This window comes from Microbacterium alkaliflavum (assembly GCF_044325405.1).
In the GTDB taxonomy this organism is placed as follows: Bacteria; Actinomycetota; Actinomycetes; order Actinomycetales; family Microbacteriaceae; genus Microbacterium; species Microbacterium alkaliflavum.
This window is the reverse complement of record NZ_JBIQWL010000001.1, coordinates 264,914-321,887: the sequence shown is the minus strand read 5'-3', so window position 1 is coordinate 321,887 and position 56,974 is coordinate 264,914. Positions and strand designations below refer to the sequence as shown.

General features: G+C 67.7%; 49 protein-coding genes, 3 tRNA genes and 1 pseudogene (1 of these 53 only partly in view). 15 read left to right on the top strand and 38 right to left on the bottom strand.

Features of this window, described 5'->3' with window-relative positions:
• Nucleotides 1–96, bottom strand: the 5' end (the start) of a protein-coding gene (locus ACH3VR_RS01355) for an extracellular solute-binding protein (protein ID WP_396638949.1). It extends 1,209 nt beyond the left edge of the window; only the first 96 of its 1,305 coding nucleotides appear in the window; the start codon lies at nt 94–96; the stop codon falls past the left edge of the window.
• Nucleotides 97–187: 91 nt separating this feature from the next.
• Between ACH3VR_RS01355 and ACH3VR_RS01350 the strand changes: the two genes are divergently transcribed.
• On the top strand, nt 188–1,261 hold the full coding sequence (locus tag ACH3VR_RS01350) for a LacI family DNA-binding transcriptional regulator (RefSeq protein WP_396638948.1): 1,074 nt from the start codon (nt 188–190) through the stop codon (nt 1,259–1,261).
• Between the two features lie 357 nt (nt 1,262–1,618).
• On the opposite strand, the gene ACH3VR_RS01345 is transcribed toward ACH3VR_RS01350, so the two are convergent.
• The 5 genes from ACH3VR_RS01345 to ACH3VR_RS01325 form a co-directional block, all read right to left on the bottom strand.
• Nucleotides 1,619–4,834, bottom strand: a complete 3,216-nt coding sequence (locus ACH3VR_RS01345) for a family 49 glycosyl hydrolase (protein WP_396638947.1) — start codon at nt 4,832–4,834, stop codon at nt 1,619–1,621.
• Between the two features lie 47 nt (nt 4,835–4,881).
• Nucleotides 4,882–6,609, bottom strand: coding sequence for a glycoside hydrolase family 13 protein (locus tag ACH3VR_RS01340; RefSeq protein WP_396638946.1), 1,728 nt, complete (start codon nt 6,607–6,609; stop codon nt 4,882–4,884).
• The gene (locus ACH3VR_RS01335) at nt 6,606–7,514 is read right to left on the bottom strand and encodes a carbohydrate ABC transporter permease (RefSeq protein ID WP_396638945.1); all 909 of its coding nucleotides are present in this window, start codon (nt 7,512–7,514) and stop codon (nt 6,606–6,608) included. The genes ACH3VR_RS01340 and ACH3VR_RS01335 overlap by 4 nt, the downstream gene beginning before the upstream one ends.
• Nucleotides 7,511–8,449, bottom strand: a complete 939-nt coding sequence (locus ACH3VR_RS01330; RefSeq protein ID WP_396638944.1) for a carbohydrate ABC transporter permease — start codon at nt 8,447–8,449, stop codon at nt 7,511–7,513. Before ACH3VR_RS01330 ends, ACH3VR_RS01335 begins: the two co-directional genes overlap by 4 nt.
• A gap of 95 nt (nt 8,450–8,544) precedes the next feature.
• A complete protein-coding gene (locus tag ACH3VR_RS01325; protein WP_396638943.1) occupies nt 8,545–9,843 on the bottom strand; it encodes an ABC transporter substrate-binding protein in 1,299 nt (432 codons plus the stop codon).
• Nucleotides 9,844–10,197: 354 nt separating this feature from the next.
• On the opposite strand from ACH3VR_RS01325, the gene ACH3VR_RS01320 reads away from it, so the two are divergent.
• A complete protein-coding gene (locus ACH3VR_RS01320; RefSeq protein WP_396638942.1) occupies nt 10,198–11,145 on the top strand; it encodes an ROK family protein in 948 nt (315 codons plus the stop codon).
• A 424-nt stretch (nt 11,146–11,569) separates the two neighbouring features.
• Nucleotides 11,570–12,271 (top strand): hypothetical protein, encoded by a 702-nt coding sequence (locus ACH3VR_RS01315; RefSeq protein ID WP_396638941.1) that lies wholly within the window; start codon nt 11,570–11,572, stop codon nt 12,269–12,271.
• 281 nt (nt 12,272–12,552) lie between these two features.
• Here the strand turns inward: ACH3VR_RS01315 and ACH3VR_RS01310 are convergent, their stop codons facing one another.
• The 3 genes from ACH3VR_RS01310 to ACH3VR_RS01300 form a co-directional block, all read right to left on the bottom strand.
• Nucleotides 12,553–12,924 (bottom strand): PH domain-containing protein, encoded by a 372-nt coding sequence (locus tag ACH3VR_RS01310; protein ID WP_396638940.1) that lies wholly within the window; start codon nt 12,922–12,924, stop codon nt 12,553–12,555.
• A 222-nt stretch (nt 12,925–13,146) separates the two neighbouring features.
• Nucleotides 13,147–14,217, bottom strand: coding sequence for a diaminopropionate ammonia-lyase (locus ACH3VR_RS01305; protein ID WP_396638939.1), 1,071 nt, complete (start codon nt 14,215–14,217; stop codon nt 13,147–13,149).
• Nucleotides 14,217–15,380, bottom strand: coding sequence for an amidohydrolase (locus tag ACH3VR_RS01300; RefSeq protein WP_396638938.1), 1,164 nt, complete (start codon nt 15,378–15,380; stop codon nt 14,217–14,219). The genes ACH3VR_RS01305 and ACH3VR_RS01300 overlap by 1 nt, the downstream gene beginning before the upstream one ends.
• 119 nt (nt 15,381–15,499) lie before the next feature.
• Here ACH3VR_RS01300 and ACH3VR_RS01295 point away from each other — a divergent pair, with 119 nt between their 5' ends.
• Both ACH3VR_RS01295 and ACH3VR_RS01290 read left to right on the top strand, forming a co-directional pair.
• Nucleotides 15,500–15,967 (top strand): Lrp/AsnC family transcriptional regulator, encoded by a 468-nt coding sequence (locus ACH3VR_RS01295; protein WP_396638937.1) that lies wholly within the window; start codon nt 15,500–15,502, stop codon nt 15,965–15,967.
• Between the two features lie 456 nt (nt 15,968–16,423).
• On the top strand, nt 16,424–17,569 hold the full coding sequence (locus ACH3VR_RS01290; RefSeq protein WP_396638936.1) for a pyridoxal phosphate-dependent aminotransferase: 1,146 nt from the start codon (nt 16,424–16,426) through the stop codon (nt 17,567–17,569).
• A gap of 271 nt (nt 17,570–17,840) precedes the next feature.
• On the opposite strand, the gene ACH3VR_RS01285 is transcribed toward ACH3VR_RS01290, so the two are convergent.
• From ACH3VR_RS01285 to ACH3VR_RS01245, 9 genes and pseudogenes are all read right to left on the bottom strand, one after another.
• The gene (locus tag ACH3VR_RS01285; RefSeq protein WP_396638935.1) at nt 17,841–18,455 is read right to left on the bottom strand and encodes a TetR/AcrR family transcriptional regulator; all 615 of its coding nucleotides are present in this window, start codon (nt 18,453–18,455) and stop codon (nt 17,841–17,843) included.
• 67 nt (nt 18,456–18,522) lie between these two features.
• On the bottom strand, nt 18,523–18,882 hold the full coding sequence (locus ACH3VR_RS01280; RefSeq protein WP_396638934.1) for an SPW repeat domain-containing protein: 360 nt from the start codon (nt 18,880–18,882) through the stop codon (nt 18,523–18,525).
• Between the two features lie 356 nt (nt 18,883–19,238).
• Nucleotides 19,239–19,466 (bottom strand): hypothetical protein, encoded by a 228-nt coding sequence (locus tag ACH3VR_RS01275; RefSeq protein ID WP_396638933.1) that lies wholly within the window; start codon nt 19,464–19,466, stop codon nt 19,239–19,241.
• Nucleotides 19,463–20,965, bottom strand: coding sequence for a glycosyltransferase family 2 protein (locus tag ACH3VR_RS01270; RefSeq protein ID WP_396638932.1), 1,503 nt, complete (start codon nt 20,963–20,965; stop codon nt 19,463–19,465). The genes ACH3VR_RS01275 and ACH3VR_RS01270 overlap by 4 nt, the downstream gene beginning before the upstream one ends.
• A 57-nt stretch (nt 20,966–21,022) precedes the next feature.
• Complete coding sequence (locus ACH3VR_RS01265) at nt 21,023–23,332, bottom strand: putative bifunctional diguanylate cyclase/phosphodiesterase (protein ID WP_396638931.1); 2,310 nt, start codon at nt 23,330–23,332, stop codon at nt 21,023–21,025.
• A gap of 353 nt (nt 23,333–23,685) precedes the next feature.
• Entirely contained in the window at nt 23,686–26,076 is a 2,391-nt protein-coding gene (locus tag ACH3VR_RS01260; protein WP_396638930.1) for a coiled-coil domain-containing protein, read from the bottom strand.
• Between the two features lie 692 nt (nt 26,077–26,768).
• Nucleotides 26,769–27,378: pseudogene (locus ACH3VR_RS01255) on the bottom strand (recombinase family protein).
• 167 nt (nt 27,379–27,545) lie between these two features.
• Nucleotides 27,546–27,743, bottom strand: coding sequence for a hypothetical protein (locus ACH3VR_RS01250; RefSeq protein ID WP_396638929.1), 198 nt, complete (start codon nt 27,741–27,743; stop codon nt 27,546–27,548).
• Between the two features lie 603 nt (nt 27,744–28,346).
• On the bottom strand, nt 28,347–28,715 hold the full coding sequence (locus tag ACH3VR_RS01245) for an NUDIX hydrolase (RefSeq protein ID WP_396638928.1): 369 nt from the start codon (nt 28,713–28,715) through the stop codon (nt 28,347–28,349).
• Between the two features lie 94 nt (nt 28,716–28,809).
• Here ACH3VR_RS01245 and ACH3VR_RS01240 point away from each other — a divergent pair, with 94 nt between their 5' ends.
• The 3 genes from ACH3VR_RS01240 (at nt 28,810) to ACH3VR_RS01235 (ending at nt 30,996) form a co-directional block, all read left to right on the top strand.
• Nucleotides 28,810–30,291 (top strand): SDR family NAD(P)-dependent oxidoreductase, encoded by a 1,482-nt coding sequence (locus ACH3VR_RS01240; protein ID WP_396638927.1) that lies wholly within the window; start codon nt 28,810–28,812, stop codon nt 30,289–30,291.
• Complete coding sequence (locus tag ACH3VR_RS23345) at nt 30,285–30,512, top strand: putative acetyltransferase (protein WP_449566852.1); 228 nt, start codon at nt 30,285–30,287, stop codon at nt 30,510–30,512. Before ACH3VR_RS01240 ends, ACH3VR_RS23345 begins: the two co-directional genes overlap by 7 nt.
• A 73-nt stretch (nt 30,513–30,585) precedes the next feature.
• Nucleotides 30,586–30,996 (top strand): hypothetical protein, encoded by a 411-nt coding sequence (locus tag ACH3VR_RS01235; RefSeq protein WP_396638926.1) that lies wholly within the window; start codon nt 30,586–30,588, stop codon nt 30,994–30,996.
• Between the two features lie 262 nt (nt 30,997–31,258).
• Here ACH3VR_RS01235 and ACH3VR_RS01230 read toward each other — a convergent pair.
• The 4 genes from ACH3VR_RS01230 to ACH3VR_RS01215 form a co-directional block, all read right to left on the bottom strand.
• Nucleotides 31,259–31,332 (bottom strand) — tRNA-Met (locus tag ACH3VR_RS01230).
• A 36-nt stretch (nt 31,333–31,368) separates the two neighbouring features.
• Nucleotides 31,369–31,440: transfer RNA gene (locus ACH3VR_RS01225), tRNA-Thr, on the bottom strand.
• 68 nt (nt 31,441–31,508) lie between these two features.
• Nucleotides 31,509–32,873, bottom strand: a complete 1,365-nt coding sequence (locus tag ACH3VR_RS01220) for a M23 family metallopeptidase (RefSeq protein ID WP_396638925.1) — start codon at nt 32,871–32,873, stop codon at nt 31,509–31,511.
• A 336-nt stretch (nt 32,874–33,209) separates the two neighbouring features.
• The gene (locus ACH3VR_RS01215; RefSeq protein WP_396638924.1) at nt 33,210–34,004 is read right to left on the bottom strand and encodes an inositol monophosphatase family protein; all 795 of its coding nucleotides are present in this window, start codon (nt 34,002–34,004) and stop codon (nt 33,210–33,212) included.
• A 33-nt stretch (nt 34,005–34,037) separates the two neighbouring features.
• Between ACH3VR_RS01215 and ACH3VR_RS01210 the strand changes: the two genes are divergently transcribed.
• Nucleotides 34,038–35,600, top strand: coding sequence for a phytoene desaturase family protein (locus ACH3VR_RS01210; protein WP_396638923.1), 1,563 nt, complete (start codon nt 34,038–34,040; stop codon nt 35,598–35,600).
• 39 nt (nt 35,601–35,639) lie between these two features.
• Here ACH3VR_RS01210 and ACH3VR_RS01205 read toward each other — a convergent pair whose 3' ends face one another.
• The 3 genes from ACH3VR_RS01205 to ACH3VR_RS01195 all read right to left on the bottom strand — a co-directional run bounded on the left by ACH3VR_RS01205 (nt 35,640) and on the right by ACH3VR_RS01195 (nt 39,193).
• Complete coding sequence (locus ACH3VR_RS01205; protein ID WP_396638922.1) at nt 35,640–36,707, bottom strand: hypothetical protein; 1,068 nt, start codon at nt 36,705–36,707, stop codon at nt 35,640–35,642.
• Between the two features lie 412 nt (nt 36,708–37,119).
• A complete protein-coding gene (locus ACH3VR_RS01200) occupies nt 37,120–37,965 on the bottom strand; it encodes a class I SAM-dependent methyltransferase (protein WP_396638921.1) in 846 nt (281 codons plus the stop codon).
• A 136-nt stretch (nt 37,966–38,101) separates the two neighbouring features.
• Nucleotides 38,102–39,193 (bottom strand): alpha/beta fold hydrolase, encoded by a 1,092-nt coding sequence (locus ACH3VR_RS01195; RefSeq protein WP_396638920.1) that lies wholly within the window; start codon nt 39,191–39,193, stop codon nt 38,102–38,104.
• A gap of 145 nt (nt 39,194–39,338) precedes the next feature.
• On the opposite strand from ACH3VR_RS01195, the gene ACH3VR_RS01190 reads away from it, so the two are divergent.
• From ACH3VR_RS01190 to ACH3VR_RS01175, 4 genes are all read left to right on the top strand, one after another.
• Nucleotides 39,339–39,461, top strand: coding sequence for a hypothetical protein (locus tag ACH3VR_RS01190; RefSeq protein ID WP_396638919.1), 123 nt, complete (start codon nt 39,339–39,341; stop codon nt 39,459–39,461).
• A 94-nt stretch (nt 39,462–39,555) separates the two neighbouring features.
• Nucleotides 39,556–40,449 carry a tyrosine-type recombinase/integrase gene (locus ACH3VR_RS01185; protein ID WP_396638918.1) on the top strand — a complete coding sequence of 298 codons (894 nt, stop codon included), beginning with the start codon at nt 39,556–39,558 and terminating at the stop codon, nt 40,447–40,449.
• Entirely contained in the window at nt 40,341–40,763 is a 423-nt protein-coding gene (locus tag ACH3VR_RS01180; protein ID WP_396638917.1) for a tyrosine-type recombinase/integrase, read from the top strand. The genes ACH3VR_RS01185 and ACH3VR_RS01180 overlap by 109 nt, the downstream gene beginning before the upstream one ends.
• A gap of 211 nt (nt 40,764–40,974) precedes the next feature.
• Entirely contained in the window at nt 40,975–41,517 is a 543-nt protein-coding gene (locus tag ACH3VR_RS01175) for a hypothetical protein (RefSeq protein ID WP_396638916.1), read from the top strand.
• A 325-nt stretch (nt 41,518–41,842) separates the two neighbouring features.
• Here the strand turns inward: ACH3VR_RS01175 and ACH3VR_RS01170 are convergent.
• From ACH3VR_RS01170 to ACH3VR_RS01140, 7 genes are all read right to left on the bottom strand, one after another.
• Nucleotides 41,843–41,924, bottom strand: a tRNA-Tyr gene (locus ACH3VR_RS01170).
• A 98-nt stretch (nt 41,925–42,022) separates the two neighbouring features.
• Nucleotides 42,023–42,940: a PfkB family carbohydrate kinase gene (locus tag ACH3VR_RS01165; RefSeq protein WP_396638915.1), complete on the bottom strand. Its 918-nt coding sequence runs from the start codon at nt 42,938–42,940 to the stop codon at nt 42,023–42,025.
• Nucleotides 42,937–43,431 (bottom strand): FBP domain-containing protein, encoded by a 495-nt coding sequence (locus ACH3VR_RS01160; protein WP_396638914.1) that lies wholly within the window; start codon nt 43,429–43,431, stop codon nt 42,937–42,939. The genes ACH3VR_RS01165 and ACH3VR_RS01160 overlap by 4 nt, the downstream gene beginning before the upstream one ends.
• A gap of 88 nt (nt 43,432–43,519) precedes the next feature.
• Entirely contained in the window at nt 43,520–44,308 is a 789-nt protein-coding gene (locus ACH3VR_RS01155; RefSeq protein WP_396638913.1) for a hypothetical protein, read from the bottom strand.
• A gap of 63 nt (nt 44,309–44,371) precedes the next feature.
• Complete coding sequence (locus ACH3VR_RS01150; RefSeq protein ID WP_396639636.1) at nt 44,372–45,268, bottom strand: sugar ABC transporter permease; 897 nt, start codon at nt 45,266–45,268, stop codon at nt 44,372–44,374.
• A gap of 115 nt (nt 45,269–45,383) precedes the next feature.
• Nucleotides 45,384–46,997 (bottom strand): ABC transporter permease subunit, encoded by a 1,614-nt coding sequence (locus ACH3VR_RS01145; protein ID WP_396638912.1) that lies wholly within the window; start codon nt 46,995–46,997, stop codon nt 45,384–45,386.
• A gap of 78 nt (nt 46,998–47,075) precedes the next feature.
• A complete protein-coding gene (locus ACH3VR_RS01140; protein WP_396638911.1) occupies nt 47,076–48,299 on the bottom strand; it encodes a sugar ABC transporter substrate-binding protein in 1,224 nt (407 codons plus the stop codon).
• A 268-nt stretch (nt 48,300–48,567) separates the two neighbouring features.
• Between ACH3VR_RS01140 and ACH3VR_RS01135 the strand changes: the two genes are divergently transcribed.
• Nucleotides 48,568–49,056, top strand: coding sequence for a YajQ family cyclic di-GMP-binding protein (locus ACH3VR_RS01135; RefSeq protein WP_396638910.1), 489 nt, complete (start codon nt 48,568–48,570; stop codon nt 49,054–49,056).
• A gap of 37 nt (nt 49,057–49,093) precedes the next feature.
• On the opposite strand, the gene ACH3VR_RS01130 is transcribed toward ACH3VR_RS01135, so the two are convergent.
• The 3 genes from ACH3VR_RS01130 to ACH3VR_RS01120 are packed head-to-tail and all read right to left on the bottom strand — an operon-like array spanning nt 49,094 to nt 51,113.
• A complete protein-coding gene (locus ACH3VR_RS01130; RefSeq protein ID WP_396638909.1) occupies nt 49,094–49,846 on the bottom strand; it encodes an ABC transporter permease in 753 nt (250 codons plus the stop codon).
• Nucleotides 49,843–50,550 carry an ABC transporter ATP-binding protein gene (locus ACH3VR_RS01125; protein WP_396638908.1) on the bottom strand — a complete coding sequence of 236 codons (708 nt, stop codon included), beginning with the start codon at nt 50,548–50,550 and terminating at the stop codon, nt 49,843–49,845. The genes ACH3VR_RS01130 and ACH3VR_RS01125 overlap by 4 nt, the downstream gene beginning before the upstream one ends.
• Before the next feature lie 11 nt (nt 50,551–50,561).
• Nucleotides 50,562–51,113 (bottom strand): TetR family transcriptional regulator, encoded by a 552-nt coding sequence (locus ACH3VR_RS01120; RefSeq protein ID WP_396638907.1) that lies wholly within the window; start codon nt 51,111–51,113, stop codon nt 50,562–50,564.
• Nucleotides 51,114–51,298: 185 nt separating this feature from the next.
• On the opposite strand from ACH3VR_RS01120, the gene treS reads away from it, so the two are divergent.
• Nucleotides 51,299–53,596: a maltose alpha-D-glucosyltransferase gene (gene treS, locus ACH3VR_RS01115; protein WP_396638906.1), complete on the top strand. Its 2,298-nt coding sequence runs from the start codon at nt 51,299–51,301 to the stop codon at nt 53,594–53,596.
• 10 nt (nt 53,597–53,606) lie between these two features.
• Here the strand turns inward: treS and ACH3VR_RS01110 are convergent, their stop codons facing one another.
• The 3 genes from ACH3VR_RS01110 to ACH3VR_RS01100 form a co-directional block, all read right to left on the bottom strand.
• Nucleotides 53,607–54,848 (bottom strand): maltokinase N-terminal cap-like domain-containing protein, encoded by a 1,242-nt coding sequence (locus ACH3VR_RS01110; protein ID WP_396638905.1) that lies wholly within the window; start codon nt 54,846–54,848, stop codon nt 53,607–53,609.
• A 76-nt stretch (nt 54,849–54,924) separates the two neighbouring features.
• Entirely contained in the window at nt 54,925–55,275 is a 351-nt protein-coding gene (locus ACH3VR_RS01105) for a metallopeptidase family protein (RefSeq protein WP_396638904.1), read from the bottom strand.
• A 67-nt stretch (nt 55,276–55,342) separates the two neighbouring features.
• Nucleotides 55,343–56,935, bottom strand: a complete 1,593-nt coding sequence (locus ACH3VR_RS01100; protein WP_396638903.1) for a phospholipase D family protein — start codon at nt 56,933–56,935, stop codon at nt 55,343–55,345.
• Between the last annotated feature and the right edge of the window lie 39 nt (nt 56,936–56,974).

The window sequence follows — 56,974 nt, the reverse complement described above, 5'->3', positions numbered from 1 at the left end:
CGGCGAGGTCGAGCTCGCGCCGCCCGAGCAACCGGCGAACAGCACGGTGACGACGGCGACGAGTGCGACTGTCGCCGCCTTGCGAACAGTGCCCATGTGATACTCCTCATCAAGTACGGATCTGCTAGATCGATCTAGCATTCTGGTTGAGAGCCATGCTAGATCCATCTACCAGTAGGATGCAACCATGAGTTCGAAGGAGTCGACGGGGGCCAGCTTTGGAGCGGCCACGCTCCTCGACGTTGCTGAGCGCGCCGGCGTCTCCCGCGCCACCGCCTCCCTGGTGGTGCGAGACACGGGGCGAGTCAGCACCGCCACCCGAGAGCGCGTCCGGCGGGCCATGTCTGAACTCGGGTACGTCTACGATCGCGCCGCCGCCGCCATGCGGAGCCACTCCACCCGTTCGATCGGGGTGATCGTCACTCACGTGGGAAACCCGTTCTTCGCCGAGCTCATCGGCGGGTTCCAGGAGGAACTCCAAAGCCTCGGCTATTCCTGCATCCTCACGACTTCCGGTGACGACGTGCAGCAACAGCAGCGGGCCCTGGACGAACTGCGATCACACAAGGTCGCGGCAGTCGCGTTTGCGCCGGCAACGGGAACAGGGGCCGAATTCACGGCCAACCTTGAGCACCTCGAGCTCCCCTTCGTCATGATGACCCGTCAAATCCGAGACAACGACCCGGTGCCGTACGTCGGTCCAGACGATGTCGCGGGTGGACGACTCGCGGCCGAGCACTTGCTCAGTCACGGCGCGCGTACGTTCGCGTACCTCGGGGGTGCGTCGACAGTCCAGTCTCGGGCGGACCGGCGCGCCGGCCTTGCAGAAGCCATGAGCGCTGCCGGCCTGGACACGGCATCCGTGATCGACATCACGAGTGAGACCTCGGGCCGCGGGGGCCTCAGGGCCGCCGAACAGATGCTCACGCAGCACGACATGCCGGATGCGATCATGTGCCACAGCGACAGCGTTGCATTCGGCGTGTACCGTGCCCTCCGAATACGCGACCTTGCCGCCTCTGTCCGCGTCACCGGCTACGACGACATCGCGACCGCCGAACTCTGGGAACCCCCGCTCACAACAGTGGCGACACACCCCGCCGCCCTCGGACAAAGGGCAGCGCGGCACCTCATCGACCAGCTCGAGAACGACACCAACGCAGGCTTCCTTCGCGTGCTGCCCACCCTCCGGGTACGCCAGTCATGCGGATGCTCCGCAGTCCTTGCTCGCGACAAGGAGACGCTGGTCCAGACGGGTTGACACGCGCACAGCGTCATCGACGAGCGGGGCGCGCAGCGAAAAGCTCATCGGGGCGCCTGAGGAACGGCATGACGATCAGTCCCACCTGGGATGTGTGCTTACACGCACGCTCATTCGGGCTTCACGTGGCGGGTCGACGCTCACCGCGATGCTGAGACCCGTACTTAACGTGGGCCTGCCTGGCCCAGCCTTCCCACTCCTGCTCGTCGACCGCAGTCGATCCGCGATTGCCCGATCGGGTAGTCGTGCAGGCCTGCGCGCGACGATGGGCTGCGCGGGCGGCTCAAAGGGGGCCACATAGTGTGGCCCCCTTCGGTCGATCCGCGCCCGCCGACCGTTGATCGCACGGATTCTGAGCTACTGGGCCTTGGACCCTGGATAGTCGACGGAGTACGCCTTGACCGTCCCGTCGGGCGCGGTCGCGAGGATATTCACGGTGAAGCCGGGCAGCTTCGACAGGCCCGTGGTCAGCGAGTACGAGACATTCGTACCGGCAGGGAGAGTCCCGGCGGGGATCTTCCCATAGGGCGTGACCACGTCGATCGAGATCGGATCGGCACCGGCGTTGGATGCCGCGACAGTCAGCACCTGGCGACCCTTGACCTTCGTGCTCGTCACGGTGAACTGCGCATCGATCTCGTATCCGCCGACAAGGCGGGCATACGGCGCGATGACGGGTCCGGTGCGCCAATCCATCACGGATGCCTGGTCGGCGGCACCCGTGATCAGGTCGATGGCGTTGCTGTCGGACGTATCCGTGTCGCGGGTGTCGACGTCGCCGGACCAGTTCCCGGCACCTCCGCCGAACCGGTACGGGCCGACGAACCAGGGGCACTCGATCCCATGCCAGCAATCCGCACCGTAGACGGGGCGAACGCCTCCGATTCCCTCGCCGTCCTCCGCGTCGCTGAACATCGAGACCTGGTAGCCGATGCTGCGAAGGTCGGCCTCGCCGAGCGCCGCGAGCGGCACCGAGCTGACGATTTTGCCGGACGGGATCACCGTGAGCGTGGCGTCGGCGACGCGGTTCAAGCTCGCGTCGTACACTCCGCTCCCGAAGCGCGCGGTGTCGTAGCGGCCGTCGGCGACGATCGCCCTCGACCACGCGCCCCGCGCGGAGGTGTTGGTCCCCGGAAGGAGCGGGGTCGCGGTGGTCGAGGCGCGGTCTCGGAGGTAGATGTTCACCCGCTGGGTGCTCATCCCGTTCCCTCCCCACGGGTTGTGGATCTCGCCCGCGGTACCGATGACGAATCGCACGGTGCCGCCGTCCCGGTAGACCTCGAGGCCGGTCAGGTCGAGGCTGCCGGGGTTGAACGCGCCGTCGCTGGGATAGACGTACGAACCTGGTCCGTGGTCGTCGCCGACCGGGTCTGCGACGGACCCCATCCGTGTGCCGAACGCGTAGATCGTGTATCGCGTGGACGTCTTGACACCGTTGGCGGCGGTCGCGGTGACCCGCACCCGGTTGACGATCCCGTTGAGAGTGACGTCGGCCGAGAACCGTCCGCTGGAGAGGACGCCCTGAGCCGCGACGCCGTCGACCGTCACCGTGACCGCGGTGCCGTCGGTCGCGCCCGTGACTGCGAGGGTGCGGGATGCCGCCGTCTCCCCGTCCTCCAGGCCGTCGACCCTGAGGGTCGGCGGGGTGCCCGTCGGTTCGTCATCGGCGGTGGCGTTCCACCCGTCCCAGGTGTCGGGGTCGAAGTTCAGCCGCCCGAGCTCGTTCGAGGCCCAGTTGTCGCCGGCCTTGAGGATGCTCTCGCCGCCGACTGTGTAGTCGTGCAGGAGAAGGCCGTCGCCGTCGCGCATCTCGTCTCCGATCGTGACCTTGTTGCCCGCGGCATCCGTGTATCGCTTGAACAGGCTCGCCTGCGGGTCGAGGCCGAGGTCGTTCCAGCCGTCGATGGCCAGACCGTCGATCTCGACGTTCTTCAGGTTGGACAGTGCGAAGACCCGGAGTGCGCAGTTGGTGGTGCCCTCCACCCTCGTGTCGACGAATCGCATGTTCTGCACCGTCGTGGCTGTGTCGGCACGATTGGTGGCGCCCATGTCCTCCCAGTGCGACGAGGAGTTGAAGATGCAGGTGTTGTACTTCGTGTCTTTCCAGTACATGCGGTTGTGGATGACGTCGGTGCTGGTGACGGTGACGTCGGAGATGTTGCGCGGCGTCCATCCCCATTGGATGACCGGTCCGTTCTCGTTCTTCCAGATGACGGTGTTCTCGATGGAGACGTCGCTGTGGTACATCTTCAGGACGTCGTCGTTCGAGTGGAAGAAGGTGTTGCGCATCGTGCTGCCGTCGTAGAGCTCGATGCCGTCGGTCTGCCAGTACCAGCTGCCGACCTGCTGGTAGTTCGCGACATCCATGTGGAAGTTCTGCACGCCGATCTCGCCCGCGGCGTCGTGAGCGTAGACGACGAACGAGTGGTACGGCGGTTCGGCGATCGTCACGCCCTGTAGGTCGAGGTGCTGACCCGTGTTTGACGACTCGAACTGGAGCATCTTGACGCAGGTGGAGTGGCAATTGGGCGTGTCGGCCGCGCGATGCTGGTACCCGTTGCGGGTGTCGGGTTCGTAGACGTACTGCTCCCCCGAGAGCACCCCGTAGCCGGTGACCTTGTACTCGGACTGGGTGTCATGGACGAACTGGAACGCGCCCTTCAGGTAGGCCCCGGGAGCCAGGTAGACCCACTTGACGTTCGCGGGCAGCACCGCGTGATGGTCCGCGCCCATGTAATAGGTGCCGGGCCCGAAGGAGAGGATGTCGGCGGTGACGCCGTCGAGATCGTCGACGAGTCCGGGCTGGGGCCGGTAGATAGATCCGTCGGCCTCGGTGGGAATGTACTTCTCTGCGAGGGCACCGGCCGGCTTCGGCTGGGCGAACACCATGATCGAGTTGCGTGGTTCGGTGTGCACTGCTCGGCTGCCGGCGGCGGTCGTCGTGAGCGATCCGCTCGCTCCCGACATGTCGTTGTAGGCCGTATAGAGCTGCGGGTCGAACTCCACCGAGAACCGGTAGCCATCCGGGCTGTAAGGCACCTTGACGCGGATGGTCGAGCTGTCGACGAGCTGCTTCTGGAGGCCGAGGTCGGTGGGCCGGATCGTGACCTGGTCGGCCGAGACGATGGGCTGTCCGGTCTTGAGCGTGACATCGACCCAGACGTCGGTGGCGTATTCGAACGTGGACCACGACATAGTCAGGTCGGCGTCATCCGCAAACTCCGCTCCGTCCTGGTCGGTGTAGCCCACCTTGTCCTTGCCGCTGCGCGGCAGGCTCATGTAGGTGAACGAGTCGAACCGCGCATCCGGTGCCGCATCGGTCGCGACCCGCACGTCGTAGAAGGTCGACTCGCGCACGCGGTCGGCGGCGACCGGGCCGGTCGCATTCGCGTCGGCGTTGTCATGCCACCATGTGTGCAGATCAGCGGAGTCCGCCGTGACGGGCGCGGTCGCGGTGGGGGCGCCGGCAGAAGCCGCCGCCGGTAGCGGGATGAGGGATGCCGCGGCCACGAGCGTGGCGACGACCGCGATTGCGGCGCGCCGGCCACGCCGGGCGGGAATGGGCGTGATCAAGGGACTGCTCCTTCACTTCGTTGTGGACAGGGTGGGGTTCGAGGCGATCAGGCGGGTCGGGTGAGGACGAGCACCTCCCACGGCCGCAGGTGGAGCGGGAGCCGGTGGTCCCCGGGGTAGTTGCCGATGATCGCCTCGGCCCGCGTCCATTCGCCGAAGAGCTCGAGCCCGACGGGGGCCGGATCGGCCGACAGGTTCGCGATGACGAGGAGGGTGGCATCCTCCCCCGTGCGCGTGTAGGCGAACAGCTGGGGGTCGTCCTCCAGCAGCAGTCCGAAGCGCCCGTCGACGACTGTGGAGTTCTCGTGGCGGAGCGCGATGAGAGTGCGGTACCACGCGAAGACCGAGTGCGGGTCGTCGCGTTGCGCGGCGGCGTTGAGCCACCGGTGGTTCGGGTTGATCGGGATCCACGGCTCGCCCGTCGTGAAGCCTGCGCCTGGGCTGTCGTCCCATTGCACGGGAGTGCGGGCGTTGTCGCGCCCTCCTGTCACGACGTCCGCGAGCACTTCGGCGGCACGCTCCGCATCGCTGGCGACCGTCGCCTCGCGGTAGTGGTTGAGGCTCTCGAGGTCGCGCAGCTCGTCGATCGCGGCGAACGGCATGTTCGTCATGCCGAGTTCCTCGCCCTGGTAGATGTACGGCGTCCCCCGCATGAGGTGGAGGACCGTTGCCAACGCGGTCGCCGACTCGTACCAGTGCGCGGTGTCGTCTCCGAAGCGCGACACGACACGGGGCTGGTCGTGGTTGTTCCAATAGAGACTGTTCCAGCCGACGTCGGCGAGCGCTTCCTGCCAGCGCGCGAAGGAGCGCTTCAGCTCGACGAGGTCGACGGGCCTGCGCGAGAACTTCCCCGCCGGACCGTGATCGAGGCGGACGTGCTCGAACTGGAACACCATGTCGAGCTCGCGACGGTCCTGGTCGGTGTACAGCCGCGCGAGTTCGGGCGTCACGTCGACCATCTCGCCGACCGTCACAAGGTCGGCGTCGCGTCCGGCGAACACCTCGCGGTGCATCTCCTGCAGGTATTCGTGGATGCGCGGCCCCGAGCCGTAGAACGGGATGCCATCACCCCACCCGGAGGCGCGGACCGGCCCATCGGGCAGTCCAGGCGTCTTGGAGATGAAGCTGATGACGTCCATCCGGAAGCCGTCGACGCCCCGGTCGAGCCACCAGTTCATCATGCGGTACACGGCGTCGCGGACCTCGGGGTTGTCCCAATTGACGTCGGGCTGCTTGCGCGAGAAGAGGTGCAGGAAGTACTGCCCGGTCGCCTCGTCGAGCTGCCATGCCGAACCAGAGAAGAACGAGCCCCAGTTGTTGGGCTCACGCCCGTCGCTCCCGTCGCGCCAGATGTACCAGTCGCGCTTGGGGCTGTCTCGGCCGGCGCGCGACTCCTGGAACCACGCGTGTTCGTCGGAAGTGTGGTTGACGACGAGATCCATGACGAGCTTGATGCCCCGGGCGTGGAGTGCGCCGATGAGCTCGTCGAGGTCGTCGAGCGTCCCGAAGGTGGGGTCGACCGCGTAGTAGTCGCTGATGTCGTAGCCGTTGTCGTCCTGCGGCGATGCGTACACGGGCGACAGCCAGACCACGTCGACGCCCAGGCGGTCGAGGTGGTCGACGTGCTCGATGATGCCGCGGAGGTCGCCGATGCCGTCGCCGTTCGCGTCCGCGAAGCTTCGCGGATAGATCTGGTAGACGACGGCGCCCTTCCACCACGGGTCGCCGAGGCGGACGCTCGGGTGACGACGGACTGAGGGCTGCAACGAGGTCATTTGACGGCTCCGAGGGTGACACCGCGCATCAGAGTGCGCTGGAAGAGGACGAAGAAGATGATCGCGGGGAGGATTCCGGCGAGCGATGCGGCGGCTAGCGCGGTCGGATCGCTCGTGTACTGCCCGCTGAGGGCGCCCAGTGCGACCGACACGGTCTGGTTCGCCGACGACGGGAGCATGATCAACGGCAGGAAGAAGTCGTTCCACGTCCAGATGAAGAAGAACGTCACGAGCACGGCGAGCGTGGGCCGAGTGAGTGGCAGCACGATGTGCCACAGGATGCGGATCCTGGATGCTCCGTCCAGCCGCGCGGCTTCGAGCACCTCCATCGGAAACGAGCCGAGCACCGACGAGAGCATGTAGGTGCCGAACGCCGACTGCAGGACCGCGAGGATGAGGATGACCCCGAGGAGCGTGTCGTACAGGCCGACGTCACGCGCGAGCATGAAGAGCGGGTAGATGAGCGCCTCCTGCGGGATCGTGAAGGCGAGCATGAAGACCGCGAGGATCCACACCCGCCCCTTGATCCGGCCGATGCCGATCGCATAGGCGCTCAGCAGGCTCAGCGCCGCCGCGAGCAATGCGACGCTGCCGGAGACGATGACGCTGTTGAGGAGCTTCTGATTGAAGTCGACACCGGTCCAGAACTCGATGAGCGCCGTGAAGTCGAGCTGGGTCGGGATGCCGATAGGCCCGTTCTCGATGTACTCGGCCGGCGGCTTGAACGCGTTGATGAGGGCGAGCCAGAACGGGAAGATCATGAGCAGCGCAACGACGACGAGCAGCGCGACGATGACCCAGCCGCGCGCACCGCGACGGTTGCGGGCGGAACGTCGGCGCGGTTTGGCAGGCTGCGGCTCTGAAGTGTCGAACAGGACGCCGTGGTCGGGGGCGGTGACGGTCACTTCTCGAATCCTTCGGCGTTGCGGGTCTGGTAGCGCAGCAGCGCGACCGCGATGACGGTGACCAGGAGCGCGAGCACCGACGCGACAGCGGCGCCGTACCCGACCTGGGTTGTGGTGAAGAAGTTGGAGTAGGAGAAGTAGGCGGGCACGATCGTCGCGGTGCCGGGGCCGCCCTTGGTGAGCACGTAGATGGGCGCGAACACCTTCAGCGCGGCCACTGAGGTGGTGATCACGACGACGGCGATCTCAGGCCGGAGCTGGGTGACGGTGATCGTGCGGAATCGCTGGAACCAGTTCGCGCCATCCATCTCAGCCGCCTCGTAGAGCGACGGGTCCACGCGTGACATCCCCGCCATGAAGAGCACGACGGTGTAGCCGATCTGCAGCCACACGAGCACGTTCATCACCGAGTAGATGGCGATGTCGGAGTCGCCGAGCCAGTTCTGGCGCAATGCGCCCAGTCCGATGTTCTCGAGGACCGTGTTGATGATCCCGTACTGGGGCTGGTACATCCACTTCCACAGCACGCCCGCGACAGCGATCGGGAGGATCTGCGGCAGGTAGAACGTCGCGCGCAGGAAGCTGGCGGTCTTCGCACCGAATCGGGGCGCGACGTAGTCGAACAGGACGGCCGCGATGAAGACCCCGAGGACGGTGGGGATGATCGCCATCGCGACGATGAAGTAGATGCTGTTGACGAAGGAGGCCCAGAACGTGGGGTCCTGTACGAGGCGGAGGTAGTTGGCGAAGCCGACGAACTCGGGCGTTCCTACACCGCTCCATTTCGTCAGGCTGAAGTAGAGGTTCATCGCGAACGGGATGATCACGATCGCGATGAAGCCGATCGCGCCGGGGAGCAGGTAGAACCAGTACCCGCGAGCCGGCTCGGTCGCAGCTGGTCGGGGCGCGCGGCGCGCGCGCAGGAGCATCGTCATTAAGATCTTCCTTTTCGGCGGGGCGGTGGCGCGGCGCGTGGCCGCGCCACCGCTTAGGGGCGATCGGTTCCAGAGGCCCGTCTCGCTCGACCCGGTCAGTTGCCGGGCGCGCCCTGCTCGTAGGCCGCGCGGATCTTGTCCACCGCCTGCTTCGGCGTCACGTTGCCGAGCACGAGGTCCGTGTTCTGCGCGATGAGGACGTCGTTCATACCCGCGACCGGCCAATCCGGATACCAGCCGAGCCCACCCGTCTTCGCGGAGAGGAGCTCGTTGAACCGCGGGGTCGTGAGCTTGCCGATCGGGGTTGTGATCGCCGACTCGTCGGCGGCAACCGGGACGCCGCCGTCGTTGCCGAGCATGTTCTGGATCTCGGGGCTCATGGTGATCTCGAGGAAGTCGTAAGCGAGGTCCTTGTTGTGGGCCTTGGTGGGGACGACCCACAGGTTTCCGCCCGAGCCGGGGTAGCGGTCCGCGCCGGGGAACAGGAACTGATCGAAGGTGAAGTCCTTGATCTGATCGGCGAACGTGCCGGCCCACCAGGTGCCCGAGAAGAAGATCGGGTACTGGCCCGCGACGAAGGCGTTGCCCGCGTCCTGCGCGGCGATGCCCGTCGAATCGGTGGAGATGTAGCCCTTCTTCGTCCAGTCCTGGACCGCCGCGGCCGCCTTCTCCCAGGCATCCCAATTCACGTCGCCGTCGAACTGCTGGTACGCGCTCCAGTCGGCGTCGTCCATGTGCGTGAGCGCGAGCTGATAGAGCAGGTGCGGCCCCGGGTAGTCGGCCGAACCGAGGGCGAGCGGGGTGATGCCGTTGTCGACGAACGTCTGCAGCACGTGCTCGAACTCGTCGAACGTCTTGGGCACCTCAAGGCCGTACTCGTCGAAGAGATCCTTGTTGTACCAGACCGGCACATACTCGCCGTAGTTGGTGATCCCGTACCGCTCGCCGCTGCCCATGATGCCCTCGGAGTAGAGGCCCACATCCTGCGCCGTAGAGCTCAGGTCCCATCCGCGCTTCTCGGCGACGTCGGTGAGGTCGGTCAGCAGCCCCGCCTTGGAGACGACGCCGGCGGTGGCATTGCCCTTCAGGTACTCCAAGACGTCGGGCGCGTCATTGGAGTCGAGCAGGAGCTGGCCGGACTGCTGCATCTGCTCGTAGGTCTTGAGCTCGAACTCGACCTTCACGTCGGGGTGCTGCTTCTTGAAGATGTCGATCGACTTGTTCCACGCCGCCGCCAGTGCGCTGTCGTCGTTCTCCCACCACCAGATCTTGAGGGTGTTCTGCTCACCTCCTCCCGCGGATCCGCTCGAGCAGGCGGTGACTCCTGCACCGACGAGGATGGCGGCCGCGATGACGCTCGCCGCACGCCTCCATCTCTTGGCCTTGCTGTGCACGCTGACCTCCGTTGGTCGTTCTTGTTCGGGATAGCCGAGATCGGCTGTAATAGATCTAGACCAAAACAAATACGCGTGTCAACTGCCATTTGCGAGTGGAATCAGGAACCAATATGCTTTGAATCGCAACATACAGGCGATCAGGGAGGACGATCGGTGAGTCACGCAAGCGCGACGTGGACCCCTGAGGACGCTTCTCTCCCCGTCGCGATCGAAGTGCTGCGCCGAGGACCGCTTTCACGAGTCGATATCGCGCGGCGCCTGAAGCTGACCCGAGGCTCGCTCAGCAGACTCAGCGCGCCACTCCTCGATCGCGGGATCCTCCGCGAAGTCGGCGAACACAACGACGGTCGTGTGGGCCGGCCCACCCAGCTGCTCGACGTGGATGCCGACGCCTATCGATTCGTCGGCATCAAACTGCGTGAGAAGGAGGTCATCACCGCCCTGACCAACCTGCGCGGCGCGATCCTCCGCATGACCACGATGCCGATAGTGGCGACAGACCCCGAGTCAGTGGTGCGGGTGCTCGCCGACCAGGTGCGGGAGATCGCGGGTGCGCACGAGATCGGTGCCATCGGAATCGGCGTCGGCGCCCGCGTCAGCGGACGCGCGCACATCGTGAGCGCTCGATTCCTCGGCTGGCGGGACGTGCCCCTGGCTGCACTCCTGGCCGAGGCGACGGGCATCCCCACGGTCGTGGAGAACGACGTCCTCGCATTCACGGAGTATCAGCACTGGTTCGGCGAAGCACGGCACGACGACCGATTCGCCGTCGTCTCGCTCGGAGCGGGGACCGGATTCGGCCTCGTCGCAAACGGCGCACTGGTCGTCGGAGACGACTACGGGATCGGACTCGTCGGCCACTGGCCTCTCGATCCGAACGGTCCGATGTGCCCCAACGGCCACCGCGGGTGCGCAACGAGCATGCTGAACTCCGACGCGATCAGCAGGCGCGTCTCAGAAGCGCTCGGGTCGAGCACCGACTACGACGCCGCCATCGCACTGGCGGTTGAAGGCCAGCCCGCGGCGCGGCGCATCGCCGACGAGGCCGGACGAGGACTCGGTCGCCTGCTCGCCGCGATCTGCAACTTGACAATGCCCCAGCACATCATCCTCGCCGGAGAGGGAGTCGCGCTCGCGACAGTCGCCATGGACGCCATCATCGATGGCATCCGAGCCGACCGGGATCCGAACGCGACGACACCCCCCATCATCGTCACCAACGGCGACAACGCCGAGTGGTGCCAGGGAGCGGCGGCACTCGCGGTGCAGGCATTCGTCGGCGGAGCACCCCTGACTTGACGCCGGTGGACCGATACCCCTGGAACTAGCCGCATCCTGCGACCCGCAGACTGCGCCACGGGTGGGCTGATTACGGAGATGTGTTCGCGTCCTGAGGATTGCCGCGCGCGGAATCTGGGAGCACCACGCGGAAGTCCGGGCGAAGGTCGCGCCGCGCCGCGCACGCGACGGACCGCTCTTCGAGCATCGCCCGAATAGGGATCCGAAACGAGCGCTCCTGCGCGCGTACGCGACGTCCCGCTATCGAGCAGTGCCCGAATGTGGATACCTAACGCACACGCTCAAGGCGGCTCGCGACCCACCTCTCACACAATGCCCGGATGTGGACCGTGGCCCAGCAGTTCTGAGACGCTATCGAAGGACTAGATCGCGTCGTGCCGCGCATCTGCGCGGTCGGTCGATCAGCTATCGATAGAGTCTTGCCGTGGCGTGTGGCACCGTGGAGACCTGCCTTGCGGCGATCAAGAAGTCGCTGGATCAGCTGGGCGCTGGCGCTCCGCTATGGCTCGAATTCGCGAACACCGTCCTGACCCTCGTCATCGCCGGTGCAGCTGTAGCCGTCGCATTCTGGGTGTTCCGCTTCGACCGTTCACGGGCGCTGGCCGCCGACCGCGAGAAGCTCCGGCTAGATCTTCGGGCCTGGCACAAGCTGCTGAGCCGAAGCGCTCCGGCTGGGGCCCGCGGAACTCGCGAACGGCTGCGATCCTCGATCGAGGAGATCGCGGACGCAAACAGTTACACGGAGCTGCTCACACTCATGCGCTGGGCCGTCGCGATGGAAAACGAGAGCTACAAGCGCGTCGGGAAGAACGGGGTAGATGACGACATCGCCCACAACGCCCGCGTCATCGTGAAGCGCCGGTTCCGACATTTCATCGCTGTCTGGGCGACCAAACCGAGGCGAGGGAAGAAGTTCATTCGGGCCTACACGAACCGGGGCTGGGACATCGTGGTCGCCGAGCCACAGACCGCGGTCGAGTCCGCACAGAGCCTGATGCCGCGGAGTCAATGGAAGTCGTTTGCTGAGAAGTCGCGCGCAGACCGAGAGCACTGGGACCACCGGACAAACAGGGCGCCCATCTGGAAGCCTGAGAAGGCTGGCCAGGCACGCGTCGCCTCGGACTAGGTCTGATCCGGCTGCGCGTCCATATCCCGTGAGCGCGATCGGCGACTCGCGTGGTAACGCATCGTCGCTGTCGTCCTGGGTCTCGTGGGTCAGGCTCCTGGCCGTATGGGCACGCACCGCAAAGCTTCGCGCGCAACCACCCTGCGTGGGATCGAGGGCAGCGCGTAAGGCGATCTCTTCCGGGCTTTGCGCGTAAAGGGATCCATCTCGCACGTCGCCCGCGCGACGCACGCCGGAGCACTCTGTCTCGGAGGAACGTCAGCGGTTCGGCTCGGATCTAGTCAGCGGATCACAGCCCAGGCGAACAGCGAGTCAATGCGTCGGACATCCGCCCCCTTTGTGAGCTTGACCTTGATGTGCCCGGCGCGCGTCCACAGCTCGATCTCGGCATCACGGTCCAGCACGCCGCCGGCGTTCTCGGTCGACCACATGTTGATCGCTGAGTACGGGAGGGAGTAGATCTCCACTTTCTTCCCCGTGATGCCCTGCGCGTCACGGACGATGAGCCGCTTCGTCGTGAACGTCGCCGAGTCGCGGAACGTCTTAAACGATGCGACGGCGGTCTCGCCCTCGACGAGCAGCGGCTGCACGTCGTCGGGCGTGGGGATCTCGTTCTGCAGCGTCCAAGCGAGGATCGGCGCTGTCTCAGGCATTCGGAATGACCTTCCGTTCAGGGGACACCCCGAAGCACCCCGGACTCGTCAGGCTAGCGGGATGCCCCACAGCCCGGAAAGACCGGAATGCGGTCCCGAGACAGAGGCGCGCGCACATCTCGCCACGACCCGCACGATACGGCCTCAGAAGCGACGGCTGTACATACCGCACGTGCCTACCCCTGCAGCGTACTGCCCGTCTAGGGATCGGCACGCAGATACCTAGTCGCGCAGGGGGTTCGCGGCGGAGCCTTCAGTGATTGTGAGGACGACGACGGTGTTGTGATCGAGATGCAGGGCGGCGCGACGGGTCGGGTCGTTAAGGGTTTCCTGTGCTCCGCCGAGTGATGCTGCACCGCATGGGCCCGCGTGAACTCCGAGCTCGCGGAGTCTGCGGGCGGCTGCCCGGGCGGCATCATCCGTGATCGCGACCGATGCGTCGAGCCCTGCATGGATGGTCGGCCAAGCCATGGTGGAGGGGGTGCCGCAGTTCAGGCCGGACATGATGGTGTGGCCGGTGCCGATGGTGACCGGCTCGCCGGCCAGGAGGCTCGCGGTGATGCAGGCTGCGACGGTTGGCTCTACGGCTACGACGGCGGTGTGTGCGGCACGCTGCGGTGTGCGGTAGTGGCTGACCGCGGCTTGCAGCAGCGAGCCAACACCGGTGGGCACCATGAGCAGGTGTGGTGAGGCGATACCGAGTGCGGCGAGTTGATCGTCGACCTCGGTGAACAGGGTGTCGTAGCCTTCGACGATCCAGGTGGGCACCTGCTCGTAGCCGTCCCAGGACGTGTCTTGCACGAGGACGTCGCCCTGTCGTTCGGCGGATTCGGCGGCTGCCGCGACGGCGTCGTCGTAACTGCCTTGCACCATGACGACGATCGCGTCCTCGTCGAGGATTGCTTGCACTGCTGAGGGGTGGACGCCGCCCTCCGGGATGTAGATGCGCGCAGTCCGGCCCGCCAGACGCGCGAATCGTGCGACCGCGCGTCCGTGATTGCCGTCCGTGGCGGTGACGACTGCCGATCCGAGGGGGGCGGTCGAGAGTGCCCTGGCGACCGCCCAGGATGCGCCGAGCGCTTTGAACGCCGGCAGGCCGAGACGCGACGATTCGTCCTTCGCGAACACTCTTGCGATACCGAGTTCGGCGGCCAGCTCCGGCAGGTCGATGAGCGGGGTCGGGGCGTATCCCGGGAGGGATCTGTGGAATTCGAGGGCGGCTCCATCGGCCGCCAGCGATGTCCAGGCGGCATTGCGATGGTTTTGGACCCAGGTGGGCTGCGGGGTCGTCATCAGTCGGCCTCGGCGAGTTCGGTGCGGATCAGCTCGAGGTAGAACGCGATGCCGGCACTCAGGACGTCGTCGTTGAAGTCGTAGTCGCGGCTGTGCAGCGGTGTGCCGCCGCGCCCCACGACGGTGCCGGTGCCGAGGAAGGCGAAGCAGCCGGGAACGACTCGAGCGAACTCTCCGAAGTCCTCACTGGCCATCCGCGGTGCGCAGGCAGCATCGACGGCGGAATTGCCGAGGGCGGCTGCCGCCGCGCGGGCGAGGACCTCGTTCAAGGTCTCGTCGTTCACGGTCGGTCGGAACTCCCGCGTGTAGTCGATGTCGCAGGTGGCGCCGTGCGCGTGTACCAGCCCCTCAGCGAGAGTGCGAATGCGCTGTTCGACGATCTGGCTGTCCTCGGCGGTGAAGGTGCGGGTGTCCCCGCGAATGATCACCTCACCCGGAATCGCGTTGCGGGCACCGTCGGTGATGAACTCCGTGCAGGACACCACGACACTGTGGGAGGCGTCGACCGTGCGCGCCACGATCGTCTGGAGCGAGGTCACGACGTCGGCACCGATTACGAGCGGGTCGACGACGAGGTGCGGCATGGAAGCGTGGCCGCCGCGTCCGTGGATGCGGATCTCGAAGTTGTCCTCGGCCGCCATGATCGCTCCGGCGCGGGTGTGGATGTGCCCGGCGGGGATGCCGGGCAGGTTGTGGAGGCCGTAGATGGCGTCGATCGGGAACCGGTCAAAGAGCCCGTCCGCGATCATCGCCAGCGCGCCGCGTCCCGGTTCTTCGGCGGGCTGGAAGATGAGATGCACGGTGCCGTCGAAGCTCGGGTCGGCGCGGAGCGCGTCGGCCGTGCCGAGGAGGATGGCCATGTGTCCGTCGTGCCCGCACGCGTGCATCGCGCCGGCGTTGCGTGAGGAGTATTCGACTCCCGTCGACTCCTCGATGGGGAGACCATCCATGTCGGAGCGCAACGCGATCGCCCGGCTGCTCGACCCGCGGTTGAGACTGGCCACAAGCCCGTGCCCGCCGATCCCGCGCTGCACATCCCATCCCAGCCCGCCGAGGACGCGCGCGAGATACTCCGCCGTCTCGCGCACATCGAAAGCAATGCCAGGGCATTGGTGAAGGTCGCGCCGCCAGCGTCGCGCACGTGCGATCGATTCGTCAGTCACGACATCCATGGTCTGCGCCGAGCAATCGAACGGTCAATGACTGCGGAAGAACTTCCGATCTGGAGCCCGTTTCACGCAACGACGTTGCGTCGGCGGTGGCGATGGGACACCATCGGACGATGAGCGTCATTCTCGACGACGTTGATCGTGAGTTGCTCGTCGCGCTCCAGGGAGACGCGCGTGAGCCGCAAGCTGCTCTCGGCAAAAGGGTGGGCCTGTCCGCGGCCGCCGTCAACCGCCGCATCGCTCGCCTGACCAGCCTCGGGGTGATCGCCGGCAGCTCGATACGCCTCGCGCCGGAACTCGTCGGACGCCCCGTCACTGTCATCGCCCACCTCGCCCTCGAAAGCGAACAGCCCGAACTACTCGACCGCGTCCGCACGGCGCTCGTCGAATGCCCCCAGGTGCAGCAGTGCTACTACGTGGCCGGGGAATGGGACTTCGTCCTCATTCTCGCCGTCGCCGACATGGCCGAATACACCCAGCTGACGCGCGAGCTCTTCTTCGCGGACTCCAATGTGCGCAGGTTCAGCACCCAAGTCGTCATGGATCGCGCCAAGGCGTCCGGCACCATCATCCCCACATAGCACCAGAACAACACGCCGCGCGGCCATCCCGGCGGGCAGCCCACGGACAGATGCCATGGCGCCGCAACTCGCCCGCCAGCGGTGCCGCTATGCATCCACCGCTCGGTAGTGGATCCCGACGGCCCGGCCCGTCATCTCTACCGGCCCGGCACATGATGAACCCGGGCGCGCGATGAGCGCTCCGCTCTCGCCCATCGCTCGTACGAGGATCCGGAAGAACGCCCTTCCTCTCGCCCGCGCCCCACAGCTTCCGGGCCGTTTCGCGGATGGGATCGGCGATTGGTCTTGGCTCATCGCCTATGGGTTGACGAGTGTCCGTCAAGGGTTCCGTCCTCCGCCATTTCGAGAGGGGGGCCTCATCGGCTATCCCGGGACGCCTCATGTCACTGACGAGTGCGGACCACGCCACAGGGAGTGGGTTGCGCAGCGGATTGTCGAGCGCGGATGATCAAGTGCGTGGGACGACTGGACGGGATTCCCGGCTTTGGAATCGACCGCGTGGCCGATGCTGCAGGTACCGACGCCGACATTCTCCGGCTCGAAAACTACGACACGGACATCCCACCCCATCCTGCCGCCCTCGAGGCGACGCGAGCGGCGATCGGACGGGACGACACCAACTCGTACTTGCCCTTCTCCGGGCTCGACGAAATGAAGTCGGCGGTCGCTGAGTTGATCGCCCGGCGTGGCGGGCCGCACTACGATCCGCATCGCGAGATCGTGATCACCGACGGCGATGGCTCCGCCCTGCTGAACGCCCTGTTCGTCCTGACAGACCCGGGGGATGAGGTCATCCTCACCGACCCGACCTATGCCGGAATGCTCCAGCGCGTGCGCCTGGTCGGGGCCACTCCCAAACTCGTTCCGCTTCGCGGTGACCGCAATGGCTGGCGTCTCGACCTGGAGGCGCTCCGATCGACCGTCTCGGATCGAACCCGCGCCGTGTTCCTGATGAACCCGGCCATCCCGAGCGGCTGGGTCGCCAACGACGAGGAATGGGGGGCGATAACGGCCATCTGTCGCGAGCGCGGCATCCCACTCCTGTACTGGATGCTGTGGGAGGCGATCGTGTACGGCGGGCGGGCTGTTGTCGTCCCGTCCGCGCTGGAGGGGATGCGAGACCTGACGGTAACTGCTGGCGCTGTCTCGCTCGAGCAGCGGATGATCGGGTGGCGGGTTGGCTGGCTGGTATCTCGCGCCGATCTCGCGCCGGCGCTCGCAATGGTGCACATCTACAACGGTGTTGTCACGAGCGGGTTCGGCCAGGTCGGGGCGGCAGCCGCACTGCGGATCGGGGATGACGACGTGCACGCGGCCGTCGGCGAGTGGGAGCGACGGCACGAAGAGCTCGTCCGCCAGTGCAAGGGGATGCCGCTCGTGCCGGCTCACGGCGGATGGTCCGCGCTGTTCGATGCCGAAGCTTGTGGCATCGACGCTTCCGAGCTCTCGCGGCGGCTGCTCGAGCAGAAGGTCGCCGCCACGCCAATGACCGACGCGTGGGGCGGTTCGGTGGCGACAAGACACCTCCGACTCGTCTTCAGCAACGAACCTGTCGAGCGGCTCGCCCTGTTCGGTGAGCGGCTTCGAGCAGCTCTCGCGTGAATAGGGCGTTCCAGCGGCGCACAACGGCCAGGACGGCCACCCGACCGCACGCGGGTTCGGTCAACACGCATCGGTCGAACGTGGATCGCGATTGAGCCCGTCGGCACCCGCTCGGGACGACCCTCAACCGGGCACCGCGCGAATGGGAATCCCATGAGGCGGAACGCGTGGAGTCGATCGTGGAGCTCGAGTGGTACGCTGTACGTCGAGCCGTGCGAGCGGGCATCAAAACGCGACGATGATGTGGGCATCTTGCGGGCGCGTTCGCTCGTTACGCAGCGGGATCCCGCAGGCCGGCCGAGATCAGGTCGGCGAGTGTTGGCAGATCGGCGGGATCGGCCGCATCGGTGTCCGTCTCCGACGGGATGCGAGCCGTGCCGGTGTCCGTCTCGATGTGGTCGTGCAGCGTTGGGGTCGTGATGACCGCGACCCACGCGGTGGCCGCGGCGCGGAGTCGGCGTGTAGCGATTGGATGAAGGATGCTCGCTCGCAGCACTTGCTCGACGAGGTTCTGCATCTGCCTGCGGTACTCGCGCAGGCTCGCGTGCACTTCGGGATGCGTGCGCTGTTCGCGCCAGACGATGACGCGCCGCACGGCTGACTCCTGCTGGAGGCGGTGCAGCACACGCGAGACGTTGAGCAGCGCTCTGGCAGGGTCGCCGCGGGCGATGAGCGCAGTGGTGTCGATGGGGTCGAGCTCGAGCCGCTCTCCGACCAGTGCGCGCAGGAGGTCCGTCTTGGTGGGGAAGTAGTAGAACAGAAGCCCCTTTGGCACGCCGGCGGACCCGGCGATTGCCGCCGTCGGTGTGGCGTCGAAGCCGCGTTCCGCGAACAGGCGCTCTGCCGCGTCGAGGATGAGCACCCTGCTCTCCCTGCTCCGCGTCATGACGCTATCCTCACACGCACGACTGGGACGCCGGTCATAGCCGTCGTCCCAGTCTCTCGAATGGTGACTAGTGGGGAAGGGACCGGTCGTGAGCGTGCATGGCCGGTCTGATGGCCAGGGCCGCGACGATCGCTGCGACCGCGCCGCCGATCCAGCTGACCCATGCGGGACCCATCGTGGCTCCGCTCGCGTACTGGCCGATCCACGGAGCGATGACCAGCAGGATGCCGAGCGCAAGCTGCACGTATTCGGTGGCGACGAGGCCGGGCATGGCCAGGTTCACCAGACCCGAAGCGACCAGCAGGATACCGAGTGTGAGCATCCAGGCCATCGAGGCCCCGACTTGCGGCAGGACGAAGGTCGACAGGGCGACGACGAGTCCTACGCCGACAGCCACCCAGTCCTCCCAACGCATCCACTTCTTCATTCGACTCTCCCTCCTTCGACAGGTGATGGCTCCCGATCCGGGGGTCGCCTCAACGTTAGATCTGACTGACCGCCCGGTCAAGATTGGAGCGTCTGCACTACCGGACGACTCGACCTCGCGCCACCGGGCAACGCCCGCTTCCTCACCTCGTCGGCGATCGTCGTCGGAGAGGACTTCGGTCTTCTGCTGGCGCGATTCCAGCGCCGCCGCCTGAACGGTCCCACTAACGGGCACTGTCCGAATATGGATCCTGATGCACGCCGTCGTTGTGGTCCCAGGGGCTTGGGACGCGGAGGCCGAGGGAATCTCGCGGCGACGCTACCGCGCTCTTGTGAGGGGTGCTGAGGCAGGCGCGGTCACGGGAAGGGTGGCTCATTCGGGTGGATGCTCCGCGTCTCTTTGCGGCGGTCGCGTCGGCTGATGATGTCGCTGAGGTACACCTTGGGCAGCATCTTGGCGATGGCGAGTGTCGCGTACATGATCGTGTTGATTGCCACGAACGCGGCCAGGAATTGAAACGCGGGTGTGGTGAGCAGCTCTTGGGGGAACACCAGACCCGTCGGAACAGTGACAATCGAGTTCATCGGTTGCCTCCGGTCCTGGATGCGGGCTGTTGTGTGATGTCTCCCCACTTGGCCTTTCGGCGCAGGGCGATGTCGAGGATGCCCTTGACGTAGACGAGGTTGAGGAAGATCGCGTAGCCGAGCTCGGGGAAGAGTGTGATGGCGAGCAGTCGGGCCCGCCACCCTCCTCGCCAAACGCTTACGACCCGTTCGAGGTCGAAGATGATTGCGACGAGGACCCAGAACGGGATCCATATCCAGACGTCCGCTGAGAGGATCATGAGCAGCAGGAGCAGGAGGTAGGCGGCGATGGCGACCACACCGTATCCGATGCCGAGCTGCTGGGCCCAGTAGCGCGTCACGGAGGGACGGAACCCGTAGCTGCCGAGGTTCTCGACTGCTCCGCGCTGCCACCGAAGCCTTTGCACCCACAGCGCACGCCAGGTCTGCATCACCTCGGTGACGACCGTGCATTGAGCCGGTGAGATCATGAGGCCGCCAAGCGATTTGATGGCCAAGGTGAGTTCGTTGTCCTCGGTGAGGACGAGCGTGTCGTACACGTCTCCCTGCACGCCGGGGATACCTCGGCCACGTTCGTCAGCCACGGCTTGAAGCGCCCGAGGACGGAAGATCGACGCCGTGCCCGTGAGCACGAAGACGCGTCCCCGCCTGCGGCGGATCTGTCGGGCATAGCGGGTGTACTCGTTTCGCTGGAACTGGCCGAGCAGGCCCTCCCCCTCTGCGCCGTAGAACAATCCCCCGACGGCCATCAACCCCCGGTCGTCGGTGAGTCGGCGCACCGCCGCGGCCAGGAACCCCTGGTCCAGGGTCGTGTCGGCATCCATCACCATCACCGTGTCGTTGTCGCCGAGACCTGCCAGCACGGTCGGCAACGCCTGATTCAGCGCACCCGCCTTCTTGTTCGTGTTGGCGACTGTCTCGAACACGTCGACACCCGTCTCGCGGGCGAGCGAAACCGTGTCGTCGGTGCAGTTGTCGGCGACGACGACGATCCGCGCAGGCTGGTGAGACTGCGCGCGCAACGAGGCGATCGTGTCCGTGATGCAACCGGCCTCGTTGTGGGCGGGGATCAGCACTGTCACCGTCACCGGGCCGGCGTAGATTCCACGGGTCTCCGCCATGACCCGCTTGGGCGCCAACGGCATCCGCTCCCAGTCATCACTCGTACGGGCGTGTCTGGTGACCCGACGCTCGATCAACGCGACGACAGCCGCGACAAGCAGCGCGAACCCGGCCGAGGCCAGAACGACGCCGGCTGATGGTCCGGACGTGGAGTACATCACCTCCCACACCCCGAAGAGGTACACCGCGGAAGGCGTGTCCCACCCGACGGGATCCTGCAGGGTGGCGAAGGCGGCCAGGCCCACCACCGCCCCGCCGAGCAGCGCAAGACAGATGAGAGCAACGCCGACGAAACGCTCGAACCTTCCCATTTCGCTGCCTCCCTTAGGCACCGCAGGGCGCCTGAAGCCAAACGTATCGAGGGAGGCCCGCCTCACGCGACGGAGCGACCCATGTCGAGGAGCAGAAAGCGAATCTGCACGACGCCGTCAGGGTCACGACCCGGAGAACTCCTGCCGCATGCCGGCCCTCACCAGGCGAGGGGCACCACGTTGCTGAGGTGCAGCGATCGCGTCAGGATCCAGCGGTCGGCCCAGCAGGTAGCCCTGGGCCGACTCACAGCCGATGGACCGCAACAGCGCGAGCTGATCCTCTGTTTCGACTCCTTCGACGATGAGGCGAAGACCCAACGCGTGCCCGGTCTCGACGATCATGCGGAGGAGCCGCGGTGAAGAGCCGGTGGTGTGGGTGAAGCGCCGGTCGATCTTCAGGATGTCGATCGGGAGATCCTCCAGCCGCGCGATCGAGCTGTATCCGGTGCCGAAGTCGTCGATGCCGATCGCGATCCCGTCGTGCCGCAACTCGTCGAGATGCTTCACGGCGATGGAGTCGTCCACCAAAGCGGTCTCTGTGATCTCGAGCACGAGCTGAGCCGGATCGACGCCAGCGGCGGCGACCGCCTCACGCACCTCCGCCACCACTCGTGGCCTGACGATGTGCCGGCCGGAGACGTTGACCGCCATCGACAGCCAACGTGAGCCCGAGCGCTCGTTCCAGTGGGCGAGCTGCCGAGTGGCCTGGCGAAGCACCCACGCGTCCAGGTCGCAGACCAGCTCGGACTCCTCCGCGATCGGAACGAACGCCGAGGGCGGCAGCAGCCGCCCATCCCTGGGCCAGCGGACGAGCGCCTCGAATCCTTGCACACCTCCCGATGCCAGATGCACGATCGGCTGGTAGTGGACGATGAGCTGATTTCGCTCGATGGCGCGTGAGAGATCACGCTCCAGCTCCGTCCTGGCGTGCAGCTCCCGCCGCATCTCGGCATCGAAGACCTTCACCCGGCCTCGCCCGGACCGCTTCGCCCCGTACACCGCCGAGTCGGCCTCCTTCAACAACGCGTCAGGGCTCGTGCCCTGGCCGCGGCTGACGGCCACACCGATGCTGGCGCCGACACTGACATCATGTTGGCCCGCGACGGTGACAGGTGCGGATAAGACCGGTACGAGCCGGTTGGCGACCGCCACCGCGTCCGCCTCGTCGGTCAACGGAGCCAGCAGTATCACGAACTCGTCCCCGCCCAGTCGGCAGGCGACATCGCCGGCACGGACGTTTTCGCGCAGCCTTCCGGCCATCACCCGCAACAGTTCGTCGCCTGCGTCGTGACCCAAGGTGTCGTTGACCCGCTTGAACCCGTCCAGGTCGAGAAAAAGCAGCGCGACTCTGTCGGCCGCGCCGGTAACTCCACTCAGGGCTGCGGTGATCAGCTCAACCGCCAGCGCCCGATTCGGCAGGTCCGTGAGTGCGTCATGGGCTGCCTGATAGGCCAGCGCCTCTTGCGCCTCGATGCGCTGCCGATTCGCCGCTGCGATCTGATCGATCGCAATCTTCATGCGCGCGATCAGCAGCGCGAACATCACGAGCGTCGCAATGCCGATGGGCCAGCCGTCGATCGGCAGGCCGAGCAAGTGCTCCAGGATCAGCATCACGGGTGCGACGAACGTTGCGACGGCGAGCGCGGCCAACCGCGTGCCGGGGAACTGGACATCGGCCTGAATCGCCGGCTCTGACAGTGTTCGCATCGAGGTGTGCAGCGCTGCTGCCCCCCACAGCGCGTAGGAGGCGAGCCACAAGGCGTCGATGCTGGTGCTCGGTGCGCTGAGCAGATCGAGCAGGGCGGCGGCAAGGTCCACCACGATGAGCAGGACGATCGCAAGAACCAAGAGGATCAGCGAGACACTCCGGCTGCCGGGAATCGTGATCAGGCCGATCAGCATCCCCAGGAGAACGATGTCGGCAACGGGGTATGCGGTCGACACCCCCGCCGCCAGCCACGAGTCATGATGGTTCTCCATCGTCGGGGCGGCCAGCAGCACCCACACCACCAACCCCAATCCGGCGGTCAGGATCGCGCTGTCGAGGAACCCCGCAAGATCCTTGAGAGGCCGACGAGCGCGGATCAACAGGAGCAGACCCGCTGCGAAGAATGGATACGCCGCGAGATAGAAGGCGTCAGCGAGAGTCGGAAAGGCGTCCTCACCCTGCACGCGGACGATCCAGCTGAAGATTCCGTCGGCGACCGCCGACAGGAACACGCCCACCGCCATCAAGTACCATGCCGATCGCGCGGACGGACGATTCAGGCGCACTCCGGCGACGATCGCGACCGCGCTGGCCAGCCCCACACCGACGTAGACCAGATCGCCTGCGACACCGCTGGGCATCAGCTGGTACACGACGATTCCGGCCGAGCAGACCGACAGGAAGATCCACCACATCCGAGCAGAGCGTTCAGCGATCGCGTTCAACCCCGCACCCCACGAGTCGGCCGAGCCCGAGCCCAATGCCCCCGCCGCGTGCCATACCCGGCCCGTCGGCACCCTCGAGAAAGCCTGGCCCTTCAGGCTTCAGACGAAAGGCCGCAAGAATCGCGCGGACGCTCATGCGGTGAGCGTACCCCGCGCTTCGGAGCCCAGCGATCCGGCATTCTCCGAGCCTCATCGAATGCGACGCGCAAACGGCCGCGAACACCTCGACAAGAAGGTGTTCCGTGATTCATCTGGTCTTCGTCATTCCCGAAGGCGAGTTCGTGGCCGACGATCTCGAGGATCACCGCGGCCTGCCGGTCCCCCTCCTGCCCTGTACACGTCGCCACCCCGGGTCAGGCGGCGCAACCGCCGAGCACGATGGTGCCGTCGAGTGCCTTGATCTTGTCCTGCACGCCGCCGAGCTTGTCCTGGAGGCCCTTCACCGTTGCCTTCTGCGCAGCGATCGCGTCCTTGTTGGCCTTCTTCTGGGCCTCCAGGTCGCGTAGCACACCCTGGGCTGCGGTGAGCTGGGTGTCCAGAGTCGTGAGCTGGATCTGCAGTCCGGCCATTTCCGCTTCGGCGGCGGTGACGTCGGCGTTGAGATTGTTCAACTGGGTCAGCAGCGGAGCGACCCGGCCCTGCAGAGCCAGGACATCACCCTCCGCGGCGGCGATCTTGCCGTTTACGTCGGTCAGCTGCGCGAGCAGGCTGTCCATTTCCCGGTCCAAGGCGACGACGTCGGTCTGCTTCGCCGCTACCGCCGTCTTCGCGGCATCCCATTCCGCCTGCAGGCCGGGCAGCTGACCCTGCAGGTCAGCGATGTCTTGCTTCTTGGCGTCAACGGCCCTGGAGGCCGCATCGAGCTTCTGCTGGGCATCCGTCAGCTCGGCATTGCGCGCACCGAGGATGAGCTGCTGATCGGCGATCTCCTGCTTGGCGGCGGCGACCCCGTCGACCAGGTCGGGCAGGGCCGCCTCCAGGTCCGCGACGACCCCGGTCTGCGCGGCGACCTTGCCCTCGGCGGTAGTGACCGCGTCCTGCAGGGCCGGGAGCTGACCGGTCAGGATGTCGAGCTGGGCCTGCTTGCCGGTGACGGCCTGGTTGGCGGCAGTGACCGCGGACTCCAGCGCGGCCAGCTGGCCCTGCAGGGCCCCGATCTCCGCCTGCTTGCCGGCGACCGAGGTCTTGGCCGCATCGAGCGCAGCCTGCAACGGAGCAGCCTGCTTCTGCAGCTCGCTGCTCAGCGTCTGCGCGGCCGTCAGCTGCGCGTTCAGGCCGTCGACCTGCCCCTGCAGTGTCGCCAGGTCGCCGGAGAGGCCGGCGATCAGGGTGTTCTTGTCGGCGATCTGCGTGTTCACGGACGCCAGCTGCGTCTGCTTGGCGGTGCGCTGGTCCTGCAGTTCCCGCTTCTCCTTGGAGTTGCCGTGGATCGCGTCGATCTGCGTCGTGAGCGCAGCGATCTGACCCTCGAGATCCGACTTCTGTGTCTGCAGGGCAGCGAGCTGGCCCAGCGTCTGATTGCGCGCCGTCTCTTTGGCCGCGATCTGGGCGTTGAGCGTGCTGATCTGGCTCTGAAGGTCCGCGATCGCAGCGGCGTTGGTGGCGATGGCGGCCTGGTTGGCGGCGACCGCGTCAGAGGCGGCCTTCTGCCCCGCCTGGAGGGTGGCGAGCTCGCCCTGCGCCTTGGCGATCTCCGCGTCCTTGCCGGCCACCGCGTCCACGGCGGCCTGAGCGGCGCCCTGCAGGTTGGTGAGCTCGTCCTTCGCGGCGGTGACTTCCGTCTGCTTGGCGGTCACCGCGTCGGTGGCCGCCGTCGCAGCCGCTTGGAGCGACGAGAGCGCTACGTGAGCGTCCGCGACCTTCGCCTGCTGGGCGTCGAGCTCGGCCTGCGCCGCGGCCCCGGCATCCTGAAGCTCCGCGAGCGTCGCCTCCGCCGTGGTGACCGCGTCCTTCGCGGTTTCGACGCTGGTCGCGGCCTCCTGGGCCTTTGTCGTCAGCGTCGCCAGCTCCGACTGCGCCACGGTGATCTCCGCGTCCTTCCCTGCGACGGCGTCGCCGGCAGAATCGGCGGCCGCCTGCAGGGCGCCCAATTGTGTCTGGGCTGCAGCGAGGTCGGCGGCCTTTGCGTCAACCTGGCGCTGGGCGTCGTGGGCCAGCTTGTCCAGGTCCGCCTTCACGGCCTGCGCCGCCTTGACCCGTTCCTGGAGGCCCGCGAGCTCGGAGGCGATCCCGGTCTGCTGCGCCTTCAGGTCCGCAAGCGCCTTGTCCGTGTCGGAAAGCTGACCGGCGACATCGGCCTGCTTCTTCTTAACCTCACTCAATACCGCCTCGGCGGTCTTCATTTCCGTGTCGAGCTGCGCGTCCTTCGCGTCAGACTCAGCGAGCTGGCGATTGATCTGGTCGATCTGCGCGTTGAGGTCGGCGGCCTGACCCTGCAGGGCGGTGCGGTCCGCCGTCAGCGTGGCGATCTGGGCGGCGTTCTTCTTCGCCGCAGCCTTGAGCAGGTTCTCCTGCACGGTGCCACGGTGCGCGAGCTGGTTGACGACCCCGTTGCAGATCCCATTCGCGGGGCTGGCGGCGAGTGCCGGGCTGCCCGCGAGGAGCATGCCGGCCAGGGCGGCCGGCACAAGGACCGCCGCCGCGATGCGCTGGCGCGGAGACGTCCACGCGGTGGCCGGCTGTGCGCGGCAGGCGAGGGAGGCGACTGCGGTCGTGGTGACCGCGGTCTCAGTACTGCGGAACATTTGGTTGGTCTCACTTCTTCGTGGGAGTTCGGGTCGACGCTCGACATCACGGGCGTCTCCATTCGGGTTCTATCGCATTGTAAATGAGGCTGTCTGGGTTTTCTATCCGACTACTAACGACTGTGAATAGCGCAAGTCCGCCGCGGGACGTCACGGCTTGCCCCGTGATGGCTCGGCCCCGTCCACGACCACCGGCAAGACCGGGGCAGGTGCAGGTCGCGGCAATGGACCAAAACCGATCCGCGACGGGACGACCTCCGGGAAGCCCCACGAGACGAACCTGCTGTGATCGCGGAACCGCCGATTGCACGCTGAGGGTGCGATATTCGTCCGCAGTTGAAGCGGTTCCTACGTACCCAGCATGGAACGCTCGACAAGGAGCGGACCTGGCTGGACGACGTGGGACGTCGGCCAGACGCATCCCCGATCGTGAAGGGAATCCGTGAGACGCTGGCGATGCTCGGCGCCTTGTTGGCGTTCCTGATGGCGGCCTACGTCGGGCTTCTGATGCTCGCAGACAAACGACGCGATTCGAGCCCAGATCCAAGACCTCGAAGCGCGCCTGACTGCCGAGTGGCAGTCGGCGACCGCGGAGAACGTCGCCGACGAGAAGGCCGAGACCACTCGACTCACCGACGAGCTCACGAAACGCATCGTGGACGAGACCAGCGGCCGCAGCTGGAGGATCCCCGTTAGTAGACGTGGGCTTCGTATGAGGCACGGAGCAGTTCGCGGCGGTGGAGTAGCTCGCGATACACGGTCGCGCGCGAAACGCTGAACAGCTCAGCGATCTCAGTCTGGGTGTACTCGCCTCGGTCCTGGATCTCGTAGAGGAGTTTGCGCTGCGCGGTCGACAGCTTCGGCTGTTTGCCCTTCAGCCTTCCTTTCGCGCGTGCGACGGCCATCCCTTCCCGAGTTCGCATGCTGATAAGGTCGCGTTCGAACTCAGCCACCATGGCGAGCACGTTGAACAGCAGCCGCCCGACGGGATCGGTGGGGTCGTACCGGCTTCCGCCGAGACTGAGCGCGACCCCCTTCGTGGTGAGTTCATCCGCGATCTCGCGCGCGTCACGCAGCGACCGCGCCAGCCGGTCGAGCTTCGTGACGACGAGCGTGTCCCCGCCCTCGCACGGCGGCGAGGGCTTCCCGCAAGCCGGGTCGCGCGCGATTCGTGCCGGTCAGCCCGTGATCGACGTAGATGTGCGCGTCCTGAACGCCCAGCCGCAGCAGGGCGTCCCGTTGGGCGGTGAGGTCTTGATCCGTGGTCGAGACCCTGGCATAGCCAATCTGTATTCCATCCATCCGCCCAGCGTCGTGCCAAAGGGGTCAGCGGGCGATTGGCGAAGCCCACATCCGGCGTAGCGCGGATATGGATCGTGCTGGGCGTAGATCGCTGGGCTGAGAATCCTCGACGGGATGCGGATGTCGTCGCGGATACCGCGGATGGTAAGCGACTCGCCTCGACCGCGTTAGTAATCGGGATGGCCGTCCTTTTCGACATCGAACTTCGTCTCGAGGGCCGCCCACTCTGTGAGGACTTGGTCGAGTTGGCGGAGAAGCCATTCAACTGTCACCGCGCCATCGTTTCTCAACTGGTCCAATTGGGTTCTGCGCTCGTCGACGGTGCCCTTCAGGTCTGGCAGCGAGCTGCGGGGAGCGTCGTCCATGGGGGTTCCTTTCGTGTTCGAACCTGTTCATTGCACCCGGCGGTCGCATGGCTCATTCGAGACGGAAGGAGTGGTCGTCGATCACCTTCCCGCGGCCGACGGGTGTGTCCGGACCTTCGAAAGATAGCGCCGCCTCCTCCCCCTGGCTATAGAGGCAGGTGCGCCGCTTCAAGCGTGAGCCCGGACTGCACGATCCGCTTTCGCGCAGTGCGCGAATACGGATCCAAATGAACGCACCGCGACACGCGCGCCACGTACCCCTGCACGCGGTGCACGTTGAAGATCCAAAGCGGACGCGCTTCGCTACACGGCAGGTGCCCCGTGCGCGCACTGCCCGTATGCGCACGGCGGGTACCCCCACCTCGACCCGGGAAGGTCGCCGCGCCCTGGGACGGCGAGCGGGCCCACCGCGGGGACGACGGCGACCTCTACAGTTCGATCCCGACTACTTCGACACAGCCATGGTCCCGCTCGAGCGTCGCAACGCGATGACGGTCTCGATCACCGAACGCCGCATGCCTCTCGAATTGAACGGCAGTTCCTTCAAGTTCGATATCACACGACCCCGCCTCAGCGCTCCGCGGTCGAGGAGCGGGAGTCGAGTCAGGGGAGGAAGTTCTCTCGCGCGAGAGGCGCGACTTCCAGTTCCTCGGCATCCGCCCGCGCGACCCAGCGCAGATCCTCGATCTCCGCCGCGATCACCGGCAGCTGGTCCCCGATATCGACCTCGAAGACGTCGGCCACGACCAGGAATCCCGGCTCATTGGCCGCCGCCGCGGTGAACAATCCGAGCGGGCGCAGGTCCGCAGCATCCACCGACAATCCCAGCTCTTCGAACAGCTCGCGGCTCAACGTCTCGGCCGGGGTCTCGTCAGGTTCAGGCTTGCCCCCGGGCTGCATGAATGCCGTGGTGCCGGCTTTGCGCACCAGCAGCAGCTCGTCGCGGTCGTTCACGATGACCGCGGCGGACACACGGATGCTGCGCGCCCGAGCCAGCTCCGGGTTCGAGGTGCTCACGAAGGCACGCTAACAGGAAGAGCCGAAACTGCCCGGCGTAGAATCACGTGTGCTTCCCGATTCCCCCGCGCCTTCCGACCTGCCGCCGAGCGGCATCGACCCGGATGATCTGGAGACCACCCTGCGGGTGCTGGGCAGCATGGCCGGCGTCGACGAGACGCACCCCGACTACATCGCCGTGCGCCGTGCGACCGCCGCGATGTTCAAGGCGGTGAAGAAGGTGCGCCGCCGGGAGATCCGCGAGGCGATCGCCGCCGCCGACCGCGCGGTCGTCGCGGCCACGGCCACCGGCGCGCCCGACCGCATCGACGACGAGACGCGCGGCATCCCGATCTCGAGCTCCACCACCGCTCCGACCGCCGGCACCCTGCTCAAGCCGCGCTCCTGCTACATCTGCAAGCGGCCCTACACGGTGGTCGACGCGTTCTACCACCAGCTCTGCCCCACCTGCGCGGCGATGAGCCATGCGAAGCGCGATGCGCGCACCGACCTCACCGGCAAGCGCGCCCTGCTCACCGGCGGCCGCGCCAAGATCGGCATGTACATCGCGCTCCGGCTGCTGCGCGACGGCGCGCACACCACGATCACGACCCGCTTCCCGCGCGACGCGGTGCGCCGGTTCAACAGCATGCCCGACGCCCCGGAGTGGATCGACCGGCTCAAGGTCGTCGGCATCGACCTCCGGGATCCGGCCCAGGTGATCGGATTGGCCGAGGATGTCGCGGCCGCGGGCACCCTCGACATCCTCATCAACAACGCGACGCAGACGGTGCGCCGCTCGCCCGGCGCGTATCAGCCGCTCGTCGACGCCGAACTCGCTCCGCTGCCGGACGGCCCGCTCCCCGAGCTCGTCACCTTCGGGCACACGAACGACCAGCATCCGCAGGCGCTGGAGCGCTCGGTGAGCGCGCACCCGATCCTCGCCGCAGCCGCCGCGCGCGCCGACGAACTCACCGAGCAGGCGATGGCCGCGGGGTCGAGCTCGCTCGAGCGCCTCGCCTCGGGCACGGCGATCGACGCGGGCGGGCTCATCCCCGATCTCGACCACACGAACTCGTGGGTGCAGAGCGTCGACGAGGTCGATCCGCTCGAGATGCTCGAGGTGCAGCTCGCGAACACCACCGCCCCGTTCCTGCTCGTCTCGAAGCTGCGCGCGTCGCTTGCCGCGAGCCCCGCGCGGCGCACCTACGTGGTGAACGTGAGCGCGATGGAGGGTGTGTTCAATCGCGGCTACAAGGGTCCGGGGCATCCTCACACCAACATGGCCAAGGCGGCCGTCAACATGCTGACGCGCACGAGCGCGCGCGAGCTGTTCGAGACCGACCGCATCCTCATGACCAGCGTCGACACCGGCTGGATCACCGACGAGCGCCCGCACCCGACCAAGGTCCGGCTCGCCGAGGAGGGCTTCCACGCTCCGCTGGATCTGGTCGACGGCGCGGCTCGCGTCTACGACCCGATCGTGCGCGGCGAGGCCGGCGACGACCTGTTCGGCGTCTTCCTCAAGGATTACGCCCCTGGCCAATGGTGAACCTGCCCGAGCCCGGCCATCGCGTGGTCGTACGCTACATCCTCCCGACCGGGCAGGCGACCGACGCGCTCGGTGAGCTTCTGAGCACGGACGCTATGACGATAACCGTCTCCGGCAAACGCGGCGTCGAGCGCATCCCCCGTGGCGCGATCATCGCCGCGAAGGAGGTCCCTCCCCCGCCCGCCCCTCGCCCTCGGCGCAATCCATCCTCCCAGCCGTAGACCTCGCTCACGGTCGTTGTGCCACCGGCTGCGTGCGCATCGGGATCCCTGGCGCGGTCGCATTGCCTGCGCGATGATCTTCGTGAGCGGTCCAGCATCCTGGAGGTGGAAGTTGCCTTTCCGCACCCTGATCATCCTGCAGTCGTGGGTGGACGAGTTCGGAGATCGGGGCGCTCCTGCGCTGAGTTCGATCCGCGTCATCCCCCAGGACGGCGCGGCAGGCGCCGACACGGGATTGGTGGCCGTCCGGATACCCGACTCCCCGACCGTGATCTACATCGAACCTCCGCCCAGGGGCAGCCCACTGGAGTGGACCATCACGTTCGAGCCGCGCGAGGAAGCGGTCACCCTGGGCGCTCACGCCGTGGCGAGGATGGCGGTGGAAGTCACCGCCTTGGCGGACTTGTGCATGTTCCTCCAGCAGAAGTCGGAGGCGTTCCTCGCTGAGTATCACCGCGATCGGCCCACCCCGTCTGACTCCTGAACAATCGAACGCACCAGAGCGCATTCACGACGAACCGTCCGTGCCGCAGTCCGCGGATACCTATCGTTCGACGTGTCGCGGTATGAGCAACGCGAGGCGGTTCTCGCCGACTGGCTGGATCGCGAGCGAGCCGTGCTGGAGCAAGTCAACCTCTGAGCTGTCGCGTCGCGCGGAGCCTCTGCGGAGCGGGACCGCCTGAAGCGGATTCACGACGACCGGACCGGATACGAAAGAAGCGCCCCACATGGGGGCGCTTCGTTCGTAGCAGGAGCGGGGCTTGAACCCGCGACCTCACGATTATGAGTCGTGCGCTCTCACCAACTGAGCTACCCTGCCGCAAGGCATCCGTCGGTCACGAAATCAGATGCTGCGAGCCCCGAGTCAGGATTGAACTGACGACCCCTTCCTTACCATGGAAGTGCTCTGCCACTGAGCTATCGGGGCGTGCTACCCGCGAGCGGGCAACTAGACGAGGATACCAGAGCCGAGGCATCCCTCTTAATCGGCGCGGGTCACCAGTGGTCGAGGCTCTCCCGGCCCGCGTACTGGCGGAGCCACGCGATCGGGTCGATCGCGGTCGTGCCGTTCTGCAGCACCTCGAAGTGGGTGTGCGCGCCGAACGAGTGGCCCGTGTTCCCGGTGTTGCCGAGGATGGTGCCGGCCTCGACGTGCTGGCCTTCCTTGACCTTGATCGAGTTGTAGAGCATGTGCGCGTAGCGCGTCGACACGAGCTGACCGTCGATGATGTGGTCGATGATGACCTCGACGCCGTAGCCCCCGCCGCTGTTGGTCGCAGTGCGCACCGTGCCCGCCGCGATCGACTGGATGTCGGCGCCCTCGCCGGGCACGAAGTCGGCGCCCTCGTGGAACTCGCCCGAGCGCGGACCGAAGCCGAACGTGATCGGAACACCGACCGCGAAGGGCCACTGGATCGCCGCGTTCGGGTCGTTGACGTAGAAGTCGGAGTAGTTGGTGATGCCGTCTTCCGCCGCGATGTCGCCCATCGAGGCGATCGAGTAGTTCTCGTTGCGATCGAGGGCCGCGCTCTGGATGTCGCCGGGCGCGACGTAGGCCTGGATGTCCTCGGTGGCGACGTCGGTGCCGGTGTTCTCGTCGGCGAAGATCGAGGTCGAGTCTCCGGAGACCGCTGCAACCGCGTCGGCGGGCGTCGTCATGCCGACGGTGAGGAGTCCGACGATGCCCATGACGCCGACGGAGAACGACGCAGCGGCGAGCTGGCGTCCGCTGCGGCGCTGACGGCGAGTCGCGACGTGCGCGACCGGCTCCTCGGCGGGCGCCTCGGCCTCGGGCTCGGGAGCGGCGCTCTGCACGGGCGTCTCACCCGTGAACGCGAAGAGTCGCGCGGCGAGCTCGAATTCGTCGACATCGGATGCCGCCGGCTGGGGCTCTTCGAGCCGCTCGGGCTCGTCGTCCGACGCGAGCTCGTCGGCCTGAGCGGGCTCGTCGAGCTCGAGTTCGGCGGCGGGCTCGATGAGCTCGAACGACTCAGTGGGCGTCAGCACCGGCTTGACGGGAACGAGAGGCTGCGGCTCGACGGCCACGGCGGCGGCCGCTGCGGCCCACGCGACGGCGGCCGCGGGGACGACGGCCTCGACGTGCGCGGGAGCCTCGTCGGCCTCGGGAGCGATCGGCTTGGGCGCCGTGCGGACGCGGCGGCTCGCACGCGTGCCGGGGCGCTCGACCTCAAGAACCGGCAGGGATTCGGGCGCGGTCGTCTCGGCGACGACGGGCCCGGCCACGACGGCTTCGGCGACGACCGGCTCGGCGACGATGGTCGCGGCCACGATCGGCTCGATGACGAACGGCTCGACTTCGGCTGCACCCGGCCCCGACCACACGGTGCCCTGAACGGACACGCGCTGCGCACGCTGGTCTCGACGACTGGGCGTTGCCTCCGGAGTCTCCGGCGTCGCCTGAGCAGGCTTGGCGGAGGGGCGGCTGGAACGGCGCGTGGGCGCAGGCTCAGCCATGGAGGGGAAGGGCAAAACGCAGGGCTCTCGGGTCGGAGTCGCTCGGGGAACAACGAGGGGCGGACGTCGGGCTCTGATCACCGTGCCGTTCGGGCGGCGTCGGTAACGATCTCATAAACACTACCGCGCGCGATCTGGGAATGCCGTGTACACGACACCCTGTGACCTGATATATCGGGGGTTCCCAGCCGAAAACCGGGCGATTTTCGGCCTTTTTCTGCGCTAATCGGTCGCGAGCGTGAGGATCTTCTCATACAGCACCGGCGCGGCAGCGACGAAGAGCGCGCGGCCGTGCTGGTCGGCGGGAAGACCGCCGACCATTCCGCCGGCCTCCGTGACGAGGAGCGCGCCGGCCGCGTGGTCCCACGGCGCGAGACCGCGTTCGAAGTAGGCGTCGAGGCGGCCGGAGGCGACGAACGCGAAGTCGAGCGACGCCGCGCCGATGCGCCGGATGTCGCGGGCGAGCGGCATGACGCGGGCGAGCCGGGCGAGATCGCCGGCGTGCGTCTCGGGGCGGTAGCCGAATCCCGTCGCGATGAGGGCACCGGCGCTCGAGGGCTCGGCGTTGACGGCGAGCCGGGTCTCTCCCAGCCAGGCTCCCTCGCCGCGCACGGCGTGGAAGAGCTCCCCCGATGCCGGGTTGAAGACCGCGGCGGCGAGCGCCTGCCACGACCCCGGCACGGGTTCACCGGCGACGGCTGCGATGCTCACGGCGTAGGACGGGATGCCGTACGCGTAGTTCACGGTGCCGTCGATGGGATCGACGACCCACGTGATGTCGGTCTCGCCGCGCTCGGCGCCCGACTCCTCCCCGAGGAACCCGTCGTCGGGCCGCGCGGAGTTCAGTCGCTCACGGATCAGCAGCTCGACCTCGCGGTCGGCCTCGGTCACGATGTCGGCGAGCGCCGACTTCGTCGCGGCGATCGCGACGCCCTCGGCCCGGCGCCGCAGGGCGAGCTCCCCTGCTTCGCGCGCGATCTCCTGCGCGATGGACTCCAGTTCCTGTGCGAGCGGCATGCCCCCACGCTATCGGGAGCGGGTTACCGTGGCGTGGTGAAGACGGGCATCCACGACGTCGTGATCGTCGGCGGCGGCCACAACGCCCTCGTCGCCGCCGCCTATCTCGCCCGCGCAGGCAGAAGCGTCGTCGTGCTGGAGCGACTCGACCGCGTCGGCGGCGCGGCGGTGTCGGAGCGACCGTGGCCCGGCATCGACGCCCGCGTCTCGCGGTATTCGTACCTCGTGAGCCTCCTCCCCCGGCAGGTGCTCGACGATCTCGGCCTGCGCATCGGGCTGCGCCGCCGGCGCTACTCCTCCTACACACCGGATCCCGCCGATCCCCGCCGGGGCATCCTCGTCGACACGGCGGATGCCGCGGCCACCGCGGAGAGCTTCGCCCGCGCGACGGGCGACCGGGGCGAGGCATCCCGATTCGCGACGTTCTACCGGCGGCTGCATCCCGTCGCGGAGGCGGTCTTCCCGACGATGACCGGCCCGCTCCCCCGTGCCCACGAACTGCGCGCTCGCATCGGCGACGAGGCGCTCTGGGCGGGGCTCGTCGAGGCGCCGCTCGGCGAACTGGTGCGCACATCGCTCGCGACCGATCTAGCACAGGGCATCGCCCTCACCGACGGCCTCATCGGGACGTTCTCGCACTCCGGCGACGAGAGCCTGCGGCAGAACCGCTGCTTCCTGTATCACGTGATCGGGGGCGGCACCGGCGACTGGGACGTGCCCGTGGGCGGGATGGGTCGCGTCACCGCAGAGCTCGAGCGAGCGGCTCGGGATGCCGGCGCCGAGCTTCGCACGGGCGTCGAGGTCACGGCGGTCAGCCCCGACGGAGAGGTCGAGATCGACGGCTCGGAGCGGCTGCACGCGCGGCTCGTCCTGAGCGGCGTCGGCCCGGCGGCGCTCGCAGGTCTCCTAGGGGCCGAGCAGGCCCCGCCCGAGGGCGCTCAGCTCAAGGTCAACATGCTGCTGCGCCGGCTTCCGCGACTCCGCGACGAGTCGGTCGCGCCGGAAGCGGCGTTCGCCGGCACCTTCCACATCAACGAGACGCTGACGCAGCTCGACGCCGCGCACCGAACGGCGGCAGGTGGCGGCATCCCGAATCCGCTCCCCGCGGAGATCTACTGTCATTCGCTGACGGATGCGTCGATCCTCGGCCCCGAGCTGCGTGGCTCGGGCGCGCACACCATGACGCTCTTCGGCCTGCAGGTGCCGCACCGGCTGCTCGACGGGAGGGATCCGGATGCCGCGCGCGCGGAGCTGCTGCGGGCGGCGCAGGCGAGTCTCGACTCGGTGCTCGCCGAGCCCATCTCCGACTGCCTGTACGAGGCCGCGGACGGCACCCCGTGCGTCGAGGCCAAGACCACCGGCGATCTGGAGACATCGCTCGGGATGAGGGGCGGCGACATCTTCCACGGCCCCCTGTCATGGCCGTGGGCGGATGACGCCGAGGCGCTCGACGGGCCGGCCGCCCGCTGGGGTGTCGCGACGGCGAATGACCGCGTGCTGCTCGCGGGTTCGGGAGCGCGGCGCGGCGGGGCCGTGAGCGGCCTCGGCGGACACAACGCGGCCATGGCGGCGCTCGAACTGCTCGACTCGGTCTGACGCGCACGCGCCGCGTCGATCACGAGGCAGGTGCCGGTATCAGGGCCGCGGCGGCAGCGGCGGAGGCGGCGGGTAGCCCTCGTATCCCGGACCACCGGGTCCCTGCTGCGGCGGGTATCCGGGGTCTGCCTGCGACGGGTACCCGGGGTCTGCCTGCGACGGGTACCCGGGGTCTGCCTGCGGCGGGTATCCGGGGTCTGCCTGCGGCGGGTATCCGGGAGTCGCCTGCCCGGGGTACTGCTGTCCCGCATCGGCCGGCGACCAGCCCTGATACGGCGGCGCAGGCGCACCGGCGGGCGCCACCGGGGCGAGCGGCGCGACCGGAGCGATCGCCTGCGGCACCGTCGACGGGTAGCCGGTGTAGTAGGCGTTCCAGTCGGGGCTGCCGTCGTAGAGGACGGGAAGCGGGGTCACGCCGTCGGCGTAGGTCGGCCACGCGTGCACGGGAGGCGGAACGAGCGCTGCGCGCGCGGGGCGCTTCGGCCCGAAGAGGGCGTTGACGAGCGGGACGAGCGCCGTGCCGACGGCCGCGAGGATCGCGATGGCGACGACGATCCGCCAGTAGAGCGACGGAAGGTCGAGGTAGTCGAAGAACGTGAGCGGGATGACGAGCATGAACGCGAGCACGACGACGAGCCCGATCGTCACGAACGTGGCCACCCGGGTGAACGGCGTCACGAACCGCAGGTGCGCCTTCACCATGAGGCGGGCGTGCAGCAGCGCGAGCTGGAGGATCAGCACGATCAGCAGGAACGCCACGAAACGCCCGAAGCCCGTGCCGTAGTAGTAGAACCGGTACGGCGTCGGGAGCCAGATGAGGATCGCCCCGGCGAGGAGCGTGAGCACCCACGTGATCATGCTCGCGAGCGCGAACCACGCCGGCCGCCGCGGCGCCAGCCGCGCATCCAGCAGCGCAGCGCCGGCGAACGCGGCGAGCAGCAGGATCGTCAGGAAGGCCCGCCCGACGATGTCGTTGTCGGTGCCGACGAGCACCCACACGACGCAGACGATCGCAGCCACCACGAGCGCGCCGATCGCCACCCACAGCGAGACGCGGATGAGGCTCGAATCTGCGCTCCCACGGCGCGGGTTCTCGGGCACGGTCATCGTGTTCCCCACTCTCTGCGGGCCCCCGCCCGCACGCCCATCCTGGCACGCAGAGGTCTCTCCTCGACGGCGGGGCCAGGACGGTGGATGGATGCCGCGACCCGGCGCGCCCGCGGGCCGGACCGGCCCCTCAGACGAGGGGCCGGTCCGGGTGGGTGGCGCGGATCGTGACAGCCCGACGCAGCAACGTGACTGCGCGGCGCGTCAGCGATGCACGCGGTTTCCGTCGGGAGGCGGCGATGGCCGACTGCGCATGGCGTTCGGCCGCCATGCGGCTGAGCTCCCGCTGATCGGGGAGAACGATGGGAAGAGCAAGCATGAAAGGACTGCTTTCGTGAAGAAGTGGGACGGGCGTGTGGGATGCGGTGCGGCCGGGACTGCGGGTCAGCGCGATCCCGGCCGCCATCGGCGATCAGGCGCGGTGGGCCGTCACGAGCAGGTACTCCCAGCCCATGACGCCGTCGTGCAGGAAGCGGTCGCCCAGCGCGGCGAGATCCCCGTCGAGGGCGTCGATCTTCTCGGAGTCGTCCGCGATGTAGCGGTAGACCGCGATCGTGGGGCCGTAGTTCGCCTTGAAGAAGTCGCGGAACTCCGCGCCGCTCGCGAACCGATCGACCCGCAGCGACTGCTGGCTCGCTGCGAATCCGACGGCCCGGTCGCCGAAGAGCGCGCGGACGTGGTCGGCGTGACCCCACAGCGGGGCCGGCGACGATCCGGCCGGCGGCGCGGGAGCGTAGGGCTTCATGACGGCGAACATCTGGCCGATGAAGCCGTCGGGCGTCCAGCTGAGCACCCCGACGCGACCGTTCGGTCGGACGACACGGAGCAGCTCGTCGGCGGCGACCTGGTGATGCGGCGCGAACATGACGCCGATGCACGACATCGCGACGTCGAACTCGGCGTCGGCGAAGGGCAGCGTCTCGGCATCCGCCGTGCGCCAGTCGATCGCGAGACCCTCGGCGTCGGCCGCGGCGCGGCCAACGTCGAGAAGCTCGGGCGTCAGGTCGGTCGCGACGACGTCGGCACCGCGACGCGCAGACGGCATGGCCGAGGTGCCGGTGCCTGCCGCGACGTCGATGACACGCTCGCCCGCGTGCACGTCGATGGTGTCGACGAGGATGCCGCCGAGCGTGCCGACGACCTCGTCGACGACGGTCGGATAGCTTCCGCTCGCCCACATCGCGGCGTGCTTCGCTTTGAGGGCGCGGTCTTCCGGGGTGGCCGTGATGATCGGCCCCGTGGTGGTGGTGGTGGACATTGTTCCTCCCGGTCTTGGGGTTGGTACGGCAACCGTAGGAACGGGGCAGGGGTCCTCACATCGGCGCCGACGCGCAACTTCGGACCGTGCGCGGCCGCGCGGTGGCGGCTGACGCGTAGTCGGCCGGCGCGGGTCGTCAGGCGCGGGAGAGCAGCCGGGCCACCGCGGCGGTGCGGGCCGTCCGGCCCTGGAGGCCGAGCTTCGCGTAGGCGTTCTGCAGATGCCGCTCGACCGTGCGGATCGAGAGCACCAGGACGGCGGCGATCGCCTCGTTGTCGTACCCCTCGGCAGCCAGCCGCAGGATGTCGAGCTCGCGCGGGGACAGGATCGTCGTGATGTCGTCGCCGACGGTCGCGGGCGGCGGCACCACCCGGTCGGCTTCGATGAAGTCGGTCACCTCGCGCAACAGAACGGGCCACGCCGGTTCGTCCTCGAGGACGATGTGGTTGCTGCTCTCGAGCGCGACCAGGCGCGCGCCGCGGATATGCGAGGCGAGGTCACGGGCGTGGGAGAAGCCGTTCATGCGGTCGCCACGGCTGTGGAGGACGAGCGTCGGCACGTCGATCTCGGGGAGGCGTGCGCTCGCGTCGATGATCTGGCGCTGCGCGCGCGAGATGACCGCAGTCTCGGTGTCGCAAGCCATCTGCTGGAGGTCGTCGAGCCAGCGCATCTGCTCCTCGGTGCCGTCCGGGATCATCATGCTGCTGAACACGCGCCGGAACTCCGAGCCAGGCCGCGCCCAGCCCACCCGGATGAGCGCCTCGAAGGCGGCGTACATCTCGAGCTCTTGCTGAGTGGCCGCGGCATGCGCACCCGCATAGCTCCCGTAGAACATGAGCCGGGTGAGCCGTTCGGGATGCCGCACCGCATACTCGATCGCGACCGGTCCGCCCTGCGCCATGGCCATGAGCGCGAACCGTTCGAACCCGGCATCGTCCGCGACGGCCTCGAGATCGGCGACGCGTGCTTCAAGCCCGTGGTCGGTGACATTCCGATCCGACAAGCCGTGGCCGCGCTCGTCGTAGCGGATGACGGTCGCGACGCGGCCCATCCCTTCGAGGAAGTGACGCCAGACCGGACTCTGCCAGTCGAACTGCAGGTGGCTCAGCCAGCACGCGTCGATGAGCAGCGGCGGCCCCGCCCCGTGGACGGCGTACGCGATCCCGACCCCGTCCGCAGATCGCGCAAAACGGATGTCCTGCACCACGTCCGTCTCGAACGTCGCCACGCGGTCATTGTAGGAGCAGGCATCCAGACCCGCACCCGAATCCCCGAACCCCGGCCCGTCATCGTGTACTAAACGAGCACATCGCTCCCTCTTTCGCAGTGAGTCCCAGAACTGTCCGGGGCCATGACCGAGAAGGGAGCAGGAGATGATGCTCGACCCAGGCAACGCCCAGACCTGGACGGTCATGAGTCAGACGACGGCCCCCGAGCGCGTGATGCTCGCATTCCTGAGCCTCTTCACGATTCTCAGCCGCCGGCGCTCCGCCTGACCTCCGCCGCGGGGCCCCTCAGAGACCAGAAAAGCCCAGGTAAGGGGCTTTTCTTGATTGGTGGCGAGTGAGGGATTCGAACCAAGGAGCAGTGATGGCACACGTTCGAGAAGTGCCCCGCCAGGGTGGAATCGCCTACGAGGCGCGTTGGAAGGGCACCAACGGCAAATTCCGCCAGCGCACCTTCACCGTCAAGCGCGAGGCCGAGCGCTTCGCCTTGAAGGTGGAGAACGAGCTTGCAGACGGGCAATCCACCGACGCGCTCGTAAAGAACGCCAAGAAGTTCCAGGAGGTTGCACAGCCGTCACTGGACGCCAGCACGCGCCTCAAGCCGAAGACCCGGCGCGGCTACGAGGACGCCTACAAGCTGCACATCTACCCGGCGTTCGGCGACCGGCGCATCAACACCATCACGTCGCTCGACGTAGAGGCGTGGATGGCCGATCTCGAGAACAAGACCTCCGAGCACACCGGTCAGCCGCTCTCCGCAAGCACTCGACGGGGCATCGTCATCGCGCTGTCCAAGGCATTTCGGTACGCGCTCAAGCACCGGCTCATTTCCGCAAATCCCTGCGCCGTCATCGACAAGCCGACCGTTGTCCGCGAGGAGCCGGTGTTCCTGACGCCTGGACAGATGGGCGGCATCCTCACGGTGCTGGAGGAGCGCGAGCCGGTCTATGCACTCGTCGCCCGGTTTGCGGCCTACACCGGATTGCGCCCCGGCGAACTGGAGGCCCTGCGCATCCGCGATATCAACCACCTTCTTCGCATGTCGAGGTTCGCCGACAGGCGCAGTACATCGCGGGCGAGGGCTCGAGCTACGCCACGCCCAAGTCGGCCAAGTCCGTCCGCGACGTGCCCCTGTCGCCCAGCCTTCTCATGGCGGTCCGCGAGCACATCGCCCAGCACCCGTACCGCGGCGACCCCGACGCGCTCCTGTGGCCAGGGAGGCGCAAGGGTGGCGCTCCCGGCCAGCGCGCGCCGCTGAGCTACGACCACCCGTTCCGCCACGAGTCCGTCTACAAGAGCTACGTGCTCCCGGCGATGGTCGCCGCGGGCGTCGAGCCTGCTGTCTGGTACGCCTTCCGGCACTACTTCGCGAGCGCCTGTGCAGCCGGGGGCTACAGCATCCATGACGTGGCGAAGTGGATGGGTTACGCGAATATCAACGTGACCTACAGCACGTACATGCACCTGTTCACCGACCACCAGGACATGGCCGGTCTGGACGCCATCGCGTCCGCCGCGCCCGCCCGTCCCATTCCAACCCTCATCGCCCGCGAGCGGCGGCTGGGCTCGTAGGCGGGTCCACCTGCGCTGTACAGCCATTTCCCTGTTGCAGTGTCGGAGGGCGGGTGTATGATCCCGCGCCGCACCATACACATACATGTGTGTAAAGAAACCCGACAAAATGTTGAGGTTCGTTGTCCACTTATCGGGGACAGGCAGACCGACACGCCGAAGTGGACCCCAACACTTGAGTTGTGTCGGGTCGTGTGTCACACTCTTGGTTATGGAAGACGACCAGCTCCGCGAGACGCTCGCAACGCTCCGCAATGAGCGACGCGGCGCAGAGGCGCGCGCGTCTGCTCTGCAGGAAGAGCTCACGGAAGTAGGCAAGCGGCTGATCCACCTGAAGCGCGCGGTCGAGAGCATCGAGGCACTCCTCGGCGAGATGAGCGAGGAGGATCAGGAGATCCTGAGCATGCTCACCGACGACGAGGAGCCGCGCCCCGCCAGTATGCGCGAGGTTGACTTCACGAACACACCAGACGTCATCGTCTCGCCTCGCAAGCGCGTTCCCTCAACCGACTGGGTCGCTGAGGTCGTGGAGGCCATCGGACAGCCCGCTGATCGCGACACCATCTTCGAGAAGTTCGAAGAGTTGAAGGGCATCCCGGAATCGTGGAACGCCAATCCCCGTAACTCCTTCAACAACGCTCTCGGGCGTGCTGTCGAGCGCGGGATGGTCCTGAAGGTCAACGACAACGAGTTCGTGTCGAAGGATTGGGACCCCTTCGGCACCTACCTTCACCGCAAGGACGAGGAGTCGTGATGCCTAGGTAGGTTTCGACCGAGGTCTACAAATCGCCGGACGCGGTGATCTCGGTCTACCGGCTCAACGGGAATTGCCGTTCCCCTGAGTCGCAGCCTCGGTGGAGGTACAGGCCTGCGCCGGCCTGAGGGTGGGTGAGAACCTCCCCGGAGTCTACGGTCTGACGAGACCGCGGACAAGCGCCGAGAGGGGCTATCCACACGGATAGCCCCTCTCGCTTGTCTTCACCGGAGGGGTTCCGGAGGGGATGCGCTCGGCAAGTCCCACCAACGCCAGAGGCCCGGGCTCTCGTCTTCCTGCGAGATTCCGGGCCTCTTCTGGTTCGTGGCGAGTGAGGGATTCGAACCCCCGAAGTCTAAGACGGCTGATTTACAGTCAGATCCCTTTGGCCGCTTGGGTAACTCGCCAGTGCGCGCCCGCCCGGCTTGTACAGTCGACCGGAGGCGCGATTGTCGATCTTACCCTTGATCGGCGGTGGTCAGAAATCGAGCCGGTGAGACGGCTCTCACGTGCCGATCCGGTCGAGGTCGATGTCTTCCACGGCTGCGGGCAGCCGCAGCAGCGCGCCCTCGAATCGACAGGTGGCCGCCGCGACATCCATCGCGTGCTCGAGCAGAGCGGCCCAGGCGTCGGCGTCGTCGGGAAAGCCGTCGAGGAGCCCCGCGACGGTCGTCGCGAAGGCGGCATCCCCTCCTCCCATCGTGTCGACGATGCGGCCGGGCAGCGACGAGATCGGGCGCGTCACGATCGCGGAGCCTGCCTCGATCGCGGCGCCCGCGGAACCCTGTGTCGCGAGCACGGCGTCGACGCCGAGATCGACGAGCCGCGCGCGCAGGGCGTCGAGCGGTTCGCCATAGAGCAGAGCCGCGTCGTCCTCCCCCACCTTCACGAGTGCCGCCCCCGCGGCGAGCGCCTCGAACCCGCGGACGAACTCGGCGCGGTCGCTCAGCATGCCCGAGCGCGGGTTGGGGTCGATCGCGAGCGGGGTGCCGGCATCCCGTACCGCCTCGGCGAACTCGAGGGTCTGCGCGATGTCGTCGAAGGGGAAGCAGCTCACGACGACGAAGGGCGCCTCGGCCATCGCCGCGCGCTCGGCCTCCCCGAACCGCACGCGCCGCTTCTGCGCCGCCTCGTTGAAGACGTAGGTCGGCTCGCCGCCGCCGGAGCGCGTGCTCACCGCCCGCGACGAGCCGTGCAGCGACGGCGTCGCGAGCAGTTCGACGCCGAAGTCCCGCAGGTACGTGCGGATGTGGTCGCCCGCCTCGTCGTCGCCGACCATCGCGATCAGGGTCGCGGGCACCCCGAGACGGCCGAGCCCGACCGCCACGTTGAGCGCCGCGCCGCCGACGAACTCGCGCACGCCGCTGTCGTCGCGCAGCTCGTCGATGAGGGCGTCGCCGACGACGACGACCGGCGCGGTCACGCGGCGGCTCCCTCGAGCACGCGCTCGACGAACGCCTCGGTGCGCCGCCTCGTGCCGTCGATCTTGAGGTCGACGCTGCCGCGCACCTCGCTCGGCGCGAGCGGGGCGGCGAGTCGCACGTTCTCGTGGCACGACAGGTCACGGCAGATGTAGGTGCCCACGCTGTCGCCGTGGTGACCGGCCATGCCGGCCTTGCGCGCGGTGAACAGCGTCACCTGATCTGCGGGCTGCATCGTATGGCAGAGGTTGCACATCGCCGATCGCGCGCGGGGATTTCCGTCGGCGGCGCGGAGTACGACGCCCGTGGGCTCGCCCTCGACCTCGGCGATGAGGTAGCCGCGGCCTCTTGTGCGCGGGTCGCGCCAGGCGAAGAAGTCGAGGTGGTCCCAATCCGTCAGCAGGAAGTCGGCCGGCAGCGCGACCAGCTTCAAGTCGTCGGGGCCGGCATTCACGAACGTCGCACGGACATCGTCCTCGGTCAACGGGCGCATAGATCCTCCTCGCCGTGGGCGTCCCCAGTTTACGAAACGCCTCCCGCGGCGGAAGAGAGGATGCTTGATCCGCCGTGCGACGGTATCCTCAGCGCCAGCCGAGCCGGGCCGCGACGGCATCCGCGGCTGCGGTGGGGAATTCCGTCCATCCGGGCTCCAGCTCGGACCGGGCCATCACGAACAGTGCACACGCCGCCTCCTCGACGGGCTGCGCGATGGCGGCGGCGATGGCGGCCGACCAGTCCGGGAAGTCCTGCTCGAACCGCCGCATCGGGTCGATCGTGTCGCGAGCGCTCGTCGACCGCGCGGACAACCGGGCGCGCACGACCCGCACGAGCAGCCGCACCGCCCAGCCCCGCACGAAGTCGCTGCCGTTGAGCACCTCGCCCCGGCGAGCGCGTCCCGCGCCGATGAGCAGCTTGACGAGCACGAGCCTCATGTCGTTGGCCGGGTCGAAGGCGTCGCCCGCGGCCGCGCGGATGCGCGATTCGTCGATCAGCCGGGCGACGGTCCCCTCGTCGTCATCGACCGCGACGGTGGCCGCCTCGGCGAGGGCGCCGTCGAGCTCGGCGGCATCCGAGAAGGCGAACTCGAAGACGTGGCCGTCGTCGTACACCGCGACGAAGCCGATCTCTCCCTCGCGTGCGGTCAGCACGAGCCGATCCTGGTCGGGCAGCCAGGAGAGGTCGGGGCGCAGCATCCGTCCCGCTCCTTCTCGTGTGATCGCGAAGAAGTCGTGGTCCGACCATTCGTCGCGCCGGCCGGCGGCCTCGTCCGAGGCGGAGCCGAGCAGCACGAGGCCCGCGAACCCGGGTCGCCCCCGCACGCCCTCGGCCAGACCTCGGCTCAGAGCCTCGAAACGCTCCGGTGTCGCCATGGCACTCCCTCGTCGATGGAGAGGGGATGCCCCGACCCGAGGCATCCCCTCCCGATGGTTTCGTCAGCCCTTCGTGGCGCCCGCCGTGAGCCCGCCGACGATGTACTTCTGCAGGAGAAGGAACACGATGACGACAGGGATCGCGGCCATGACGGCGCCTGCGGAGAAGGCCGACCAGTCGGCGTAGCGCGGGTTCGACACGAGCTTGGTGAGACCGACCACGAGGGTCTGCTTCTCCGGATCGATCAGCAGGACGCTCGCGATCATGTACTCGTTGATGAGGCCGATGAACGACAGCAGGCCGACGACGGCGAGGATCGGCGCGACGAGGCGCAGGATGATCGTGAAGAAGATGCGCGCGTGGCCCGCGCCGTCGATCTTCGCCGCCTCGTCGAGTTCACGCGGGATCGTGTTGAAGAACCCGTACATCAGGTACGTGTTGACCCCCAGCGCGCCACCGAGGTAGATGAGGATCAGACCGCTCAGCGTGTTCAGCCCGATCGCGGGGAACCAGTCGCTGATCGCGCTGAACATGAGGAAGATCGCGACGACGGCGAGCATCTGCGGGAACATCTGCACCACGACGATCGTGATGAGGCCGACGCGGCGCCCGCTGAAGCGCATGCGCGAGAAGGCGTAGGCCGCGAGCGCGCCGATGAGGACCATCGAGAATCCGGTGACCAGCGCGACGATCATCGTGTTCAGGAACCACTGTGCGTACGGCACCTGTGGGTTGGTCAGGATGCGCACGTAGCTGTCGAGGCTGACCGATGAGAAGAGCTGGTTGCTCCCGGTCAGCGTGCCGTTGGCGTTCAGCGACGCCGACAGCACGTACACGAGCGGGAAGATCGCGAAGATCGACCCCACGATCGCGACGACGTGGCGCCAGCCCGTGTCGCGGAACCACTTTCCGAACGGGCGTCGGCGCGACGGAGCCTCGGGCGCCGGCGACCACGCCATTCCGCTCACCGATGTCTCGAACTGTTCGGCGGTCCCGCCTGCGGCAACGGCGAGGGTCGCGGTCCGGGCGACGGTGTCGTCGGGGTGAGCGAGACGGTTCTGGGATTCAGACATGTCAGTTCAGCTCCTCGAGAGCCTTGGTCCTGCGGAAACTGATCACGGCGATGACGGCCACGACGATGAAGATGAGGATCGTGAACGCCGAGGCGAGTCCGTAGTCGCGGTTCTGCCCCGTGAAGGCCACCTTGTAGACCATCGAGATCAGAAGATCGGTGTGGCCCACGGGGATCGTCGCGTCCTCGAACCTCGGCCCGCCCCCGGTGAGCATGTAGATGAGGTTGAAGTTGTTGAAGTTGAACGCGAACGACGCGATGAGGATCGGCGCCACCGTCACGAGCAGCAGCGGCAGCTTGATGCGGCGGAAGATCTGCCAGGGGCTGGCGCCGTCCATGACACCGGCCTCATTGACCTCCTCGGGGATGCCCTGCAGCGCGCCCATGCACACCAGGAACATGTAGGGGAACCCGAGCCAGAGGTTGACCAGGAGCACCGAGAACTTCGCCATCACCGGGTCGGTGAGCCAGGGGATCTCGGCCCCGCCGAGCAGCACCTGGTTGATGAAGCCGAAGCTCTTGTTCATCATGCCCGCCCACACCAGCGCACCGAGGAACGCCGGGAACGCGTACGGCAGGATCAGCATGATCCGGTAGCCGTTCTTGAACCGCATGCGCTTGTTCTGGAACAGCATCGCGAACAGCAGCCCGAGGAAGAACGTCGAGGCGACGGAGACGATGGCGAACACGAAGGTCCACAGGGTGACGGCGATGAGCGGTCCGCGGATCGACGCGTCGGTGATCGCCCGCACGAAGTTGTCGAAGCCGACGAAGACCTGCCAGCCCGGCAGCAGCTGCTCGCCCGACTCCGACGTGAAGGCTCCCTCCCCCGTGTCGGCGTAGACGGTCCCAGTGGCACTGTCGGTCATCGTGTCGGCGTCCGCGTCGTACATCAGGGTCGACGTGTACAGGTAGCCCTTCTGGCCGTCCTGGGTGCGGATCGCACCGTCGTTGGGGTCGCTGCTGTACGGCACGGCGAGCTGCTCGACCTCTTTGCTGCGCCCGAGCACCTCGGCGAAGGTCAGCGTGGTCCAGCCATCCACGGCGACGGCCTTGCCGGCCTCCATCGTGGCGTCGACGGGTTCGAGCGGCTTCAGGTTGGTGCCGAGGGACGCCTCGCCGTCGGTCGGATCGGTGACCAGGAGGCCCAGCTCGCCGACCCGCTCGACGACGGTCACCTCATACGTCGGCGAATCCTCGACGCGGACGAGCGAGGACCGCATGAGCGAGGCGATCGCCTGGTCCTTCGAGCCGTTGTGTCCCGTGCCGTAGTTGGTGAAGCCGATGTAGGCGGTGTAGGTGAGCGTGAAGATCTGGAAGACGACGAGCAGGATGATGCCCGGTGTCAGGTATTTCGCCGGGATGGTGCGGCGCGAGAAGTAGATCCAGTTGACGAGGATCGTGACCGCCGAAACCAGCGTCAGCACGAGCCACTCGTTGTGCAGGAAGAGCACGAAGACGGCGTAGAGCGCGACGGCGTCGACGATCGCGAGCAGTGCGATCTTCAGCGCCACCCAGCGCAGCCTGCCGCCGGCCGCATCGGCGATCCGCGCGGCGCCGCGCTCGCGTGGGGTCGGCGTCTTCTCGGCCGTCTCGGCCTGGAGGGTGTCGGTCATGGAACGTCCTCGAGATCGGGACCGGGACGGATGCCGCGGCATCCGTCCCGGTCGCCTGTCACGGTTGGGAACCGCTGATTACTTGATGGCCGCGCTCACGTCGTCGACGAGCTTCTGCCAGGTCGCCGTCGGGTCGGCGCCGTTGATGATGGCCGCCTCGGCGATGCCCCAGTACTGCCAGACGGAGCCCATGGCCGGGATCGCCGGCATCGGGACGGCGTCGGCGCCGACGGCCTGGAAGCCGGCGATGATCGGGTCGGAAGCGGCCGTGTCGGCAGCGACCTTGAGGGCGGGCAGCACGTGGCCGGCCTTGAACAGCTCGAGCTGGACGTCTTCGGTGCCGATGTAGTTGACGAGGAAGTCGTTCGCGGCGACCTTGTTGTCGGACTCCGAGCTCACGAAGAACCCCTTGACGCCCGCGAACGGCTGGGCGGGAGAGCCCGTCGGGCTCGGGATCGGGTCGATCGCGACGTTGATGCCGGCGTCGGTGGCGGTGCCCACGTTCCACGGGCCGGTCAGCCAGAAGGCTGCCTCGCCGGCGAGGAACTTGGTCTTCGCGATGTCGCCGTCGATGTCGGTGTTGAAGTTGCCGGCGGCGCCCTGCGCGCCCAGCCAGTTCGCGAACTCGAAGCCGCCCGGGTCGCCCATCTTGAGGTCGGTCGGGTCGTAGTTGCCCTCGGCGTCGGTGCCGAAGACGGGGGCGCCGAACGCCGTCTGGAACGGGTACAGGTGGTACGGGTTGCCCTCGGTCCCCTGCTCGACCACGAACGGCGTGGCGAGGCCCGCGGCCTTGCCCTTGCTGATCATGTCGTCGAAGCTCGTGGCCGGCTCGGCGATGATGTCGGCGTTGCGGAGGATCGCGATGTTCTCCACGGCGTACGGGAGCATGTACGTCGTGCCATCGTAGGTCGAGGCCTGGAGGGCGACCGGGAGGTAGCCGTCTGCACTGTCGCCGAGCTCGATCGGAGCCACGACGCCGTTGGTCGACAGCTCGCCGAGCCAGTCGTGCGCACCCATGACGACGTCGGGGCCCTTGCCCGTCGGTGCCTGCTGGATGAAGTCGTCCTTGATCTTGCTGACGTCCTTGCCGACGAGGTCGACCTTGACGCCGGTCTTCTCGGTGTAGGCGTCAGCGGCGCCCTTGAGCGCGTCGACGCGCTCGGAGTCGACCCACACGGTCAGCGCGGTCGCGTCGGAGTCGGTCGCCTTCGTGTTGGATGCGCTTCCCGCGCAGCCGGCGAGCCCGACCGTGACGGCGATGACGCCACCGAGTGCGAGCCAGCTCTTCTTGTTCACCTTCATCGGTGCATGCCTCTCTGGAGTGCTGGGAGTGAGTCGGCCGCGTTGCCGAATCGCGGCGTCGCGGGTTCTGGGACTCGATGCTTGCCCGGTATGCAAGCGCTTACATTGTTATCACGCTGGATCGTGACGTCAAGCACGGAGTTCCGCATTCGATATGCGTTCGTGATCTAGAACGGTCCGGCAAGCGCTTCCAATTGGCGATTCTTGTAAACGCTTGCACCGATTTTCGTCAGGGCGGGGCCCGGGATGCCGCGACTAGACTCCCCGCATGGCTGATTCCTCGTTCGACATCGTCTCCAAGATCGACAAGCAGGAGGCCGACAACGCCCTCAACCAGGCGCACAAAGAGGTCGAGCAGCGCTACGACTTCAAGGGCACCGACGCCTCCATCGCGTGGAGCGGCGAGCAGATCCTCATCAAGGCGAACAGCGAGGAGCGCGCGAAGGCCGTGCTCGACGTCTTCCAGTCGAAGCTCATCAAGCGCGGCATCTCGCTGAAGTCGCTCGACTCGGGCGAGCCGGTCGCGAGCGGCAAGGAGTACCGCATCGTCTCCTCGCTCAAGGAGGGCATCTCGCAGGAGAATGCCAAGAAGATCGGCAAGATCATCCGCGACGAGGGCCCCAAGTCGGTGAAGTCGCAGATCCAGGGCGACGAACTGCGCGTGCAGTCGAAGAGCCGCGACGACCTCCAGGAAGTGCAGCGGCTCCTCAAGGCGGCCGACCTCGACGTCGATCTCCAGTTCGTCAACTACCGCTGACGCGAGGGCTCGACCCCCTGCCCAGTGGCGGCTGGGGTCAGCGGTCGAGTTGGAGTCGCCGCCAGGACCAGACGGTGAGTGCGATCCAGATGGCGCCGAACGGCAGCACCAGCATCGTCTGCGGGAAGGTCGCCAGCCGCCCGTCGGACATCGCCCACAGCGCAGGCGCGGCCAGCGGCATCCATCCTCCGACGCCTGCGAGCACGGAGAACTGGGCGATGACGATGAGCGCGATCGCGACGCCGATGCCGGCGAGCACGGAGCGGCCGAGCGTGGCCGCCCACGCGACAGGCGTTGCGAGAATCGTGCCGAGAAGCGCGAGGACGCCGATCCGTGCGAGCCCGTCCAGCGTCGCGCTGTCAGGTGATCCGAGCCCGAGGATCAGACCCGTTCCGAGCAGCAGGAGCGGGAGGATGATCGCGACAGCCACGGCCCACGATGCGTAGGCGAGGAGCTTCGCCGTCGCGATCTGCGCACGTCCGACGGGCAGCGCGAACAGTCCGTGCACGGCGCGGTCGGTGAACTCGCGGCCGAACATCCAGGCCAGGACGATGGCGAATCCGGCCAGGCCGCCCGCCGCGGTGATCTGGGTCGCGGCGGCGAGGAAGCCGTGCCAGTCCGGGGTGGCGTCGGGCCCGAGCTTCGCGACGACCTCGGTTCTGCCCGCACGCGTCGCGACGAGCATCGCCGCGGAGAGCGCGACGATCCCGACGAGGACCGCCGTCGTCGCGACGCGCCCGACCAGGGACCTGCGCAGCTTCAGCAGCTCGGCACGGACCGCGGTGATCATGGCAGCCTCGCCTGGTCGTCGCGCAGGACGGTGTCGAAGAAGAGTCGCTCCAGGTCGGCTTCGTGCGGGGCGAGCTCGCCGATCAGTCGGCCCGCGTTCATGACCACGATGCGATCGGCGATGCGGGCGACCTCGTCGAGGTGGTGACTGCTGACCAGGATGCCGGCCCCCGCGCCCGCGCGGGAGCGGAGCGTCTCGCGCAGCACGATCACGCCCGCCGGGTCGAGGGCGTTGGTCGGCTCGTCGAGCACGACGATCGTCGGCTCGTGCTGCAGTGCCGCGGCAAGCCCGACGCGCTGCGCATTGCCCATCGAGAGGGTCCGGATGCGGCGATGCTCGTACTTTGCGAGCGCGAAGGTCTCGATCGCGGCGTCGATGCGGGGCGCAGACCGCGGACCGCCGCGGAGGGCGAGGTTCATCTCGAGCACCTCACGCACGGTCAGCTCGCCGTAGGCGAGCGGCGCCTCGACGAGATGTCCGACCCGGGCCCAGGTCGCCGCGTCCACGTCCCGAAGCGGGGTGCCGTCGATCTCGCTCTGCCCGGAGTCGGGTCGCAGCATGCCCAACTGCAGTCTCATGAGGGTCGTCTTCCCCGCGCCGTTCAGCCCGACGAGGGCCACGATCTCGCCGAACCCGATCTGCAGATCGACCTGCTCTACACCGGCGCCACCCCGGAACAGCCGAGTGACCGAGCGCAGCGCCATCGCCGACGCGTTCACGCGTCAGCGCCCCGAAGCGTGGAGGTGGCGATGCCGATCGCATCGCCCAGAGTCGCCGTCTCGTCCACGGCCCAGGCCAGCAGAGCCGCGTTCAGCGCCGCGACCGTCGCCGACGCGGCCACCGCCGCGCGAACGCGATCGGTCCCCCGCGCTCGAAGCGCGTCGCCGATCGCCTCCTCCGTGGCCAGGCTGTTGCGCGCGAGGGCAGCCCGAAGCGACGGGGTCTGCGCGACGATGCGGAGCCGCTCACGCACGGCAGCGGCATCCGGCTCGGGAAGGGACCGCCATGCCTCCAGCACGCCGGCCGCCGCAGCCGCCAATGGCCCGAGATCCGCGCCCTGCCGCGCGATCGCCTCGCCGATGACGGGGTCGTACGGGTCGTCGACGAGCACGGAGTCCTTCGTCGGGAAGTAGCGGAAGAACGTCATCTCCGTCACCCCCGCGCGCTGGGCGATGGCCGCAGCGGTCGTCGCCTCGAAGCCCCGCTCCGCGAACAGCTCGAGCGCCGCGCGCAGCAGCGCGCTCCGGGTCTTCTCCGTTCCGGCCACGGTCTGATGTTAGTCACTAACATCACGCACGGCAAGCTCCCGTCTTCGCGATCGGTGGACGGCTTCCGGCGTCAGCCTCGGATGGGCCCCGGACCGCTGAACTGCGCAAGCCGACCCCATAATCGTTCCGACAGGTGTGCACCAGTCCCCTCGCGGCGGGACGGGGCGCTGTCTACCGTGGAGGCATGGCGCGTGATGAGCAGTTGCCGGAGGAGCTCTACACCGGCCCCATCGACCTGGCGGGACTGACGGTACTCGAGGGCGAGGAGACCGACCTCGAAACCCCGGAGATCAGCTACGACGAGCAGCGGTATCCCGCGCGACCGCGTCGATTGCGCCCGCGTGACAACCTGCGCGCGAGCAGCCTGCGTCGCATCCGGACCGACCCGCGCACGGCGAACGGCACGAACCCGTCCTACGTCGAGTGGCTCGTGCGCCAGTCGATGCTCAAGGATGCCGACATCCTCGCCCGCCCGCTGGCCGGACAGCCGTCGATGTGGCGCCACGCGTATGCGCGCCCCGATTCCCGGCGCGCCATCGCGACGAGCGACGCGTGGTTCACGGCCTACCCGATCTCACTCATCACGCGGCCCGGGCAGTCGTTCCTGGCCGCCCTCGGGGACGAGGAGCTGTGGTCGGTGTTCGAGCGCATCGGCATCAGTGCGATCCACACCGGTCCCGTCAAGCGCGCCGGCGGCATCGCCGGATGGCTCGACACGCCCAGCGTCGACGGGCACTTCGACCGCATCAGCACGCAGATCGACCCCGCCTTCGGGACGGAGGACGAGTTCCGAACGCTGTGCGACGTCGCGGACGCGCACGGCGGAAGCGTCATCGACGACATCGTGCCCGGGCATACCGGCAAGGGCGCCGACTTCCGACTGGCCGAGATGGGGTTCAAGGACTACCCCGGGATCTACCACATGATCGAGATCCCGCCGGAGGATTGGATGCTGCTCCCCGACGTGCCCGACGGCGTCGACAGCGTCAACCTCGACGCCGCGACCGAGCACGAGCTCGCAGAGCGCGGCTACATCATCGGCGCCCTCCAGCGCGTGATCTTCTACACCCCGGGCGTCAAGGAGACGAACTGGAGCGCCACGGCACCCGTCATCGGCCCCGACGGCGTCACACGCCGGTGGGTCTACCTGCACTACTTCAAGCAGGGCCAGCCCTCGATCAACTGGCTCGATCCCACCTTCGCGGGCATGCGCCTCGTGATCGGCGACGCGCTGCACTCGCTCGGCGACCTCGGCACGAGCGCGCTGCGCCTCGACGCCAACGGGTTCCTCGGCGTGGAGAAGAGCGCCGAGGGCCTTCCCGCGTGGTCGGAAGGGCATCCCCTCTCCCACGCGGCGAACCACATCATCGCCGGCATGGTGCGCAAGGTCGGGGGCTTCACCTTCCAGGAGCTCAACCTCACGATCGAGGACATCCGCGACACCGGTGCCGTCGGAGCCGATCTCTCCTACGACTTCATCGGGCGCCCCGCCTACCACCACGCGCTCGCCACCGGACAGACCGAGTTCCTCCGGCTCGCGCTCAACCAGTCTCTCCAGCTCGGCGTGCAGCCCGTGCAGCTCGTGCACGGACTGCAGAACCACGACGAGCTCACCTACGAGCTCGTCCACTGGGCCACGCGACACGGGGACGAGGCCTTCCCCTTCCGCGGGCGCGAGATCTCGGGCAGCCAGCTCGCCGAGGAGGTGCGCGCCGACCTGACCGAGAGCCTCACCGGCACGACGGACTACAACCGCGTCTTCACCCAGAACGGCATCGCCTGCACGACGGCGTCCCTCATCGCGGCGACGCGCGGGATCGCCCGACTCGACGACATCATGGACGAGGATGTGTCCGCCATCCGCGATGCGCACCTGCTGCTCTCCGCCTACAACGCGTGGCAGCCGGGGGTCTTCGCGCTGTCGGGCTGGGATCTCACGGGCATGCTCACCATCCCGGGCGACGAGGTCGCGGACCTCATCCGCGCCGGCGACACCCGGTGGATCGAGCGCGGAGCGCACGATCTGCTCGACGCCGACCCGAGCGCGACGCGCTCCGCGGCGGGCATGCCGCGCGGGCGCTCGCTCTACGGCACGCTTCCCGAGCAGCTCGACGATCCCGCATCCTTCGCATCCCGGCTCGCCGCCATCCTCGGCCTGCGGCGCGAGCACGGCATCGCGACGGCGTCGCAGGTCGACATCCCCGAGGTGGCGCACGCGGGGATGCTCGTGCTCGTCCACAGCCTCGACGACGGCGACGCGCGCGCTGAGGCGCCCATGCAGGTGACGGTGCTGAACTTCTCGCCCGAGCCGACGGAGGGCACGGTGCGGTCGGAGCAGCTCGTGCCCGGGAGCATCGTCATGGATGCCGCGTCTGGCGACGAGATCGGCCGCGTCGACGACCTCCAGAGCTTCTCGGTCTCACTGGGGGCCTACGGGGCGATGTTCCTCCTCCTCCAGTCCCCGGAGACGGTGGAGGAGTAGCTCGCACCGCTCAGGCGAGCGCGGCGTCGATGCCCGCGAGCGGCACGGACAGCCAGTGCGGACGATTCCGCGCCTCGTAGATCGACTCGTAGACCGCCTTGTCGAGCACGAGTGCGCGCAGGAGGACAGGGTCGAGCTCGACCGATCCCGGGGCCCCGGTGTACGACTCGACGAACGCGTCCTGGCACGCCGCCGCCCAGCCGCTCGCGTCCGGCCCACCGGCGAGGGCACCCGCGTAGTCGAACGACCGCAGCATTCCCGCCACATCGCGCGGAGGCAGGTCGGGGATCGCGCGCTCCGTCATCGGACGCAACGGCTCTCCCTCGAAGTCCACGATGCGCCACCCGTCGCCGGGCACGGCGAGCACCTGACCCAGGTGGAGGTCGCCGTGGATGCGCTGCAGCCGCGGCCATCGACTCTCGAGCGCCGCGCGATAGACGGCATCGATCGCGGCAAGGCGCTCGGCGACGGCGGGAACCTCCGACGCGGCGATGGCGAGCCGGCGGTGCCAGGCGGCACCGGTCGACGCCACCTCGCCGGGTCCGGCATCCATCGTCTCCAATGCGGAGCCGAGCGCCCCGTGCACTCCGGCGACCGCCGTGCCGAGATCTCTGGCGGCGGTGGTGAAGTCCCGCCCCTCGCTCGCGGCCTCGAGGGCGACCGCCCATCCGTCGCGCACCCCGGGGAGGAACTCCTGCGCGAAGCCGAGGGTGCCGTGCGCAACGCCCGAGTCAAGTCCCACATCGGGCCAGTCGGCGTCGAGGCTCCCGAGGAATCGCGGCACGTAGGGCGACCCGGCGTCGCTCAGCACGCGCTGGACGGTGACATCGGGGTTCTCGCCGTGGTGGAGGGTGCGGAAGAGCTTGAGGATGATCGCCGGCTGCCCGTCTTCGTCGAAGACGATCGAGGTGTTGGACTGCTCCCCTGTCAGCACGCGCGAGCCCGTCACCCGACTGACGTCGATCCCCATGTCGGCGAGCATGCCCACCGTGAAGCCGGCGTGCCGGGCGGCGTCGATCAGGCACCCGCTGTCGTCGCGGCTGACGACAGCGTGCGGCTCGAAGGACTCGGCGACGCGGGTGAGCGGCACGTGATACAGCACGGGAAGCGTGCCGGCATCATCCATCACCAGGTAGCGCGTGGCCCCCGGGACGGGTTGCTCGTCGAGGACTCGGAATCGCGGGGCATGGCTCTTGCCCGCGTACCACCGTTGCTGCGCCACCCAGGCGCCGAGCTCCTCTATGAGTCCCACAGTTCACTGTGACCTGTTTCGGGTGCCTGAGGGAAGGGGTGGACGGGCGCGACCGGGGGACGTAGTACTTTCGCGCCTAGGCCCACCCGAGTTCGCGCAGCCGCGCGTCATCCAGCCCGAAGTAGTGCCCGATCTCGTGCACGAGGGTGATGCGCACGCGCAGCCGCAGGGCGTCGAGGTCTGGACTGTGGTCCTGCATGTTGTTCTTGAACAGGGTGATCCGGTCGGGGAGCTCTCCGTACCCGTACACGCCGCGTGTCTTCAGCGGGCGTCCGCTGTAGAGCCCGAAGAGCCGCGGCCGCTCTCCCACGGGCTGGTTCGCGATGAGGATCGCCACATTCTCGAGACCCCTCACCATGTCCTCTGGCAGAGCGTCGTACTCCTCCTCGACCATCGCCTGGAAGTCCGCGTCGGAGATCTCGACCATGGCACCCATTGTGCGGGCCGTCGGGAAGGCGGCGGGCGGATTGCGCGATCCGCGTCGATTCCCGGTTTCAGAACGTCGCGGTCCCCCTCCACGGCCGAGGACGGGCATCCGGGTCCACGGCCAGGCGCCTGATCGGGGCGGCCCACAATCGCTGCCATCGAGAGACCGGCTCGATCGTGTGACGCCGGACTCGACCAGCGGGTCTCCCGGCCGCATCCCCGCCCACGTGCCAATCGTCGAGGGCGTCGGCGCTCGCCGTCCACAGGGCGAGCCCTTCGGCTGGATCGCGAAGGCGGAGATCGTCCGCGGCTACTCCGAGGTGCTCGGCCCACAGCTGCACGCGAAGGTCACGAGCGACGGAATCGGCGGGCTCGACGCTGTCCGCGCCGACCGCTGGGCCGACGACGGCGCACGTCAGCTCGCTGTCCGCTGTCCACGAGCGGAGGTTGAAGTTGTCGGACCCGCAGGTGAACCAGGTGTCATCGACGATGCAGATCTTCGCGTGCAGATACACGGGAACGCCGGCCTCGTTCTCGAGGTCGAACACCCCGACGCGGCCCGGAGCGGCGCGGTGCAGCTGCGCGATGGCACGGAGCTGCCCGAGTCGACCAGCAGGCCCGATGAGCGGTCCATCCGTGTCGGGGTAGCGCGGAACGACCACGATGACCTGCAGCCCGGGGTTGTCGGCAAGGGCCTTGGCGATCCCTGCAGCGACCTGCTCAGACCAGAAGTACTGGTCCTCGATGTAGATGAAGGACCGTGCCTGCGCGAACGCCTTCGCGTACGCGCGCGCAACGCTCCGCTCCCCCTCCGGGGCGAACGGGAACGGAGGACGCTTGGGGCCGTACGTGCGCAGCACCTGCACGGCGTGGGGCCCCGCTGCGGGCGGAGGCGGTGCCGTCTCAGGGAGGGGTTTCGGATGCCGCGGCATGTCCGCGAGTCGTTGCAGCAGCATCCGATAGGGGGTGCGGTGGTCGAGCGGAGTGGGATCGTTCCATCGCTCCGCGAAGACCGCCAGGAGGTCGGATACGACGGGTCCGCGCAGCTCCAGCGATGCATCGTGCCAGGGTGGTCGACGGCCGTAGCGGTCGTCCATCCTCAGCGCTTGCGGATCGCCCTCGTGCGCTGCGTCGTCGCGTCGGCTGTGCGACAGGTCGAGCCCGCCGACGAACGCGACATCACGTGACGGGTCGTCTCGATGCCGGATGACGAAGAACTTCTGGTGATGGGATCCGAACAGACGCACCCGCTGGTCGAGCAGGATCTCACCACCGGCGTCGTTGACCCGACGACCGAGCTCGATGTTGGCGCGACCGCTGATCGGTGCCGAGATGCGTTCGCCATGCGATCGCCACATGAGGCCGCGCACCTCGACACCGGCGCGAGCCAGTTCAGCGAGGAGATCTCCGATCGAGGGACCGTCCGCGAGCAGCTGCTCGTCGGAGTCGCCGCGCCAATCCGTGAACCACACCCGGTCGCCGGGACGCAGGGCCGACAGCTCTTCGTGCAGTCGCGCGAAGTACGTCGCGCCGTGCACCAGGGGGCGCACCAGGTTGCCTTCCGACCACGAAGTCTCATCGGCGTCGCTCGTCTGGATGCGTGTGGCAGGGTTCCCGCGCTCCGAGCGATCGAGGAACCACTGGGCGGCACCCTTGTCCACGCAGGCACTCTACGACATGGCCGTCGACCTCGGCGTCGA

What these genes read in the sequence shown, in the direction of transcription:
- ACH3VR_RS01350 (WP_396638948.1), top strand. Translation starts at nt 188, where the DNA reads ATGAGTTCGAAGGAGTCGACGGGGGCCAGCTTTGGAGCGGCCACGCTC.
- ACH3VR_RS01340 (WP_396638946.1), bottom strand. Translation starts at nt 6,609, where the DNA reads ATGACCTCGTTGCAGCCCTCAGTCCGTCGTCACCCGAGCGTCCGCCTC.
- ACH3VR_RS01330 (WP_396638944.1), bottom strand. Translation starts at nt 8,449, where the DNA reads ATGACGATGCTCCTGCGCGCGCGCCGCGCGCCCCGACCAGCTGCGACC.
- ACH3VR_RS01310 (WP_396638940.1), bottom strand. Translation starts at nt 12,924, where the DNA reads ATGCCTGAGACAGCGCCGATCCTCGCTTGGACGCTGCAGAACGAGATC.
- ACH3VR_RS01305 (WP_396638939.1), bottom strand. Translation starts at nt 14,217, where the DNA reads ATGACGACCCCGCAGCCCACCTGGGTCCAAAACCATCGCAATGCCGCC.
- ACH3VR_RS01295 (WP_396638937.1), top strand. Translation starts at nt 15,500, where the DNA reads ATGAGCGTCATTCTCGACGACGTTGATCGTGAGTTGCTCGTCGCGCTC.
- ACH3VR_RS01285 (WP_396638935.1), bottom strand. Translation starts at nt 18,455, where the DNA reads ATGACGCGGAGCAGGGAGAGCAGGGTGCTCATCCTCGACGCGGCAGAG.
- ACH3VR_RS01280 (WP_396638934.1), bottom strand. Translation starts at nt 18,882, where the DNA reads ATGAAGAAGTGGATGCGTTGGGAGGACTGGGTGGCTGTCGGCGTAGGA.
- ACH3VR_RS01275 (WP_396638933.1), bottom strand. Translation starts at nt 19,466, where the DNA reads ATGAACTCGATTGTCACTGTTCCGACGGGTCTGGTGTTCCCCCAAGAG.
- ACH3VR_RS01260 (WP_396638930.1), bottom strand. Translation starts at nt 26,076, where the DNA reads ATGTTCCGCAGTACTGAGACCGCGGTCACCACGACCGCAGTCGCCTCC.
- ACH3VR_RS01250 (WP_396638929.1), bottom strand. Translation starts at nt 27,743, where the DNA reads ATGGACGACGCTCCCCGCAGCTCGCTGCCAGACCTGAAGGGCACCGTC.
- ACH3VR_RS23345 (WP_449566852.1), top strand. Translation starts at nt 30,285, where the DNA reads ATGGTGAACCTGCCCGAGCCCGGCCATCGCGTGGTCGTACGCTACATC.
- ACH3VR_RS01235 (WP_396638926.1), top strand. Translation starts at nt 30,586, where the DNA reads ATGATCTTCGTGAGCGGTCCAGCATCCTGGAGGTGGAAGTTGCCTTTC.
- ACH3VR_RS01215 (WP_396638924.1), bottom strand. Translation starts at nt 34,004, where the DNA reads ATGCCGCTCGCACAGGAACTGGAGTCCATCGCGCAGGAGATCGCGCGC.
- ACH3VR_RS01205 (WP_396638922.1), bottom strand. Translation starts at nt 36,707, where the DNA reads ATGACCGTGCCCGAGAACCCGCGCCGTGGGAGCGCAGATTCGAGCCTC.
- ACH3VR_RS01200 (WP_396638921.1), bottom strand. Translation starts at nt 37,965, where the DNA reads ATGTCCACCACCACCACCACGGGGCCGATCATCACGGCCACCCCGGAA.
- ACH3VR_RS01190 (WP_396638919.1), top strand. Translation starts at nt 39,339, where the DNA reads ATGATGCTCGACCCAGGCAACGCCCAGACCTGGACGGTCATGAGTCAG.
- ACH3VR_RS01185 (WP_396638918.1), top strand. Translation starts at nt 39,556, where the DNA reads ATGGCACACGTTCGAGAAGTGCCCCGCCAGGGTGGAATCGCCTACGAG.
- ACH3VR_RS01180 (WP_396638917.1), top strand. Translation starts at nt 40,341, where the DNA reads ATGGCGGTCCGCGAGCACATCGCCCAGCACCCGTACCGCGGCGACCCC.
- ACH3VR_RS01175 (WP_396638916.1), top strand. Translation starts at nt 40,975, where the DNA reads ATGGAAGACGACCAGCTCCGCGAGACGCTCGCAACGCTCCGCAATGAG.
- ACH3VR_RS01160 (WP_396638914.1), bottom strand. Translation starts at nt 43,431, where the DNA reads ATGCGCCCGTTGACCGAGGACGATGTCCGTGCGACGTTCGTGAATGCC.
- ACH3VR_RS01155 (WP_396638913.1), bottom strand. Translation starts at nt 44,308, where the DNA reads ATGGCGACACCGGAGCGTTTCGAGGCTCTGAGCCGAGGTCTGGCCGAG.
- ACH3VR_RS01150 (WP_396639636.1), bottom strand. Translation starts at nt 45,268, where the DNA reads ATGGCGTGGTCGCCGGCGCCCGAGGCTCCGTCGCGCCGACGCCCGTTC.
- ACH3VR_RS01145 (WP_396638912.1), bottom strand. Translation starts at nt 46,997, where the DNA reads ATGACCGACACCCTCCAGGCCGAGACGGCCGAGAAGACGCCGACCCCA.
- ACH3VR_RS01140 (WP_396638911.1), bottom strand. Translation starts at nt 48,299, where the DNA reads ATGAAGGTGAACAAGAAGAGCTGGCTCGCACTCGGTGGCGTCATCGCC.
- ACH3VR_RS01135 (WP_396638910.1), top strand. Translation starts at nt 48,568, where the DNA reads ATGGCTGATTCCTCGTTCGACATCGTCTCCAAGATCGACAAGCAGGAG.
- ACH3VR_RS01130 (WP_396638909.1), bottom strand. Translation starts at nt 49,846, where the DNA reads ATGATCACCGCGGTCCGTGCCGAGCTGCTGAAGCTGCGCAGGTCCCTG.
- ACH3VR_RS01125 (WP_396638908.1), bottom strand. Translation starts at nt 50,550, where the DNA reads ATGGCGCTGCGCTCGGTCACTCGGCTGTTCCGGGGTGGCGCCGGTGTA.
- treS (WP_396638906.1), top strand. Translation starts at nt 51,299, where the DNA reads ATGGCGCGTGATGAGCAGTTGCCGGAGGAGCTCTACACCGGCCCCATC.
- ACH3VR_RS01105 (WP_396638904.1), bottom strand. Translation starts at nt 55,275, where the DNA reads ATGGTCGAGATCTCCGACGCGGACTTCCAGGCGATGGTCGAGGAGGAG.